47 protein-coding genes and 2 tRNA genes (2 of these 49 cut by a window edge) are annotated in these 57671 nt (G+C 58.9%); 35 read left to right on the top strand and 14 right to left on the bottom strand.

Annotation, left to right across the window (positions count from 1 at the left end; genetic code table 11):
- Together AC2FNZ_RS06930 and AC2FNZ_RS06925 are read left to right on the top strand one after the other, a co-directional pair.
- On the top strand, positions 1 to 272 hold the final stretch of the coding sequence (locus AC2FNZ_RS06930) for a TIGR03084 family metal-binding protein (RefSeq protein WP_496840013.1). The gene continues 520 nt to the left of window position 1, outside the view; 272 of the gene's 792 nt are visible here — the last part of the coding sequence; its start codon lies off the left edge, out of view; the stop codon is at positions 270 to 272.
- A 108-nt stretch (positions 273 to 380) separates the two neighbouring features.
- Positions 381 to 1538 (top strand): acyl-CoA dehydrogenase family protein, encoded by a 1158-nt coding sequence (locus tag AC2FNZ_RS06925; RefSeq protein WP_260063481.1) that lies wholly within the window; start codon positions 381 to 383, stop codon positions 1536 to 1538.
- A 101-nt stretch (positions 1539 to 1639) separates the two neighbouring features.
- Here AC2FNZ_RS06925 and AC2FNZ_RS06920 read toward each other — a convergent pair whose 3' ends face one another.
- On the bottom strand, positions 1640 to 2524 hold the full coding sequence (locus AC2FNZ_RS06920; RefSeq protein WP_496840012.1) for a LysR substrate-binding domain-containing protein: 885 nt from the start codon (positions 2522 to 2524) through the stop codon (positions 1640 to 1642).
- A gap of 98 nt (positions 2525 to 2622) precedes the next feature.
- On the opposite strand from AC2FNZ_RS06920, the gene AC2FNZ_RS06915 reads away from it, so the two are divergent.
- From AC2FNZ_RS06915 to AC2FNZ_RS06900, 4 genes are read left to right on the top strand one after another with little or no spacing between them, the layout of a single operon-like run.
- Positions 2623 to 3789, top strand: coding sequence for a pyridoxal phosphate-dependent aminotransferase (locus tag AC2FNZ_RS06915; protein ID WP_496840011.1), 1167 nt, complete (start codon positions 2623 to 2625; stop codon positions 3787 to 3789).
- A gap of 18 nt (positions 3790 to 3807) precedes the next feature.
- Complete coding sequence (locus AC2FNZ_RS06910) at positions 3808 to 5997, top strand: dehydrogenase E1 component subunit alpha/beta (RefSeq protein ID WP_496840010.1); 2190 nt, start codon at positions 3808 to 3810, stop codon at positions 5995 to 5997.
- The gene (locus AC2FNZ_RS06905) at positions 5994 to 7028 is read left to right on the top strand and encodes an ACP S-malonyltransferase (protein WP_496840009.1); all 1035 of its coding nucleotides are present in this window, start codon (positions 5994 to 5996) and stop codon (positions 7026 to 7028) included. Before AC2FNZ_RS06910 ends, AC2FNZ_RS06905 begins: the two co-directional genes overlap by 4 nt.
- Positions 7029 to 7070: 42 nt before the next feature.
- A complete protein-coding gene (locus AC2FNZ_RS06900; RefSeq protein WP_170337687.1) occupies positions 7071 to 8345 on the top strand; it encodes an NAD(P)/FAD-dependent oxidoreductase in 1275 nt (424 codons plus the stop codon).
- A gap of 4 nt (positions 8346 to 8349) precedes the next feature.
- On the opposite strand, the gene AC2FNZ_RS06895 is transcribed toward AC2FNZ_RS06900, so the two are convergent.
- The gene (locus AC2FNZ_RS06895) at positions 8350 to 9054 is read right to left on the bottom strand and encodes an SDR family oxidoreductase (RefSeq protein ID WP_093962871.1); all 705 of its coding nucleotides are present in this window, start codon (positions 9052 to 9054) and stop codon (positions 8350 to 8352) included.
- A gap of 106 nt (positions 9055 to 9160) precedes the next feature.
- Between AC2FNZ_RS06895 and AC2FNZ_RS06890 the strand changes: the two genes are divergently transcribed.
- Positions 9161 to 10012, top strand: coding sequence for a LysR substrate-binding domain-containing protein (locus tag AC2FNZ_RS06890; RefSeq protein WP_496840007.1), 852 nt, complete (start codon positions 9161 to 9163; stop codon positions 10010 to 10012).
- Here AC2FNZ_RS06890 and AC2FNZ_RS06885 read toward each other — a convergent pair.
- Positions 10003 to 10905 (bottom strand): LysR family transcriptional regulator, encoded by a 903-nt coding sequence (locus AC2FNZ_RS06885; RefSeq protein WP_496840006.1) that lies wholly within the window; start codon positions 10903 to 10905, stop codon positions 10003 to 10005. The genes AC2FNZ_RS06890 and AC2FNZ_RS06885 overlap by 10 nt on opposite strands.
- A gap of 75 nt (positions 10906 to 10980) precedes the next feature.
- Between AC2FNZ_RS06885 and AC2FNZ_RS06880 the strand changes: the two genes are divergently transcribed.
- The 5 genes from AC2FNZ_RS06880 to AC2FNZ_RS06860 all read left to right on the top strand — a co-directional run bounded on the left by AC2FNZ_RS06880 (position 10981) and on the right by AC2FNZ_RS06860 (position 18155).
- A complete protein-coding gene (locus tag AC2FNZ_RS06880) occupies positions 10981 to 14193 on the top strand; it encodes a reductive dehalogenase (RefSeq protein WP_496840005.1) in 3213 nt (1070 codons plus the stop codon).
- Positions 14194 to 14319: 126 nt separating this feature from the next.
- Positions 14320 to 15186, top strand: a complete 867-nt coding sequence (locus tag AC2FNZ_RS06875) for an FAD binding domain-containing protein (RefSeq protein WP_496840004.1) — start codon at positions 14320 to 14322, stop codon at positions 15184 to 15186.
- On the top strand, positions 15183 to 15662 hold the full coding sequence (locus AC2FNZ_RS06870; RefSeq protein WP_496840003.1) for a (2Fe-2S)-binding protein: 480 nt from the start codon (positions 15183 to 15185) through the stop codon (positions 15660 to 15662). The genes AC2FNZ_RS06875 and AC2FNZ_RS06870 overlap by 4 nt, the downstream gene beginning before the upstream one ends.
- Positions 15662 to 17917, top strand: a complete 2256-nt coding sequence (locus AC2FNZ_RS06865) for a xanthine dehydrogenase family protein molybdopterin-binding subunit (RefSeq protein WP_496840002.1) — start codon at positions 15662 to 15664, stop codon at positions 17915 to 17917. The genes AC2FNZ_RS06870 and AC2FNZ_RS06865 overlap by 1 nt, the downstream gene beginning before the upstream one ends.
- The gene (locus tag AC2FNZ_RS06860; RefSeq protein WP_496840001.1) at positions 17829 to 18155 is read left to right on the top strand and encodes a MoaD/ThiS family protein; all 327 of its coding nucleotides are present in this window, start codon (positions 17829 to 17831) and stop codon (positions 18153 to 18155) included. Before AC2FNZ_RS06865 ends, AC2FNZ_RS06860 begins: the two co-directional genes overlap by 89 nt.
- Positions 18156 to 18434: 279 nt before the next feature.
- On the opposite strand, the gene AC2FNZ_RS06855 is transcribed toward AC2FNZ_RS06860, so the two are convergent.
- Positions 18435 to 18509 (bottom strand) — tRNA-Thr (locus tag AC2FNZ_RS06855).
- A gap of 83 nt (positions 18510 to 18592) precedes the next feature.
- On the opposite strand from AC2FNZ_RS06855, the gene AC2FNZ_RS06850 reads away from it, so the two are divergent.
- The 10 genes from AC2FNZ_RS06850 (at position 18593) to AC2FNZ_RS06805 (ending at position 25311) form a co-directional block, all read left to right on the top strand.
- On the top strand, positions 18593 to 18748 hold the full coding sequence (locus AC2FNZ_RS06850) for a hypothetical protein (protein WP_170337448.1): 156 nt from the start codon (positions 18593 to 18595) through the stop codon (positions 18746 to 18748).
- A 6-nt stretch (positions 18749 to 18754) separates the two neighbouring features.
- Entirely contained in the window at positions 18755 to 20020 is a 1266-nt protein-coding gene (murA, locus tag AC2FNZ_RS06845; RefSeq protein ID WP_170370935.1) for a UDP-N-acetylglucosamine 1-carboxyvinyltransferase, read from the top strand.
- Complete coding sequence (locus AC2FNZ_RS06840) at positions 20020 to 20496, top strand: DUF2948 family protein (RefSeq protein WP_496840000.1); 477 nt, start codon at positions 20020 to 20022, stop codon at positions 20494 to 20496. The genes murA and AC2FNZ_RS06840 overlap by 1 nt, the downstream gene beginning before the upstream one ends.
- A gap of 1 nt (position 20497) precedes the next feature.
- Entirely contained in the window at positions 20498 to 21019 is a 522-nt protein-coding gene (locus tag AC2FNZ_RS06835) for a GNAT family N-acetyltransferase (RefSeq protein WP_496839999.1), read from the top strand.
- Between the two features lie 58 nt (positions 21020 to 21077).
- Entirely contained in the window at positions 21078 to 22379 is a 1302-nt protein-coding gene (gene hisD / locus AC2FNZ_RS06830) for a histidinol dehydrogenase (protein ID WP_496839998.1), read from the top strand.
- 128 nt (positions 22380 to 22507) lie between these two features.
- On the top strand, positions 22508 to 23305 hold the full coding sequence (locus AC2FNZ_RS06825) for a glycosyltransferase family 32 protein (RefSeq protein ID WP_496839996.1): 798 nt from the start codon (positions 22508 to 22510) through the stop codon (positions 23303 to 23305).
- A gap of 83 nt (positions 23306 to 23388) precedes the next feature.
- On the top strand, positions 23389 to 23868 hold the full coding sequence (locus tag AC2FNZ_RS06820; protein ID WP_170582823.1) for a UPF0262 family protein: 480 nt from the start codon (positions 23389 to 23391) through the stop codon (positions 23866 to 23868).
- Between the two features lie 3 nt (positions 23869 to 23871).
- Positions 23872 to 24330, top strand: coding sequence for an arsenate-mycothiol transferase ArsC (locus AC2FNZ_RS06815; RefSeq protein ID WP_093962858.1), 459 nt, complete (start codon positions 23872 to 23874; stop codon positions 24328 to 24330).
- Positions 24327 to 24725, top strand: coding sequence for a ketosteroid isomerase-related protein (locus AC2FNZ_RS06810; RefSeq protein WP_496839994.1), 399 nt, complete (start codon positions 24327 to 24329; stop codon positions 24723 to 24725). Before AC2FNZ_RS06815 ends, AC2FNZ_RS06810 begins: the two co-directional genes overlap by 4 nt.
- Positions 24718 to 25311, top strand: a complete 594-nt coding sequence (locus tag AC2FNZ_RS06805; protein WP_496839993.1) for a GNAT family N-acetyltransferase — start codon at positions 24718 to 24720, stop codon at positions 25309 to 25311. Before AC2FNZ_RS06810 ends, AC2FNZ_RS06805 begins: the two co-directional genes overlap by 8 nt.
- Before the next feature lie 55 nt (positions 25312 to 25366).
- Here the strand turns inward: AC2FNZ_RS06805 and AC2FNZ_RS06800 are convergent, their stop codons facing one another.
- Positions 25367 to 26386 (bottom strand): S41 family peptidase, encoded by a 1020-nt coding sequence (locus AC2FNZ_RS06800; RefSeq protein ID WP_496839992.1) that lies wholly within the window; start codon positions 26384 to 26386, stop codon positions 25367 to 25369.
- Positions 26387 to 26737: 351 nt separating this feature from the next.
- Here AC2FNZ_RS06800 and AC2FNZ_RS06795 point away from each other — a divergent pair, with 351 nt between their 5' ends.
- From AC2FNZ_RS06795 to AC2FNZ_RS06760, 8 genes are all read left to right on the top strand, one after another.
- Positions 26738 to 27613 (top strand): carbon-nitrogen hydrolase family protein, encoded by an 876-nt coding sequence (locus tag AC2FNZ_RS06795; RefSeq protein ID WP_496839991.1) that lies wholly within the window; start codon positions 26738 to 26740, stop codon positions 27611 to 27613.
- Positions 27614 to 27700: 87 nt separating this feature from the next.
- A complete protein-coding gene (infA, locus tag AC2FNZ_RS06790) occupies positions 27701 to 27919 on the top strand; it encodes a translation initiation factor IF-1 (protein ID WP_005978431.1) in 219 nt (72 codons plus the stop codon).
- 11 nt (positions 27920 to 27930) lie between these two features.
- Entirely contained in the window at positions 27931 to 28509 is a 579-nt protein-coding gene (locus AC2FNZ_RS06785) for a Maf family protein (RefSeq protein WP_170373404.1), read from the top strand.
- Complete coding sequence (locus AC2FNZ_RS06780) at positions 28506 to 29528, top strand: ribonuclease E/G (RefSeq protein WP_496839990.1); 1023 nt, start codon at positions 28506 to 28508, stop codon at positions 29526 to 29528. Before AC2FNZ_RS06785 ends, AC2FNZ_RS06780 begins: the two co-directional genes overlap by 4 nt.
- A complete protein-coding gene (locus AC2FNZ_RS06775; protein WP_170368878.1) occupies positions 29525 to 29707 on the top strand; it encodes a DNA gyrase inhibitor YacG in 183 nt (60 codons plus the stop codon). Before AC2FNZ_RS06780 ends, AC2FNZ_RS06775 begins: the two co-directional genes overlap by 4 nt.
- A 79-nt stretch (positions 29708 to 29786) precedes the next feature.
- A tRNA-Phe gene (locus AC2FNZ_RS06770) sits at positions 29787 to 29861 on the top strand.
- A gap of 941 nt (positions 29862 to 30802) precedes the next feature.
- Positions 30803 to 31054, top strand: coding sequence for a hypothetical protein (locus AC2FNZ_RS06765; protein ID WP_496839989.1), 252 nt, complete (start codon positions 30803 to 30805; stop codon positions 31052 to 31054).
- 103 nt (positions 31055 to 31157) lie between these two features.
- Complete coding sequence (locus tag AC2FNZ_RS06760) at positions 31158 to 31604, top strand: hypothetical protein (RefSeq protein WP_496839987.1); 447 nt, start codon at positions 31158 to 31160, stop codon at positions 31602 to 31604.
- Between the two features lie 288 nt (positions 31605 to 31892).
- On the opposite strand, the gene AC2FNZ_RS06755 is transcribed toward AC2FNZ_RS06760, so the two are convergent.
- From AC2FNZ_RS06755 to AC2FNZ_RS06735, 5 genes are all read right to left on the bottom strand, one after another.
- On the bottom strand, positions 31893 to 34079 hold the full coding sequence (locus AC2FNZ_RS06755) for a UvrD-helicase domain-containing protein (protein ID WP_496839985.1): 2187 nt from the start codon (positions 34077 to 34079) through the stop codon (positions 31893 to 31895).
- Entirely contained in the window at positions 34076 to 40462 is a 6387-nt protein-coding gene (locus AC2FNZ_RS06750; RefSeq protein ID WP_496839984.1) for a DEAD/DEAH box helicase, read from the bottom strand. The genes AC2FNZ_RS06755 and AC2FNZ_RS06750 overlap by 4 nt, the downstream gene beginning before the upstream one ends.
- Before the next feature lies 1 nt (position 40463).
- Positions 40464 to 45305, bottom strand: a complete 4842-nt coding sequence (locus AC2FNZ_RS06745) for an Eco57I restriction-modification methylase domain-containing protein (RefSeq protein WP_496839983.1) — start codon at positions 45303 to 45305, stop codon at positions 40464 to 40466.
- A gap of 4 nt (positions 45306 to 45309) precedes the next feature.
- A complete protein-coding gene (locus AC2FNZ_RS06740; RefSeq protein WP_496839982.1) occupies positions 45310 to 48255 on the bottom strand; it encodes a helicase-related protein in 2946 nt (981 codons plus the stop codon).
- 133 nt (positions 48256 to 48388) lie between these two features.
- Positions 48389 to 48607, bottom strand: a complete 219-nt coding sequence (locus AC2FNZ_RS06735; protein ID WP_496839981.1) for a hypothetical protein — start codon at positions 48605 to 48607, stop codon at positions 48389 to 48391.
- Here AC2FNZ_RS06735 and AC2FNZ_RS06730 point away from each other — a divergent pair.
- Positions 48595 to 50685, top strand: a complete 2091-nt coding sequence (locus AC2FNZ_RS06730) for an AAA family ATPase (RefSeq protein WP_496839980.1) — start codon at positions 48595 to 48597, stop codon at positions 50683 to 50685. The two genes, AC2FNZ_RS06735 and AC2FNZ_RS06730, sit on opposite strands and share 13 nt — an antisense overlap.
- Before the next feature lie 129 nt (positions 50686 to 50814).
- On the opposite strand, the gene AC2FNZ_RS06725 is transcribed toward AC2FNZ_RS06730, so the two are convergent.
- Together AC2FNZ_RS06725 and AC2FNZ_RS06720 are read right to left on the bottom strand one after the other, a co-directional pair.
- Positions 50815 to 51450: a hypothetical protein gene (locus AC2FNZ_RS06725; protein ID WP_496839979.1), complete on the bottom strand. Its 636-nt coding sequence runs from the start codon at positions 51448 to 51450 to the stop codon at positions 50815 to 50817.
- Entirely contained in the window at positions 51447 to 51857 is a 411-nt protein-coding gene (locus tag AC2FNZ_RS06720; RefSeq protein WP_496839978.1) for a hypothetical protein, read from the bottom strand. Before AC2FNZ_RS06720 ends, AC2FNZ_RS06725 begins: the two co-directional genes overlap by 4 nt.
- A gap of 393 nt (positions 51858 to 52250) precedes the next feature.
- Between AC2FNZ_RS06720 and AC2FNZ_RS06715 the strand changes: the two genes are divergently transcribed.
- Positions 52251 to 52610: an HNH endonuclease gene (locus tag AC2FNZ_RS06715; RefSeq protein WP_496839977.1), complete on the top strand. Its 360-nt coding sequence runs from the start codon at positions 52251 to 52253 to the stop codon at positions 52608 to 52610.
- Between the two features lie 59 nt (positions 52611 to 52669).
- Here the strand turns inward: AC2FNZ_RS06715 and AC2FNZ_RS06710 are convergent, their stop codons facing one another.
- Positions 52670 to 52984, bottom strand: coding sequence for a hypothetical protein (locus AC2FNZ_RS06710; protein WP_496840037.1), 315 nt, complete (start codon positions 52982 to 52984; stop codon positions 52670 to 52672).
- On the opposite strand from AC2FNZ_RS06710, the gene AC2FNZ_RS06705 reads away from it, so the two are divergent.
- Positions 52926 to 53606, top strand: coding sequence for a ParA family partition ATPase (locus tag AC2FNZ_RS06705; RefSeq protein WP_496839975.1), 681 nt, complete (start codon positions 52926 to 52928; stop codon positions 53604 to 53606). The genes AC2FNZ_RS06710 and AC2FNZ_RS06705 overlap by 59 nt on opposite strands.
- An 11-nt stretch (positions 53607 to 53617) precedes the next feature.
- A complete protein-coding gene (locus AC2FNZ_RS06700) occupies positions 53618 to 53917 on the top strand; it encodes a hypothetical protein (protein WP_496839974.1) in 300 nt (99 codons plus the stop codon).
- A 421-nt stretch (positions 53918 to 54338) separates the two neighbouring features.
- Here AC2FNZ_RS06700 and AC2FNZ_RS06695 read toward each other — a convergent pair whose 3' ends face one another.
- Positions 54339 to 54737 (bottom strand): hypothetical protein, encoded by a 399-nt coding sequence (locus AC2FNZ_RS06695; protein WP_496839972.1) that lies wholly within the window; start codon positions 54735 to 54737, stop codon positions 54339 to 54341.
- A 522-nt stretch (positions 54738 to 55259) separates the two neighbouring features.
- Here AC2FNZ_RS06695 and AC2FNZ_RS06690 point away from each other — a divergent pair.
- Positions 55260 to 57671, top strand: partial view of a hypothetical protein gene (locus AC2FNZ_RS06690; protein WP_496839971.1) — the 5' portion only. It continues 906 nt past the right edge of the window; the window shows 2412 of its 3318 coding nt (coding positions 1-2412); its start codon is at positions 55260 to 55262; the stop codon falls past the right edge of the window.

Genomic DNA, 57671 nt, shown 5'->3' with positions numbered 1-57671 from the left:
TACATGGCCGCCCGGTGCCACCGGTGGCACCTCATCTGCGCCTGACCGCGCCCTCGGGGGAGCTGTGGGAATTCGGCGCGCCCGGTGCCGACCTGATCGAAGGACTGGCCGTCGATTTCGCGCGCGTGGTGACCCAGACCCGAAACGTGGCGGACACCGGCCTGTCGGCGCAAGGGCCGGTCGCGCGGGAGTGGATGGCCATCGCCCAGTGTTTCGCAGGCGCCCTGGAAACGCCGCCGCCGCCCGGCGCCCGGCACCGCGTAGGGCATTGACGCCAAAGGACGTTGCGTAGCAGCGCAAACCGACGCGGCGTCACCCGGATTGGCGGAATCGGCGGCGAAAGCTACCTTTTTCGCCAACAGAATTCCGGAGAACCAATCATGTCGCTTTTTACCTCGACCGCTTCCTGGGTCACTGACGAACACCGCATGTTTGCCGAAATGGCCGGGCGGTTCATGGATGATGAACTTGTGCCCAACATCGAAGCCTGGGCCGAGCAGGGCGTCGTCGATCGCGACTTCTGGCGGAAGGCCGGGGAAACCGGGCTGATGGCCGGGGCCATCCCCGAGGAATTCGGCGGTGTCGGCGGCGGTATGGGTTTTGATGCGGTCACGATCTATGAGCAGACCTCGCGGGGGGATGCGGGCTGGGGCTATGGCATCCAGTCGATCGTAATCCATTACATCACCGCCTATGGCAGCGAGGACCAAAAGAAGAAATGGCTGCCCAAGCTGGCCTCGGGCGAGATGGTCGGCGCGCTGGCCATGACCGAACCGGGCACAGGCTCGGACGTTCAGGCGATCCGCACCACCGCCGAGAAGGATGGCAATTCGTACCGGATGAACGGGTCCAAGATCTTCATCACCAACGGCCAGACCGCCGACCTGATCATCGTGGCCGCCAAGACCGACAAGTCGCTGGGTTCCAAGGGCGTGTCGCTGATCGCGGTCGAGACCGAGGGGGCCGAGGGCTTCCGCCGGGGGCGCAACCTCAAGAAGTTGGGCATGAAGGCCAATGACACGGCCGAGCTGTTCTTCGAGGACGTCAAGGTGCCGATGACCAACCTGCTAGGCTCCGAGGAGGGGCAGGGCTTCTATCAGCTGATGAAGCAACTGCCGTGGGAACGTCTGACCATCGGCATCATGGCGCTGGGCGCGATCGACTTCGCCATCGCTGAAACGGTCAAATACACTCAAGAGCGCAAGGCGTTCGGCCAACGGGTGATGGACTTCCAGAACACCCGCTTCAAGCTGGCGGAATGCAAGACCAAGGCCGAAGTGCTGCGCAGCTTCGTCAATGACTGCATCGCCAAGCTGGAGGCCGGGCAGCTGGATGCGGCCACCGCCTCGATGGTGAAATACTGGGGCTCCGAGGTGCAGAACGAGATCATGCACGAATGCCTGCAGCTGTTCGGCGGCTATGGCTTCATGATGGAATACCCGATCGCGCGACTTTATGCGGATGCGCGGGTGCAGATGATCTATGGCGGCACCAACGAGGTAATGAAGGAACTCATCGCCCGCTCGATCGACGTCTGACCGGTCGCTCCCGCCCATCGTCAACGGCCCTTGCGGGCCGCCTCCTCCGGTTGGGCCCGGCCGCACCTGAGCTATGCTCGGACGCGGCGGTGCCGGATCAGCTAAGTCAGCTGCCTCTGCAGCCATGCGCGAAACGAGACAAGCGGAGCCGGTTCCGTGCGATTTTGCGGCCATACAAGATAGTAGTCGCCCAGACTGACCGGCGGAGCTGCGCAGGCCGGAACCAACCGGCCGGCCTCGAGCTCGGCTGAGATGAGATAGCTGGGCAGCAGTGCAACGCCCAGCCCATGGATCGTGGCCTGGATCATGGTCGAGAACTGGTCGAACAGCATGCCTCGGACGCCCTCGATTGGGGTGCCTTGCGCGGCGAACCAGCGTTCCCACGCATCAGGTCTGGTATCCAGATGCAGCAGTGGTGCGTCGACCAGCCATTCAACCTTCGGGGTTTTGGCTGGCAGCAGGGCTGGCGCGCAGACCGGCAGAACCTCTTCGCGCATGATCGGCAGATAGTTCACCCCGGTCCAGTCTCGCTGGCCGAAATGGATGGCTGCGTCGAAGGGTTCGGTGCCGAAGTCGAAAGGCTTGAGCCGTGTGCTCAGGTTCATCGTCACTTCGGGGTGGCGCTGCGCGAAATCCTGCAGGCGCGGCGCCAGCCAGTGCATGCCGAACGCGGGCAGGATCGACAGTTGCAAAGAACCGCCAGAGGGGTTGGCCTTCAGCTTCAGTGAGGCCTGCGCCAGTTGCTGCAGCGCTGTTCGGGCGGTTTCCACGTATTCCTTGCCAGCGGGTGTGAGTTGCAGGCGCATTTGGTCGCGCTGGATCAGCGCGACGCCCAGCTGTTCTTCGACGGCCTTCAACTGGCGACTGACCGCGCTTTGGGTCAGCGAGAGTTCATCGGCAGCTGCTGAAGCGCTGCCTAGGCGGTCGACGGCTTCGAGCGCCAACAGGGAAGAAATAGACGGCAGAAATCGACGCGGCGCCAGCATATGATTTTTCCTCATGGCTTGTGGAGGGAATATCACTGGTGGATCCTCCAATCCAATAGCAAAAAGGCGCAGCCGTAGAAAAGTGCAGCGGGGCGATTATGACCATTCAGAACAGTTTGAGCGGATTTCGGAGGGCGGGCCGTCTCGACGGGATCGAATTGTCCGAGATCGTCCAGATCTCGGAACGGGCCGCGCAGCTGCGGGCGCAGGGCGTGGACGTGATCGCGCTCAGCACCGGCGAGCCCGACTTTCCGACCCCGCCGAATGTGGTCGAGGCCGCGCACAGGGCGGCGCTGGACGGCCAGACCCGATACCCCGCCACCGCCGGAACCCCGGCCTTGCGTGCCGCCATCGCGGAACAGGCCGGGGTCGAGTCCGCGCAGGTCATCGTCTCGACCGGGGCTAAGCAGGTGCTGGCCGGCGCGTGCCTCGCGACGCTCGATTCGGGCGATGAGGTCATCACCACCGCGCCCTTCTGGACCAGCTATGCCGACATGGTGAAACTGGCGGGCGGCACTCCGGTGGTGCTGGACTGCCCGCGTGAACAGGGTTTCAAGCTGACCCCCGAACAGCTCGATGCCGCGATCAGCCCGCGCACCCGCTGGCTGCTGCTGAACACGCCCTCGAACCCGACCGGGGCGGTTTACACCGAAAGCGAATTGCGAGCGTTGGGCGACGTGCTGGAGCAGCACCCGCAGGTCTGGGTGATCTCGGACGAGATCTATCAGCACCTTGCCTATGTGCCTTTCACACCCTTCGTTCAGGCGGTTCCGGCGCTGGCAGACCGCACGCTGACGGTGAACGGCGTGTCCAAGGCCTATTCGATGACCGGCTGGCGCATCGGCTGGGGGATCGGCCCCGCGCCGCTGATCAAGGCGATGGTGGCGGTGCAGGGGCAGATCACCTCAGGCGCCTGCTCCATCGCGCAGGCGGCGGCGCTGGCCGCGCTGACCGGCCCGCAGGACCTGCTGACCGAACGCCGCGAGGCCATGCGCGCGCGCCGCGATCTGGTGGTGGCAAGCCTGAATGCCGCCGGATTGGACTGCGCGGTGCCCGACGGGGCCTTTTACGTCTTCCCGCGGACGCCTGCTGCGATGCCCTCGGACCCCGAGTTCTGCCGCCACCTGCTGGATCACGCGGGCGTCGCGGTGGTGCCGGGGCGGGCCTTTGGCATGCCGGGGCATTTTCGGCTTTCCTTTGCCTATGACACCGATAGCCTGACCCAAGGCCTGCGCCGGATTACCGACGCTACGGCCAAACTTTGACCTGACCGGGGAACCCAGATGGATCGCGCCCAGATCGTTCACGAAAACTTCCTGACCCGCGTCGCCAATCGCGACCTGCCCAAGGGCGCGCCGCCGCGCCCGGGCCTGACTGCGCCCGAGGCGGCGTCGCTGTTCCGCTCGCAGGTGCTCAGCCGCGCGCTGGATCGCACCAGCCGGGCGATGCAGAAGGCGGGGCAGGGGTTCTACACCATCGGATCCTCGGGGCACGAGGGGATGGCCGCCGTGGCCCATGCCCTGCGGCCGACCGACATCGCCTTTCTGCACTATCGCGACGCCGCCTTTCAGATCGCACGCGCCGAGCAGGTGCCCGGTCAGCAGATCGCCTGGGACATGCTGCTGAGTTTCGCGTGTTCCAAAGAGGACTCGACCTCGGGCGGGCGGCACAAGGTGCTGGGGTCCAAGGCGCTGATGATCCCGCCGCAGACCTCGACCATCGCCAGCCACCTGCCCAAGGCGGTGGGCGCGGCCTACAGCCTGGGCGCGGCGCGGCGGCATGACCCCGAACACCGGCAATTGCCCGAGGACGGCATCGCCATGTGTTCATTCGGGGATGCCTCGGCCAACCACTCTACCGCGCAGGGGGCGATCAACACCGCAGGCTGGACCAGCGTGCAGTCGATCCCGCTGCCGCTCTTGTTCGTGTGCGAGGACAACGGCATCGGCATCTCGGTCAAGACGCCCAAGGGCTGGATTCAGGCCTCGATGGAGCATCGACCGGGCATCAAGTATTTTCAGGCCAACGGGCTGGACATCTTCGAGACCTTCGCGGTGGCGCAGCAGGCGGCCGACTATGTCCGCACCCGGCGCAAACCGGCCTTCCTGCACCTGAAAACCGTGCGCCTGTATGGTCATGCCGGGGCGGATGTGCCGACCACCTATCTCAGCCGCGCCGAGGTCGAGGCCGACGAGGCCAATGATCCGCTGCTGCATTCGGTGCGCCTGCTGGATCAGGCCGGGGCGCTGTCGCCCGGTCAGGCGATGAAGATCTATGAACAGACCTGCGCCCGCACCGACCGCATCGCGGCGCAGGCCGCCACCCGTCCGCATCTGACCACCGCCGCCGAGGTCGCGGCCAGCCTGATCCCGCCCAAGCGCCCCTGCAAGCCCACCAACGGCCCCAGCGCCGAGGCCCGCGCCGCAGCTTTCGGCAGCGACCTGCGCGCGATGGACGACCCGCAGCCGATGGCCCGGCTGATCAACTGGGCCCTGACCGACCTGATGCTGGAACATGGCGAGATCGTCTGCATGGGCGAGGATGTGGGCCGCAAGGGTGGCGTCTATGGCGTGACCCAGAAGCTGCAACAGCGCTTCGGCCCCGACCGGGTGATCGACACGCTGCTTGACGAACAGTCCATTCTTGGGCTTGCCATCGGCATGGCCCACAACGGCTTCGTCCCGATCCCCGAGATCCAGTTCCTCGCCTATCTGCACAATGCCGAGGACCAGATCCGGGGCGAGGCCGCCACGCTTCCCTTCTTCTCGAACGGACAATTCACAAACCCGATGGTCGTGCGGATCGCCGGGCTGGGATACCAAAAGGGCTTTGGCGGGCATTTCCACAACGACAACTCGTTGGCCGTGCTGCGCGACATTCCGGGCGTCATCATCGCCTGCCCCTCGACCGGGGCGGATGCGGCGCGGATGCTACGCGAATGCGTGCGCCTTGCGCGCGAGGAGCAGCGGGTGGTGGTGTTCCTCGAACCCATCGCGCTCTATCCGATGCGCGACCTGCACGACGGGCAGGACGGCGCGTGGATGACCCGCTATCCCGCGCCCGGCGAACGCATCGCGCTGGGCGAGGTGGGCGTGCATGGAGACGGCACCGATCTGGCGATCGTGACCTACGGCAACGGGCACTACCTGTCGAAACAGGCCCTGCCCGAGCTGCAGGGTGCCGGGCTCAACACCCGCATCATTGACATGCGCTGGCTGGCGCCGCTGCCGGAACAGGCCCTGTTGGAGGCCACCAGGGGCTGCAAGCACGTCCTGATCGTCGATGAATGCCGCCGCACCGGCAGCCAGTCCGAGGCGCTGATGACGCTCTTTGCCGAGCAAACCGACCTGCCCACCGCCCGCGTGGTGGCCGAGGATTGCTTTATCGCCACCGGCCCCGCCTATGCCGCGCCGTTGCCCTCGCGCGAGGGGATCGTGACCGCCGCCCTTACCCTGACCGGAGCCAAGAAATGAGCCGCACCGCCGTCGTGATTTGCCCCGGCCGGGGCACCTACAACAAGTCCGAGTTGGGCTACCTGCACCGCCACCACGCGGGCCGTATGGAGCTGTTCCGCGAGTTCGACGCGATCCGCGCCGAAACGGACCAAGAGACGGTGACCGCGCTGGACGGCGCGTCGCGATTCTCGGTCAGCAAGTATTCCCGTGGCGACGTGGCCTCGCCCCTGATCTACGCCGCATCGCTGGCTGATGCGCAGGCGCTGGCCGAGGATATCGAGGTGGTGGCTGTCACCGGCAATTCGATGGGCTGGTATATCGCGCTGGCCGCCGCGGGGGCGCTGTCGCCCGAAAACGGGTTCCGGGTGGTAAACATCATGGGCACGCTGATGCAGACCCACCTGATCGGCGGGCAGCTGGTCTATCCCTTCACCGGCGACGACTGGCGCGACGACTCGGCCCGAAAGGCCGAGCTTTTGGCCGAGGTGGCGCGCATCAATGCCCTGCCGGAGCATGACCTCGCCCTGTCGATCGATCTGGGCGGGATGTTGGTGCTGGCGGGCAACGAGGCCGGGCTGAGGGCCTTCGAAGCCGCGCAGCCCGTGGTGCAAGAGCGGTTCCCGATGCGACTGGCCAATCATGCGGCCTTTCACACGCGCCTGCAGGCCCCCGTGGCGCAGGAGGGCCGCCGCCAACTGCCCGCCACGCTGTTCACCCAACCCGACCTGCCGATGATCGACGGGCGCGGCAAGATCTGGTGGCCGGGGGCAACCGACACGGGCGCGCTGTGGGATTACACGCTGGGCCATCAGGTGACCGAGCCCTACGATTTCACCCGCGCGGTGCAGACAGCGGCCCGCGAATTCGCACCCGACCTGTTCTTCGTCACCGGCCCCGGCGCGACGCTGGGCGGCGCGGTGGCGCAGTCGCTGGTGCTGGCCAACTGGCGCGGCATGTCCGACAAGGAGAGCTTTCAGGCCCTGCAAGCCCAGAACCCGTTCCTGATCGCGCTGGGGCGCGAGGATCAAAGACCTCTTGCCATCGGCTGAGCCCTCGGGAAATCTGCGCGCGCATTCAAGGACATCCCGCCCATGACCACCGACCCGGAAATCAGCCTGTGGACCAGAACCAGCCGCGAGCGGGTGGACGCCCCGCCCCTGACCGGGTCCGTCACGGTGGACCTTGCGGTGATCGGCGGCGGCTACACGGGTTGCTCGGCGGCACTGCACGCGGCGCAGGCGGGGGCCTCGGTCTGTCTGCTCGAGGCGCACCAGATCGGCCATGGCGGGTCGGGCCGCAATGTCGGGCTGGCCAATGCCGGGCTGTGGCTGCCCCCGGCCGAGATCCGCGCCCATCTGGGCCGCGAGGCGGGCGATCGGTTGATCGCCCTGCTGGCGCAGGCCCCGGCCGAGGTGTTCCGCCTGATCCGTGACCACGCCATCGACTGCGAGCCGGTGCAGGCCGGAACCCTGCACCTAGCCCATTCGCCAAAAGGTCTGCGCGACCTGCAGGCCCGCCACCAACAACTGTCATCCGACGGCGCGCCGGTCGAGCTGCTGTCCGCGCAGGAAGCCGCCCGCCGCACTGGCAGCGAGGCCTTTCACGGCGCTATTTTCGACCCGCGCGCCGGGACGATCCAGCCGCTGGCCTATGTGCAAGGCCTCGCCCGCGCAGCGCGGCAGGCCGGGGCGGCGATCCACGCCAACAGCCCGGTGCAGACCCTGCGCCACGATGGCGAGCTATGGCATCTGGAGACGCCGCAAGGCTTGGTGCGGGCCAAGGCACTGATCCAGGCCACCAACGCCTATCATGCAGGACTGCCCGACACCCGTCAGGATTATGTGCCGGTCTACTACTTCCAATACGCCACCGACCCACTGCCCGAGGACATCCGCGCCACCCTGCTGCCGGGGGGCGAGGGGTGCTGGGATACCGGGCTGATCATGACCTCGTTCCGCATGGATCAGGCCGGGCGGCTGGTGATCGGGGCGATGGGTGATCTGGGACACGTGGGCAGCTTTGCCCATCGCGGCTGGATCACGCGGAAACTGGCGCAGATCTTTCCCCCGCTGGCCGAACGGCCGCTGAAAGACGGCTGGCACGGGCGCATTGCCATGACCTCGGACCACATCCCGAAACTGGTTCAGATCGGGCCGAACGCCTTGTCGACGCATGGCTATTCCGGGCGCGGCATCGGGCCGGGCACTGTCTTCGGCCGCATGATGGCCGACAGCCTGCTGACGGGCGACCCCGCCCGCCTGCCATTGCAACCGGTGACCGCCCATCACGAAAGCTGGACAGGCTTGCGCCGCGCCTTCTTTGAAACCGGCGCGGCGCTGACGCATCTGGTCAAGGCAAGGGTCTGACCGGTCAGACCGAGCGGGTGATCCCGCCATCCACCCGGATGTTCTGCCCGGTGATGTAACCGCCGCCCTCGGAGGCCAGCAGCGATATGACTGAGGCGATCTCGTCATAGCTGCGCCCATAGCGGCCCATGGGGATCTTGGCCTTGAACTCTTCTTTCTCAGGCAGGCTGTCGATGAAGCCGGGCAGGACGTTGTTCATGCGGATATTCTCGGCGGCATATTTGTCGGCGAACAGCTTGGTGAACGCCGCCAGCCCGGCCCGGAACACGCCCGAGGTCGGAAATACCGGGTCCGGCTCAAACGCCGCGAAGGTCGAGATGTTGATGATCGCCCCGCCGCCCTGCGCCTGCATGATCGGCGTCACCAGCCTTGTGGGGCGCACCGCGTTCAGGAAATAGACGTCCATCCCCTGATGCCAGTCTTCGTCGGTCAGCTCCAGCACCGGCGCGCGCGGGCCATGCCCGGCCGAGTTCACCAGCACGTCGATCCGCCCCCAATGGGCCATCGCCGCATCCACCAGCCTCTGCAGGTCGTCAGTCGACTGGTTCGAGCCGGTCACGCCCACGCCGCCCAGCTCGGCTGCCAGCGCCTCGCCCTTGCCGGACGAGGACAGGATGCCCACCTTGAACCCGTCCGCCGCCAGCCGCCGCGCCGCATCCGCACCCATGCCGCTGCCGCCGGCGGTGATCAGAGCCACTTTTTCCGTCATCTTTTTGTTCTCCGTTTCAATCTGTCGCCAAGATGAAGTGTGGCAGGCCGTTTGACCAATCAGTTCTTCTGCCTTAAGAGTGTAGAAAATCTACTGTGTGGACTCTATGGCTGCCCTTCCCCCGCTGAACGCACTGCGCGCCTTCGAGGCGTCAGCCCGTCACCTGAACTTCAGGCTGGCGGCGCAGGAACTGGGTGTCACCCAAGGGGCGGTTGCCCAGCAGGTTCGGGGCCTCGAGGCGCGGCTGGGCACCCCGTTGTTCGACCGCCTGCCGCGCGGCCTGCGGCTGACCGAGGCCGGACGGCGATTCCACGCGCCCCTTCGCCGCGCTTTCCGACTGATCGAAGAGGCGGTCGAAGACCTGTCCGACCAGCGTCAGATCACCTTGTCGGTCACGCCCAGCTTTGCCTCGAAATGGCTGGTGCCGCGGCTGGGCGATTTCACCGCGCGCCACCCGGATGTCTCGGTGCAGGTCGATGCGCGCGAGCGGCTGGCTGATTTCCAAACGGACGGGGTGGATATCGCGGTGCGGCAGGGCCGCGCGCCGTTTGGCGACGGTCTGGTGGCCGAGCCGCTGTTCCCCACCGAATTCGTCGTGGTCGGCAGCCCCGACCTGGCCGCGCAGCTGACATCGGCGCAAGACCTGCTGGCGCATGTACTGCTCAGCGACTCACACGGCCTGTGGCCCCTGTTTCTGGAACGCGCCGGCGTTCAGGGGCGCCCGAGGATGATGAATTTCAGCCAGACCAGCCTGGCCATCGACGCCGCCGTAGCCGGGCAGGGCTTTGCGCTGGCCAATGCGCCACTGGTCGCGGCCGAGCTGACGGCGGGACGGTTGGTGCAACCGCTGGCGCAGGTGCTGCTGGACGATCTGGGGTTCCATATCGTCACCCCGCGCAAACCGCGGCAGCCGGATCTGGTGGTGCTGATGTGCGAGTGGCTGCGGGCTCAGTCCTGAAGCGTGGCGGCAATCGCCGCGATTTGGCCCCGCAGCCAGCGATGGGCGGGATCGTTGGCGAACCGCTGGTGCCAGACCATGTAGATCGACACCGGCTGACAGTCGAAGGGCAGGGGCGCGCAGTCCAGCGCCGCCAAAGGCCCTTGTTTCATCAGCGCCGTGTCGGTCGAGATCAGGTCGCTGCCCTTCACGAAGGCCGGGATCGCGTTGAAATGCGGCAGGGTCACGGTGGGCGGGCGGATCTGGCTTTGATCCACGCCGCGCATCACCGCCCGCGCGTTGCGCCCATCGGGAAACCGCACCTCGACATGGTCCGAGGCGCAATAGGCGGCCCAGTCGGCGGGCGGGTCGCGCCGTTCGGCGTCGTAGAACACCATCAGGGGGCTGCTCACCAGCAGCTTTTGAAAGATGTCGGGACCGTCCGGCGGCAGCGGGGTCAGCATCAGCTGGCACCGGTCGCTGCGCAGCAGTTCAGGGTCGGGCACACCCGAGGGCATGAACCCCAGCCGCAGCCGCACCCCATCGGCCCGTGCTGCGCGCAGCAACTGCGGAAAGATCAGCTCGCGCGGCATGTCGTTGGTGGCGATCTGGACGGTGATCTCTTCGGACAGCGGGTCAAAGGGCCGCTCGTCGGTCAGGGCGCGCATCCCGTCCAGCACCCTCTGAACCGGGTCTTTCAGCGCCAGCGCCCGCTCTGTTGCGCGCAGCCCCTGGCCGGACCGCACGAACAGCGGATCGCCCAGCACCTGCCGCAGCTTGGCCAACGTGTGGCTGATGGCCGATTGCGTGACACCCAGCCTGTCGGCGGCCTTGGACACCGAGTTTTCCTCGAGGATCGTCAGGAAGGTGCGCAGGACCTTGCCGTCCAGATCCGTGAAATCGATTTTCTTCATACCGTCTATGACCCGCCATGAATGGCATTGCTGTTCATGCCGCGCTAGGGGAAGCTTGGCAACAGGAGGCACGCAATGGGGATCCGCTTTTTCTCGGACAAGAACCGACCCGTTCACATGGGGCCTTGTCCGTTGGAACGGCTGCGGCGGCAGGATGTGCTGCCCGATCTGTCTGCGCTGGACACGATGCCGGTGCTGAGTTTCGACCGTCCCGAGCAGCCCCACAGCATCGTCAACGCGATGGGCGAGTTTCAGGCGATGCTGGATACCATCCGCGATGGCTTCGTCAATCCGGCCCGGGCCGAGATGCCCCGCGATCCGGTTGAGCGCGCCAATCACCTGAAGGCGTTCGGCTATTTCAACGATGCCTCGATGATGGGCTGCGGGCCTCTGCCGCCGCAGGCGCTGCTGGACCAGCCCCGGCGCAACCCCGATATCGACCGTCTGGCCCATGCGCTGCAGACCCGGCAGACGAAGACCCTGGCCTCGGGGATCGACGTGATCATGGCCGATCTGCGCGACAGCGTGGCAGCCCAACCGGGGCCGATCACCGCCCACCGCCATGCCATCGTGTTCCTGTACGAACATCACCGCGACCCCGATCCGTCCGAGCCGGGCGCTGAGTGGATCCTGGATGCGCAGGACCACCGCGCCTGTCTGCTGGCCACCGAAAACGCGGTGGTGATCGCCAACTACATCCGTCTTTTGGGGTATGACGCGCGGGCGCATTCGGTGATGTCCTCGGACGTGGACCTGCCGCGCCTTGCCGCCGCGGCCGGGTTGGTCTGGGCCGAGGATGGCACCGCCGTGGCCCCTTGGCTGGGGCGTCGGTTCGGCTTGGCCGCCGTGACCACCGAGATGGAAATCGCCCATGATCGCCCACTGGCCCCGCGCGACCGGCAGCCGTGGTTCCGAACCCAAGGCCCCGCGTGGTGGCTGGGCGCGGGCTTTGCCAAAAGCGCGCTGAACCGCGACCCTTTCGCCCGCCGCCGCTATGTCGATGGCGCGCACCCTTTCGAGACGCTCAAACGCGTGGACAGCCCGACCACCTATATCGACGAGACGAACGTGGCCCGCGTGCCCAAACGCGCCGACATGTTCGCGCGGGCGCAGTTCGGCGACATGGGCAAACCGCTGCAGGACGCGGCCAAGGGCGGGCACTACGTCCGAAAATCGGCGCCCAGCTTTGCGCAACGGCGCGCGCTGGGGGCGTTCGTCCTGCTGCAGGACGGCGACAGCGCCCATGGCCCCAAACCCAAGGACGCAGATCGCAACGCCGCCAACCTGAAGGCGGCCAGCTATTTCCTGGGCGTTGATGCCGTGGGCCTCAGCCGCTGCCCCGAATGGGCGTGGTATTCCCACGACGCCACCGGCGAGGAAATCGTGCCGCCCCACGATCAGGCGATCAGCATGATCATCGACCAAGGTTATGAAACGATGGAGGGCGCTTCCGGCGATGACTGGATCAGCGTCGCCCAGTCGATGCGCGCCTATCTGCGGTTCTCGCTGCTGGGCGGGGTGCTGGCCCGGCAGATCCGCAATCTGGGCTACAAGGCCAAGGCGCACACGGTGATGGATGGCGAGGTGCTGCAGCCGCCGCTTCTGCTCTTGTCGGGGCTGGGCGAGGTCAGCCGCATCGGCGAGGTCATTCTGAACCCGTTCCTCGGCCCGCGCCTGAAATCGGGCGTGGTGACCACCGACATGCCGATGGCGCATGACAAGCCCATCGACTTTGGCCTGCAGCGGTTCTGCGAGAGCTGCAACAAATGCGCCCGCGAATGCCCCTCGGGAGCGATCACCGCCGGGCCCAAGCTGATGTTCAACGGCTACGAGATCTGGAAATCCGACAGCCAGAAATGCGCCACCTACCGGATCACCACGCCCGGCGGCGCGATGTGCGGGCGCTGCATGAAGACCTGCCCGTGGAACCTCGAAGGCATCTTCGCCGAACGCCCCTTCCGCTGGGCCGCGATGACCATCCCCGCCGCTGCACCCGCGCTGGCACGGCTGGACGATGCGGTGGGCAATGGCGGGCTGAACGACACCAAGAAATGGTGGTGGGATCTGGAGCTGCAGCCCGACGGCGCCTATCGGCCGACCACGCACCCGCTGAACCGGCGCGGCCTGCAAAAGGATCTGGACTTGAAATACGAGGATCAGACGCTGGCCGTCTATCCGGCTCCACTGGCCCCGCACCCTTGGCCCTATCCCTTTGCAATGGACCGCGAGGCGGGGATCGCCGCCTACCAGGCGATGGTCACCGCCGACGAATACAAGGCCCGTCTGGCCGCGGGCGATGTGTCGGTCATCCACCGCTACACGATCTCGGGCGATGCGCCGGTGATGCAGCTGGTGCTGTCGAAGGTCGAGAAGATGACGGCGGATGTCACCAAGTACGAGTTTTCCACCCCGGACGGTGCACCGTTGCCGGATTGGACGGCGGGCGCGCATCTGGATGTGCTGGTGGCGCCGGAATTCCTGCGGCAATACTCGATGTCCGGTGACCCAGCCGAACGCATGACTTATCAGATCGGGGTACTGCGCGAGGATCAGGGCCGCGGCGGTTCGGCCCTGCTGCACCGGATCTTCACGCCGGGCCGCAAGGTGTTCGTGTCAAAGCCGATCAACCATTTCGAACTGGACGAGACCGCCACCCGCACCCTGCTGATGGGCGGTGGTATTGGCATCACCCCGATGATCGCCTTCGCCCATCGCCTGCACGCGCTGGGGCGCGATTTCGACCTGCATTATTCCGTCCCCTCACGGGAAAAGGCCGGGTATCTGGCCGATCTGGCCGCCGCGCCCTGGGCGGACCGCGTGCATCTGCATGTCTCGGACGAGGGCACCCGCGCCGATCTGGACACAATCCTGGCGGGTTATAGCGACGGCTGGCATGTCTATACTTGCGGCCCGGACCGATACATGGAGGCGGTGATGCAGGCCGCCGAACGTCAGGGTTGGCCAGAGGAGGCCCGGCATCTGGAGTATTTCTCGGTACCCGAGCAGCCCGACTATGAAAACCACCCGTTCACCCTGCGGCTGGCGCGCTCGGGGCGTGACCTTGAGGTGCCCGCCGACAAGGACGCGGCGCAGGTGCTGAACGAGGGCGGCATCCATGTCGACGTGAAATGCGCCGACGGCATCTGCGGCGTGTGCAAATGCGGGCTGATCGCGGGCGAGGTCGAGCATCGCGATTTCGTCCTGTCGCGCAAGCAGCGGGAATCGGCGCTGATTCTTTGCCAGAGCCGTGCGGCCGAGCCGGGCGGGGTGGTCGAGATCGACCTCTGACCTCGGTTGGAAAGCGACATTTTCAGGTGAAAAAATAGGTCGCGCGGGCCATGGACGCCGCCGCGAGGCTGCTCTAACGTCGCCCCAAACCCAGTGAACCCTGACCAACAGGCGCGAGGTACAATCATGCAATATCACCGCCCCGCCAGCTTTGCCGAAGCTTCGGATCTGGCTGCCCATGCAACGGGCATCACGCGGTTTCTGGCCGGCGGCACCGACGTTCTGGTGCAGCTGCGGTCCGAGATCGTGACCCCCGACACCCTGATCGACATCAAGGCGATCGATGGGGTGCGCGACATCACCCGCCACGCCGACGGCAGCTGGACGCTGGGCGTGGCCGTCACCGGCGCCGAGATGAGCGAACACCCCGATCTGGGCCGCGAGTGGCCCGGTGTGGTCGAGGCTATGGACCTGATCGGCTCGACTCAGGTTCAGGGCCGTGCCACGCTGACGGGCAACTTGTGCAACGGCTCGCCCGCAGCCGACTCGGTTCCGGCCATGGTGGCCGCAGGGGTTACGGCGACGGTGACCGGCCCGAACGGTGATCGGGTCGTGGCGGTCGAGGACATCCCGACCGGCCCCGGCAAGACCTCTCTGGCACAGGGCGAGCTGATCTCGGCTCTGCACATCCCGGCGCGGGGCGCGAATGGCGGCGACGCGTATCTGCGCTTCATTCCGCGCACCGAGATGGACATCGCCGTGGTCGGCGTGGGCGTAAACCTGCGCGTCGATGGTGACACGATCACCGAGGCCCGCGTTGCGCTGGGGGCCGTGGCGCCCACCGTCCTGCTGGTCGAAGACTGCGCCCGGGCGCTGATCGGCACCACGCTGGACGATGCCGCGTTGGCGGCACTGGTCGCCGCCGCCTCGGCCGCCTGCAAACCCATCGACGACAAACGCGGCACGATCGAATTCCGCACCGAAGTGGCCGGCGTTCTGGCAAAACGCGCCGCGAAAATCGCCTATGCCCGCGCCAAGGGAGAGACCGCATGACCAAGCATCACGTCACCACCACCGTCAACGGCGACACGGTCGAATACCTGTGCGACGCGCGCGAAACCCTACTGGACTGTCTGCGCGACAAGTTGAACCTGACCGGCGCCAAGGAGGGCTGCGGCACCGGCGATTGCGGGGCCTGCTCGGTCACGCTGGACGGGCGGTTGGTCTGTTCCTGCCTGGTGCTGGGGGTCGAGGCCGAGGGCAAGCACATCGAAACCATCGAAGGCATGGCCCAAGGCGAAACCCTGCACCCGCTGCAGCGCAAGTTCATCGAACATGCCGCGCTGCAATGCGGGGTCTGCACTCCGGGCGTTCTGGTCGCCGCCAAGGCGCTGCTGGAAAAGAACCCCGACCCGACTGAGGAAGAGGCCCGCTATTGGCTGGCCGGCAACCTGTGCCGCTGCACAGGCTATGACAAGATCATCCGCGCCGTTCTGGAGACGGCCGCCGAGCTGCGGGAGGCTTCGTAATGGCACTCGACGATCGCAAGTCGCATTTCACCTTCGTGGGTACCCGCCCGAATCGTCCCGACGGTTTGGACAAAGTCACCGGCCGCGCCCGGTTCGGAGCCGACGTGACCGCGCCGGGCATGCTGTTCGGCGCCATCCTGCGCTCGCCCCACGCCCATGCGCGGATCGTCCGGATCGACACCTCGAAGGCCGAGGCGCATCGGGACGTGAAAGCCGTGGTCACCCGCGCCGATTTCGCCGATGTCCCGTTCAAGCCGGGGCTCGAGGGCGAGTTCTGGAACGTTCTGGAAAACGTCATGGCCGGGGAAAAGGCGCTCTATGACGGGCATGCGGTGGCGGCGGTTGCGGCCAGTTCGGCGCTGGCGGCGCGGGATGCGCTCAAGCTGATCGAGGTCGAATACGAGGTGCTGCCCCATGTCACCGACGTGGACAAGGCGATGGCGCCCGACGCACCGGTGATCCGCGAGGGCGCGGCCGATTATTCGGTGCCCGAGGGCATGCACCCCAACGTGGTGCGCTATCACGAAAGCGGCCACGGCGATGTCGAGGCGGGCTTTGCCGAGGCCGATCTGGTGATCGAGGATCACTTCGTCACCGAGGCCACGCACCAAGGCTATATCGAACCGCACGCCTGCCTTGCCTCGCTGGGCGCTGACGGCAAGGGCGAGCTGTGGTGCTGCACCCAGGGCCACTGGATCGTGCAGAAGACCTGCGCCGCGCTGCTGGGGATCGAAACCGCGCAGCTGCGCGTGACCGCATCGGAAATCGGCGGCGGGTTCGGCGGCAAGACCACCGTGTTCATCGAACCAGTGGCGCTGGCGCTGTCGCGCAAGGCCAACCGTCCGGTCAAGATCGTGATGTCCCGGTCCGAGGTTCTGCGGGCTACGGGGCCGACGGCCTCGGCCTCGATGGACGTCAAGATCGGCATGAAGAAAGACGGCACCATCACCGCCGCCCAAGGCGTCTTCCGCTTGCAAGGCGGTGCCTTTCCGGGTGCGCCGGGCGACATGACCGCGATGTGCGCCTTTGCGCCCTACAACCTGACCAATGTGCGGCAGGTGGGCTATGACGTCATGTCCAACCGCCCGAAACAGGCCGCCTATCGCGCGCCCGGCGCTCCGATGGGGGCGTTTGCGGTGGAGTCCGTCATCGACGAGCTGTGCAAGAAACTGGGCCTCGACCCGGTCGATGTGCGCCTGAAGAACGCCGCGCACGAGGGCACCAAGGCCAGCTATGGCCCCACCTATGACCGGATCGGCCTGGTCGAGACGCTCGAAGCCGCCAAAGCCCACCCGCATTATTCCGCGCCGCTGAAGCAGGGGCAGGGACGGGGCATCGCCTGCGGGTTCTGGTTCAACCACGGGGGCGAGACGTCGGTGTCGCTGGCCCTGTCCGAGGACGGCTCGGCGCAGCTGATGGTCGGCACGCCCGATATCGGCGGCTCACGCGCGTCGATGGCGCTGATGGCGGCCGAGGTGCTAGGCATTCCGTACGAGAACATCCGCGTGACCATCGCCGACACCGCCACGCTGGGTTACAACGACGTCAGCCACGGCTCGCGCGTGACCTATGCCAGCGGTCTGGCCACGATCAAGGCGGCGCAGCACGCGGTCGAGAAACTGTGCGAACGCGCGGCGGCCAAATGGGGCATCCCGGTGGACGCGGTGAAATGGGAAAACGGCTGCGCGGTGCCATCCGGCCCCAACGCAGGCGATTTCGACCCGCTGCCGCTGGCCGAGATCACCGCCGACATGGGGCGCACCGGCGGCCCGATCTCAGGCCATTTCGAGGCGACCCCCGAAGGCGCAGGCGTGTCCTTCGGCACCCATATCGTCGATGCCGAGGTCGATCCCGAAACCGGCAAGACCTCGATCACCCGCTACACGGTCATCCAGGACGCGGGCAAGGCGATCCACCCCGCCTATGTCGAGGGCCAGTTCCAGGGCGGCGCGGCGCAGGGCATCGGCTGGGCGCTGAACGAGGAGTACATCTATGGCGAGAATGGCCGGCTGCAGAATCCGGTGTTCCTCGACTACCGTATTCCGGTGGCCAGCGACCTGCCGATGATCGACACGGTGATCGTCGAAGTGCCCAATCCGGGCCATCCGTTCGGCGTGCGTGGCGTGGGTGAAACCGGCATCGTGCCACCGCTGGCGGCCATCGCGAATGCGGTTTCGAACGCGGCGGGCGTGCGGATGCGGCAACTGCCGATGTCGCCGCCGCGCATTCTGGCCGCGCTCAAGGGCAATGGTTGAGGTCCATCTCTGGTCTGGCCTCCGGTCTCTGACTGGGGGGCGGGAAGTGGTCGAGGTTCAGGCCGAGACAACCGGCGAGCTGCTGCGCGAACTGGTGCGCCTTCATCCGCAATTGCAGGCGCCGATCGACGCGGGCGTGTCCATTGCCGTCAATGGCCGTATCATTGCAGCGGGTCTGTCCGAACCTATTCCCGACGGTGCCGAAGTCTATCTGATGCAGAGGTTGCGGGGCGGGTAGCCTCGTGAAATCGGCGGGGGAGGACCGGAAGCCCCGGTCTTGAATTCAGCGCTTCGGCCTCACCCCTGATCCTACCGAAGTACCCCCTCGTTAAAAAAACACCATCAAACGGATCGGCAGGATTGATCCGCTATGTATTGCAATATTGGCATTAGTATTGCGGGAAGGTGGCAGATGTGTGTGATTTCCGGCCAAGTCTGGTTGACGTTGGGTAAGTCGTTGCTGCCAAGATCAAGATAGTGGGGCGTCGTGCAACGGAATCCGGAAATAATTGGAAGATGGTGCTGCTGGAGAGAATTGAACTCTCGACCTCTCCCTTACCAAGGGAGTGCTCTACCTCTGAGCTACAGCAGCGCTGTGGGCGGGTGATTAGACTCAAACGAAACGGGGCGCAAGGGTCTCTGGACGGTTTTTTTCGCCTCCTGTAGAGAAAGATCATGGCAGAGAAAAAATCACCCAAAAAACACGGACAATCCGGATCCGCGCGCGAAGATCGGCTCAAGGCTGCCCTCAAGGCAAACCTGGCGCGGCGCAAGGCGCAGGCCAAGGCGCGCAGCGCACAGGATGACCGGCCGGGACAACACAAGGACTAAGAGCAGATGGATTCGATTCTGGTAACGGGCAATGGGCCGCTTCACGGCCAAATTCCGATCGCGGGGGCCAAAAATGCCTGTCTGACGCTGATGCCGGCCACGTTGCTCAGCGAAGATCCGCTGACGCTGACCAACGCGCCGCGTCTGAGCGACATAAAGACCATGACCGCGCTGCTGCAGTCGCTGGGGGCCGAGGTGTCGGCCCTGCAGGACGGCCAGGTTCTGGCGATGTCCAGCCATGACCTGACCAGCCACACCGCCGATTACGAGATCGTGCGCAAGATGCGTGCCTCGAACCTCGTTCTGGGGCCGCTCTTGGCGCGTTTCGGGCAGGCCGTGGTGTCGCTGCCGGGCGGCTGTGCGATCGGGGCGCGGCCGATGGACCTGCATGTCGAGGGGCTGGAAGCACTGGGTGCCGAAATCGAGTTGAAGGACGGCTACCTGCACGCCAAGGCGCCAGGTGGATTGAAGGGGGCGGTGCATGAAATGCGCTTTGCCTCGGTGGGTGCCACCGAGAACATCGTCATGGCCGCGACTCTGGCCAAGGGCACCACGGTTCTGAAAAACGCCGCACGCGAGCCCGAGATCGTGGACCTGGTTCAATGCCTGCGCAGCATGGGCGCGCAGATTGAGGGCGAGGGCACCTCGACGATCGAGATCCAGGGTGTCGACCGCCTGCACGGGGCTACGCACCAGGTGGTCACCGACCGGATCGAACTGGGCACCTACATGCTGGCCCCCGCCATATGCGGCGGTGAGGTCGAACTGCTGGGCGGCCGCTTGTCACTGGTCGAATCCTTCGTCGAGAAGCTGACGGCCGCCGGGGTGGACGTCGCCGAGACGAAACAGGGCCTGAAAGTCTCTCGCAAGAATGGCCGGGTGCGCGCCGTGGACGTGGTGACCGAGCCATTCCCCGGCTTTCCCACTGACCTGCAGGCGCAGATGATGGCGCTGATGTGCACGGCCGAGGGAACCTCGGTGTTGGAGGAGCGGATTTTCGAGAACCGCTTCATGCACGCCCCCGAACTGGTGCGCATGGGCGCGCAGATCGAGGTGCATGGCGGCACCGCGACGGTGACCGGGGTCGAGCGCCTGAAAGGCGCGCCGGTGATGGCCACCGATCTGCGGGCCTCGGTCTCGCTGATCCTGGCCGGGTTGGCGGCCGAGGGCGAAACAACCGTCAGCCGGGTCTATCATCTGGACCGCGGATATGAGCATGTGGTCCGCAAGCTGGAAGGCGTGGGCGCGAAAATCGAACGGATCAAGGGCTGATGGCAGACGCAACATTCGAAGATGGGCGCGAGGCGCCGCTGAACCTTGGCGCATTGGATGTCGAGGACCTCAAGGTGATCGCAACGCTGACGCAGGATGCGGTTTTTCCGGTCAGCGAAATGACCTGGCAACCAGCCCGCCGCCGCTTTGCCTTGCTGCTCAACCGGTTCCGGTGGGAGGACAAGGAGGCGGCCGAGCGCCGTGGTCGGGAATTCGAGCGGGTGCAGTCGCTGCTGGTATTCGACTCGGTCCTGTCGGTGTCCAGCCAAGGGGTTGATCGATCCGACAAGGACCTGATCCTGTCGGTTCTTGATATCGAGTTCCAACCTTCGGATGACGGCACGGGCGAGGTGCTGCTTGTTCTGGCCGGGGATGGCGCGATCCGACTGACGGTGGAAGCGGTTGAGGCAACGCTCAAAGATGTGACCCGCCCCTACCGTGCGCCTTCGGGCAAGGCCCCTCGACACCCGGACTGATATGCAGAACAAGCGTGGTATTTCGCAGGCGCTGTCTCCGGGGCAGGCCGGCGTGTCGCTGCGCCGGGCCACCGTGTTCGACGTGTTCGGGTTGAGCCGGGTTCTGGTCCGCTCCATCACCCGGCTGTGTGAAGCTGACCACGGAAATCAACCAGACAAGATCGCAGCGTGGACTGCCAACAAGGACCCGCAGTCCGTTCGCAACTGGATCGCGTCGGGCGCTCAGATCTGGCTGGCCGAGCGGAGCGGGCATGTGGTCGCCGTCGGCGGGCTGCGCGCACCGGCCGAGATTTCGCTGCTTTATGTCGATCCGGGCCACGCGGGGCAGCGGGTCGGTGCGGCGTTGCTGTCCCGGCTCGAGGCCGAACTGGCCCTGTCCGGGGCCACGACTGTTCATTTGATGTCAACCAAGACCGCGCTGGGCTTCTATCGCCGGAACGGTTGGGTCACGGCGGGGCAGCCCGCGGAGTGGAACGGCATTCCCCAATTCCCCCTGCGCAAATCGTTGCACCCCTCGGGCTGAGGGTTGAGGCCCGCCCCGGCGGGCGATAAGACCCGTTCAAACGCCCCGGAGTACGCAAATGCCCGTTTTCCTCGACACGACATCCGCCGATTTCGAAACCGGTTTCCAAGCTCTTCTGTCCGCCAAACGCGAAGACAGCCCCGATGTCGACGCCGTCGTGGCGCAGATCATCGCCGATGTGCGGTCGCGTGGCGATGCCGCGGTGATCGAGCTTACGGCGAAATTCGACCGGTTGCAGCTGACGCCGGACACGCTGGCCTTTAGCGCCGACGAGGTGACGCAGGCCATCGCAACCGTCAGCGACGATGACCGGACGGCGTTGGAACTGGCCGCCGCGCGCATCCGCGCCTATCACGAACGGCAGATGCCGCAGGATCAGGAATGGACCGACGAGTCGGGCGCCACGCTGGGCTGGCGCTGGTCGGCGGTTTCTGCCGCGGGGCTTTACGTTCCCGGCGGGCTGGCCTCCTACCCGTCCTCGGTGTTGATGAATGCCATTCCGGCCAAGGTGGCCGGGGTCGAACGGCTGGCCATCGTGGTGCCCACACCCCACGGACAGGTCAACCCGCTGGTCCTGCTAGCCGCGCGTCTGTCGGGGGTCGACGAAATCTATCGCATTGGCGGCGCGCAGGCGATTGCCGCTCTGGCCTATGGCACCGACACGATCGCGCCGGTGGACAAGATCACCGGACCGGGCAACGCCTTTGTCGCGGCGGCCAAACGGCGGGTGTTCGGCAAGGTGGGCATCGACATGATCGCCGGCCCCTCCGAAATTCTGGTGATCGCGGACAAGGACAACGACCCCGACTGGATCGCGCTGGATCTGCTCAGCCAAGCCGAGCACGACGAAAGCGCCCAGTCGATCCTGATCACCGACGACGCCGGTTTCGGCCGCGCGGTGGCCGAGGCGGTGGAAAAACGGCTGGAGACGCTCGAACGACGCGCGATCGCCGGGGCGAGCTGGCGCGACTATGGTGCGGTTATAACCGTGCGCGACCTGGACGAAGCCGCCGCGCTGTCGAACCGCATCGCACCCGAACACCTTGAACTGTGCGTGGCCGATCCGGTGGCGCTCAGCCAAAAGACGATCCATGCCGGCGCCATTTTCCTGGGCCAGTACACGCCCGAGGCCATCGGCGACTATGTCGGTGGCCCGAACCACGTGCTGCCCACCGCACGCTCGGCCCGGTTTTCGTCGGGGCTCAGCGTGATGGATTTCCTCAAACGCACCACGCTCAGCCACATGACGCCCGAGGCCCTGCGCGCCATCGGCCCGGCGGCCGAGCAATTGGCCCGGTCGGAAAGCCTGGAGGCGCACGGGCTATCCGTGGGCGCGCGGCTCAAGCGGCTGAACGGTTGACCTTGGCATCATGGCGGCGGGGTCACATCCGGCTTGCGACTGCCGCGGCGCGTGCAAAACCACTTGCGGTGGTCGTCTGACCCGTGCGTTTTAACCGGTGACGTCTTAGGACAAACCCGGAGCCGAATTTGGAACGTGTCGCAACCCTCTGGATCGGAGAGCGCTTCAGCTTTCTGGAGCATCTGTGCCTGAAATCCTTTGCGGACTTGGACCAAAAGCCGATCGTCTACCACTATGGCGATCTGCAGGACATTCCGGGCTATGTTGAGGCCCGCGATGCGCGAGAGGTATTCGACGCGTCCGAAATCTATCGCGATCCGATCACGCGGTCGGTCGCAGTACATGCGGACCTGTTCCGCTTGAAACTGCTGCAGCAGACCGATCAGATATGGGTGGATGCGGATGCCTATGCCCTGCGGCCGTTTCAAACTGAACAAGGGTACCTGTTTCCGCTCGGAAACCGGAAGACCCGGCGCATGATGAATGGAGTGCTGGCCTTTCCCAGCGACAGCCCCGCCTTGGCCGAAATGTGCGACTTTGCATTTAACAGTGATCTGGTTCCACCCTGGTGGCCCGAAGAGCAGCAGCGCGCCTATCTTAAAATCTACGGCAGATCGACCTATTGGAGCCTGCCACTGTTCAGTCTGGGCCCGCCGATGTTGTATCATTTCGTCTACAAAGGGACGGAACGGCAAATGGCCGTCGAGCGCACCGAAGTCTACGCCATACCGCCGCGACATCGTGCGCTTTGGAACGACCCTGACCTTTCAAAGCTGGATTTCTTGAACTGGCGTGACAAAACCTCGATCCATTTCTACGGCTCGTGGTTTCGCAGGATCTTCAAAGATCGCGATATCAATCCCGGTTCGCTTGTTGACACCTTGCTGCGAAAGCACGGGATCGACCCCAACGAGCACCCCATCTGACCTTGCGTCCAGCCCGTTTCCCGCGTTGTCCCGCGGGCATAGGTGCGCTAGGTCTGGCCTGACCTGAACGGAAGTCGATGACAATGACCCGCATTTCGCATATCGAACTGGACGATCGAAACCTGCCGCCGCCCACGCCCGAGATCGAGCAGGAGCGCAAGGTTGCGATCTATGACCTGCTCGAGGAAAACTCGTTTGCCCTGCCCAACCGCGACGACCGGCTGGTGCCCGACGGCCCCTATCACGTGCAGCTGTCGATCCGCGACAAGCGGCTGGTGTTCGACGTCACCACCGAAGACAGCCAGAAAGCGGCCGAGTTCCACCTGTCGCTGGGTCCGTTCCGGCAGGTGGTCAAGGACTACTTCCAGATCTGCGAAAGCTATTTCGATGCGGTCAAGACCCTGCCGCCCAGCCAGATCGAAACCATCGATATGGCCCGGCGCGGCATCCACAATGAAGGCAGCCGAGTCCTGCAGGAACGGTTGGAGGGCAAGGCCGAGATCGACACCGATACCGCCCGCCGCCTGTTCACGCTGATCTGCGTGCTGCATTTCGGAGGCTGACGGGTGAAGCCTCTGCCGCATTCGGTCCTGTTCTGCTGCGACCACAACGCGGTGCGCTCGCCCATGGCCGAAGGCATCATGAAGAAATTCTACGGCACGGGCACATATGTGCAGTCGGCCGGGGTGCACAACGACCTGGAAATCGACGGGTTCAGCATCGCCGTCTGCCAGGAGATCGACGTGGAGCTGTCGCGCCACCGGTCGCGGTCGTTCGACGAGATGCAGGAATGGGGAGATGACCTGGGGTCATTCGACCTGATTGTGGCCCTGTCGCCTGCCAGCCAGCGCAAGGCGCTGGAGCTGACGCGGGTTTTTCACCTCGATGTCGATTATTGGCCAATAATGGACCCTACCGGGCTGGGCGAGACGCGCGAGGAAAAGCTACACCACTACCGTCAGACCCGCGATCAGATCATCAAACACCTGAAGGATCGCTGGGGGAAACCTACGGAGATCGCATGACCAAGACCGTCCAAGCCTATTTCGATGCCTTCAACGCCGGGGATGTGGCCGGCATGCTGGCCTGCCTGTCCGACGACGTGGCCCATCACGTGAACGAAGGCCAGATCCGCGTCGGCAAAGAGAAATTCGCCGAATTCTGCGCGCATATGAACTGCTGCTATCGCGAGACCTTGACCGACATGGTGATCTTCGAGGCCGAGGGCGGCACCCGCGCCGCCGCCGAATACATAGTCAACGGCACCTATTTGGAAACCGATGCCGGCCTGCCTGCGGCCTCGGGTCAGACCTACCGTTTGCCGGCCGGGTCGTTCTTTGACCTCAAGGACGGCAAGATCACCCGCGTGACCACCTATTACAACCTGGCCGACTGGGTGAAACAGGTGTCGGGTGGCTGAGGTCACCGCCGTCCGCGCCCTGACCGGTGCTGCCCTGGTCGCCGCACTGGACGACGTGGCGCGCCTGCGCATCGCGGTGTTCCGTGACTGGCCCTATCTCTATGACGGCGATCTGGATTACGAGCGCGGATACCTGCAATCCTATCGCGACAGCGACCGGGCGATCGTGGTCGGCGCCTTTGACGGAGAGCGGCTGGTAGGGGCCGCGACCGGCGCGCCGCTGGCCGACCATGCCGAGGATTTCGCAGCCGCTTTCGACGGCACCCAGCTGGAGTTGTCGCAGATCTTCTACTGTGCCGAATCCGTGCTGCTGCCCGACTATCGGGGGCAGGGCGTTGGACATGCGTTCTTTGACCTGCGCGAAGACCATGCACGTGCCTTGGGCTTTGCCAAATGCGCCTTCTGCGGGGTGCAGCGTCCGGCGGACCACCCGATGCGGCCAGCCGGCTACCGGCCGCTCGACCCCTTCTGGCGCGCGCGGGGCTATGCGCCCTTGCCCGGCGTAATCGCCCAGTTCTCGTGGAAGGATCTGGGTGAGGACTCGGAAACCCTCAAACCGTTGCAGTTCTGGATCAGGGATTTGTGAACCCGCCCTATCGCGTTGTTTGTGCCCGCGGGCGCGCGAACCGATAGCCGTTCGTCTAGCCGCGAAAATCTTCGAGGATCCGTCGATAGAACGCTCCTCGTGCTCCAGCGCCCACGGGTCCTGCGACACATTCCCGATCCAGGTTCAATTCTCCCACGGGCACGATTTGCCGCGCGATTTCGGGCGGTGTCGTTTCATCAGACGTTCCCATCTTCCAATCGTGAAATGCGGAGGAGTATCGAACGACCGCGCCGCTCGCCGGCAAGTCAAGCAACCCACCCTCGGCAAAGAACGTCAATCCGTCTCCCATTTCTTCGCCGATGAGTTTGAGCCTGTCACCCAAGCGATGCTTGAGGATGGCGACAAACACGATCGCGGCGGAAAACGTGAATTTATCGACAAGCACGACGGCCCGCTGACTTGCGCTTTGCGCGATTGCGTCGATCAAAGGCATCGTCAGAAGAAAATCACCGCCGGTGTTTCCGCGAACGTCAATCAAAAGCGTTTTGTCAGAGCAAGTGCGCACGCGATCCGCTGCCTCGGATATGGCTTTGCGCAGCGCATCTTTGCCCGGGTCAAAGAAGCTCAGCAGTTGTATTGAAAGTCCATATGCCTGCCAATCCTCAATCTCCACAAGGCTCTCGGGCTCCCATGCTGGATCGGCTTTGCCGTGCTCGTTTCTCGGGTAGAGCATCGACGCAGGAACGGTGTTTCCATTTGCTACTTTCAGGTTGGTTGTCTGCCCGTTCTCGTCCTGTACATGATACTCGGTCATACCGTCGTTGGACGAAAATCCCAGCCGTTCCAACGCCTGCGGCCAAGCCAGAATAATCGGACCGATGACCCGCTTCCTTTGGCGCGTTCCCGCCAGAAATTTGTCCGCCGCGGCCTCGATTTCGCCTACAGCAGCGCCATTGACTGCCAGCAGCGCGCCTTGTGGAGCGATCACCCCCGATGCCGACCCAAGGACTTGGACGGAACGCCCCACGCTCACGAACCGCAGAGGCAACACCGAGATTGCATCATTCGGGATCAGCCTTGTGTGCCCGTTGCTGGGAAGTGCCAGAAGGCGCATCGCGGACAGCAGAAATGCCTCGACCGAGCTCTCAAGTGCGTATCGCCGAATGTCACTGACACAGCTGTCTATCGCCGCCCTTTCGATCCGCTGAAAGCTGGGATCGTTTGGCAGGACAGTCTCCAGAATGAGCTCCAGGTCATCGATCAACGACATGGGTCACACTGCGCATGGCCGATCGGCAATGTCCAGATTGGGTGTGGGCCCGGCGCTTTACCGGCCCGGACCCTTGCTTTGAAAGGCTAAGCATCGAACCAAAATTTTCTGTTGCAGCGCACAGCCCGATTGGCCTGTACACCGGGCAACAACGGCTATTTACTTCTTCGCAAGATCAGCATTGGAACCCGCACCATGAAAATCGCCACCGCCGCCTACAATCTCGACTGGCTCGACAGCTGGGCGCAGTACGAAGACAAGCTGGACGCTTGGGTTTCGCAGGCCGCGGGGCAGGGGGCTGAACTGTTGGTGTTTCCCGAGTACGGCGCGATGGAGCTTTCGACGTTGGCCGGGGCCGAGGTCGCGGAGGATCTAGAGAATTCCATTCGGGCGGTGTCCGAACGGATGGATCAGGCGCGGGCCGTGCACCGCCGACTGGCCAGCGAATACAACGTCTATATTCTGGGCGCATCCGCCCCGGTTCAGGCCGGCTCAGGCCGCCCGGTGAACCGGGCCGAATTCTACGTCCCTTCGGGCGCGCAGGATCATCAGGATAAGCAGATCATGACCCGGTTCGAGCGCGAAGACTGGGACATCGCGCCGGGCGGCCCGTTGAAGATCTTCGAGACGGCGCTGGGCCGGATCGGCGTTCTGATCTGCTATGACAGCGAGTTTCCCCTGCTGGGCCGCGCCCTGTCAGAGGCCGACGTGATCCTTGTGCCTTCGTGCACCGAGGCCCTGTCGGGCTATTGGCGGGTGCGCATCGGAGCGATGGCGCGTGCGTTGGAGAATCAATGCGTTGCGGTCATGGCGTCGCTGGTGGGCAACAACGATTGGTCTCAGTCCGTAGACACCAACACTGGGACCGGAGGCGTTTTCGGCCCGCCGGACAAGGGCTTTCCACAAACCGGCGTGTTGGCAGAAGGCGTGCTCAACCAGCCAGGCTGGACCTACGCAGACGTCGATCCGTCGGTGATCGCCGAGGTTCGGGCGGATGGCCATGTCCTGAACCGATCCCACTGGACCGAGCAGACGCCCCGAGTCGAATCGGTCACAATGTCGCGCCTTTAAGTGATTCCACCCTTGAAATAAGGCCGAAATAGGCTCATTTAAGCGCCACCTGCGGATTCTGCAGGGCAACGCAAAGATGGAGACAACATGGCCAAGGAAGATACGCTCGAATTTCCCGGTGTCGTGAAGGAACTCCTGCCTAATGCGACGTTTCGGGTCGAGCTGGAAAACGGCCATGAGATCATCGCACATACGGCAGGCAAGATGCGCAAAAACCGCATCCGTGTTCTGGCCGGCGACAAGGTTCAGGTCGAGATGACCCCCTATGATCTGACCAAGGGTCGGATCAACTACCGCTTCAAGTAACGCCTGCCGCAATGGCGTTCATTCTAGGATCGGGCAGCCCCAGGCGGCTGGACCTGCTGGCTCAGCTTGGCGTGCAGCCCGACGCCATTTCAGCCCCCGACATCGACGAAGACCCCCAAATGGGCGAGCTTCCGCTGCCGTATTGCGCGCGCATTGCCCGTGAAAAGGTGCATGCCGTGACTGCGGCGCCCGATGATATCGTCCTGTGCGCCGACACGACGGTTGCGCTGGGTCGACGCATATTGGGCAAGCCCGAGGATGCGGGACAGGCAGCCGAATTTCTGCACGCCCTGTCGGGCCGTCGCCACCGTGTGATCACCTCGGTCGCGGTGCGTCGCGGCGATCGGGTGTTGCAGCGTGACGTCGTTAGCCAGGTCAAGGTCAAGCGTCTTTCGGACGTGGAAATCAACGCCTATCTCGCCACCGGCGATTGGCAGGGCAAAGCCGGTGCCTATGCCATCCAAGGGCCCGCGGGCGCCTTCATTCCGTGGATCTCGGGCTCGTTCACCGGTATCGTCGGGCTGCCTTTGTCCGAAACCGCAGGACTGTTGCAAGGCATCGGTTACCCCCTGTATCGCGAGGCACTATGAAAGGTCGAACGATCATTCTGGATCACATTCAAGGCCGCGAAGCCGCAGCCCTGATGGTGGATGGCAAACTGGATGATTTCCTGATCGCCGCCGATGCGCCTGCCCCTGGTACGATCTACCGTGCCCGGGCCGAGCGGGCGATCAAAGGGCAGGGCGGGATGTTCCTGACAACGCCGGATGGTCCGGCTTTCCTTCGGCAGGTCAAGGGACTGGCGCCGGGTGAGATGCTGTTGGTGCAGGTCACGGGCTATGCCGAACCGGGCAAAGCCCTGCCGGTGACGAACCGCATCCTGTTCAAAAGCCGCTATGCCATCGTCACGCCGGACGCGCCCGGGCTGAACATCTCCCGCTCGATCCGCGATGATGAGGAGCGCGACCGGCTGCTGGTGATCGCGCATGAGCAGATGGACGGCAGCCCCTTCGGTCTGATCCTGCGCTCCGGTTGCCAGGGCGCGGATGCCGATGAGATCGCCGAAGACATCGCCGCCATGCGAGCGCTGGCCGAGCAGGTCGTGAACGACACCGGAAACGCGCTGGAAACGCTGTCCGAGGGCGACGGACCGCATGTCCTCGCCTGGCGCGAATGGGTGGAGCCGGCCGAGGTCTCGACCCAGGCGGGCGGTTTCGCGGACCATGGCGTGCTCGAGGCGCTGGACGCCGCAAGTGGCGCATCCCATCCTTTGGCGGGTGGGGCGCATATGTATGTCGAACTAACCCGGGCTTTGGTGGCCGTGGATGTGAATACCGGTTCGGATGGCTCGCTGGCTGCGGGGACAAAGGCCAATTTCGCCTGCGCCAAGGAACTGCCGCGCGCCCTGCGCGTGCGCGGGCTGGGCGGGCAGATCACGCTGGACCTTGCGCCAATGCCCAAAAAGGACCGGCGCGGGTTCGAATCCGCACTCCGCGCTGCCTTCAGGGCTGACAGCGAAGAAACGATCCTTGCCGGCTGGACGCCGCTGGGGCATTTCGAATTGCAGCGAAAACGCGGCCGCATCCCTTTGTCGGAGGTCCTGAAATGAGCTGTCCGATCTGCGGAGAAGATACGGTCAAACAGTTTCGTCCGTTTTGCTCGAAACGCTGCGCCGATATCGATCTGGCCAAGTGGCTGAACGGCTCCTATTCGGTTCCGTCGCAGCGCGAGGATGACCTGGACGATGAGATTCAGGATGCTGTCGAAATCAAGGATCGCCCGCACTGAAAAAATCTGAAAAAGCCTCTGGACACCACGTTTGGCAAGTCATAGAAGGCCTGCACCCAACGGCAAACGCCGTTCCCGTGCCCGGGTAGCTCAGGGGTAGAGCAGTGGATTGAAAATCCTCGTGTCGGTGGTTCGATTCCGCCCCCGGGCACCACTTAACAAGTTGAAAACAAAATGTTTTTAGGTGCCTTGGTGGTTGCCACACCCCTCGAATTCTTCGCTCGTACCATTCCAGTACCATTTATGATCAGATTCAGAAGAGTTTCGCGCCGGTTAAAGTGGATATGGTATTTTCTGAGCGGAGCCAGATTTTTCCAGACTTAGGAGAACTGCTCTATCGCAGCGACTTTGACTGTTTGTGCAATTCACAAGCGTAAGGCTCTTTGATGTGCTTCCCACCGCGACGGTAGGGTCGTTTCAGGCGGGCAACTTCCGTAAACTTACACCGTGACTTTGATCTACCCGTGTTCTGTCACCGGACTTGTGGATAAACGGAACCGAAAGAGCCAACAACTATGACCACTATCGGATCTTAAGTACGGCTCAAAGAGATGTGACCCACTCCTCGATCCGGGCGAGTTTCATTTGTGCGATTGTCCGTCGTTTCCAGGTCAATGAACGACAGGTGCGCGTTTGGCTCAGGGAGCCAACAACAACCATGTGAATTGAGGCTTAGATTTGAGTTCAGGGGGTGCCACTCAAGTGTGTTTCTCCAACTGTCGAGAACCAGAACTCGATTGTGTTGCGAAAGTGCAACATTGCCGGTGGCGGGTCTCTTTTTGATCCAAAGAACCATTTTCTAAGTCGGGTATCATCAACTGAGAAAAGTGATGCCTGAGGCATCACCTCGTAGCCCCGATGGGCGAGAATTGGGAAAATATTCTATATTTTTCCTGTGTATTCCATAAGGAATACAATTATTTCCAATTTGGTGGGAAAATATTCTGATTTTCTTTAGGCCTTCATGAGTTTGGCTTTGCGCCAGATGTCGCTAACTAGGTATGGTTATTTCGAGCCAACTAAAACGAGAATGCGACGGCTGCCTTTGAAACAGAAATGGGTTTAGTCGTAAGGAGGAATACGAATGGAGGCTAGATGGTAGAACTATCAGGCAATACTCCCGAACAACTCAGGAGAGATGACAGCGTTCCAGCTAACAGCTTCGACTGTTTAAAGTCATTAGGTTCAGGCACTTTTGGGTCTGGAAAGACAGCCTGGCTTGAGCGATTGTCCTTGAACGAAGTGGCTAACCTCACCCGTAGTGGCGCCAAATTCCAAGCTACCATACAGAACGTTGCGATTGCTTTCGACCTTCCCAAGAGCCTTGTGGCAATTGAAGTAGAATAAACGTGGGCAAACACGACTGCACTGCTTTGAGAAGCGTCAAGTTCATAGCGAAATCCGGCGCGTCTAACCGAAGTAAGTATCTGTAAATAAACCGCAACCCAACGTGATCAAACAAGAATGCGCGACGAACTTCTGTTTATCGCACGGCCCCGCTCTGTCTTCAAAGCTGGGTGGGCAAGAAGAAACAGGCATCGAAACAGAAAGGAATAGTATGCCCTACTTACCATATGACATGTGTAAAATCATCGACGGAAAGCGTTATGATACTGAAAAAGCTGATCAAATAGGCTATCACAGTGAGGGGTACGACGGTGATTTTCACTCCTATGAGGAAGCTCTTTTTCGGACGCCGAGATCCAAACGGTTTTTTGTCGCGGGTCGGGGCGGGCCTTCCAGCAAATACGCAGAGTCTTTGGGGCGGGGACAGGGGTATTGCGGGGGAAGTGGCATTAATCCTTTGACTGATGACGAGGCGTTTGAATGGGCTCAGAGATATCTCGAAACCTACGAGATCGAAGAGCACTTTGGCGATCAGATCGAAGACGCATAGGTTGAAAACCATGCGACTTGATCAGATACTTCCGCTCTTTTGGAGCGCAAGTAAGGAGTGCGGATCAATGATGTTGCCTTGTTGCGTCTGGTGCGGGGTGGGAAGACCACCCCGCACCAACTCTGCTCAGGCGCCGCAACGAAGTGCTGTCCTTGGATTTCATTATCGATGAACGAAATGTGTTCATCGTAGAATTCCATTCCACAGATCTGTAGCTGCTAAATTGTCCCTTGGTTAAGGCAATGACTTCTTACATTCTGTTTAGAACGGAAAGGAAATACTCCAGTGTCATTCACCAAGAGGCAACACAGGAGCCACTAGGCTTGAAGGTTGACCAGACCAGGAAACCGTTAACTCCCGCTTGGCTCGCGTCGCGGCCACGTGCAGCAGTGAACGATACTGATCAAGGATGTCACTACGGTCAGCGTCATCCACAGCTGTCTCTAAAGCCGCTCGAGGCGGGAAAGCTGTCTCTGACAGGAATGGAATTGCGACAGCAAAGTACTCAAGGCCTTTTGCTCGATGCATTGTTGCGATGCGTATCCCTTTTTTTTCGCGATTGTCTGCCCCACCGGATTTTAGTTCTACTGCGCAAAACCCCACTGTTCTCAGGGCGTCTTCGACTCGAGCTATATCTTTTCTGCGACAACACAGTATCCCAATTTCTTCAGGAGCAGTTCCACTGGCGATCTGTTTTTCGACCCATTGCGCCAAACCTTGGAGTTCTTCTATTTCAGACGCATAGGAAGCTAAGTGCGGATCAGGACCTTTCAGGAGGCTCACATATCCTTGCAACGTATCCATACCATCATCCAGGTCGTCGACATTGATCCCTTCAAGAACCGATACAGCCCACGCTCGGATCTCGTGGGTTGTACGGTAGTTGAGCCGCAGTCTTCTAGAGCGCCCACGCACATTGATACCGCAAGAAGCCATACTTGCTCGGCGCGCATAAATTCTTTGATGAGCATCCCCGACTATGAAGAGAGAATTTTTGTCACCATCTGGTTTCTCCGGAACAATTGCCCGGATCAACTTAAACGCTTGCTCCCCCATATCCTGCGCCTCGTCCACAACGACAGCCGCGTAAGGTAAGTTGGGCGCTTCTGAAATAAGCAATTCGGTGGCTTCGCGATACGCGTCGTCAGGCTCTGCCAGCCCGGCACTGATCATGCGCGCCCGATAATCGGAAAACACACCCCATAGCGCGGTTCGCTTTCGGCGGTCCAATGGAGTACCTCGGCCCGCTCTCGAAACTTTCAGATAGCTTCGTTTATCGACTAGCCCTTTAGCCTGAATGATCTGAGCCCATTCAGCTTTGATGAACTCCTCTGAAAGACCTTCAGGCAGCTCATGATCATCAAATACCTCGCTCCAGATTTCGTCGAGTTGATCTCGTGCTTCTCCAAAATAAGCAACCTGGCGACCGAAATCTTTCCGCCGCAAGAATTGGGACACCCATCGGTCCAAGTTGACAACTTCGATTCTGGCTGGATTTGCATCAAGATGCTCGGGGCAGAGAGTTCGCAAGTTGGAGATTATGTCTTGCACCAAGCTGGTAGTAAATGTCGTGAATAAAACCTTTTGACCCGCACGGTTTGGATCGTCCTTAATTTGATCTGCGATGTGTTTCGCCCGGTGCATTGCGACAACTGTTTTACCTGTACCTGCGCCGCCGCGGACCATGGCGGGCCCATTGTAGTCGCGATATGCCCATTTGCGTTGCTCAGGATGAAGAAAGACGCGCCATCCTTCGAGGCCTTCTTCAAAAACGCGACGAAGTTCGGCCTCGTCCTCTGGGATGAAGATAGTTTGTCGGCTTTCGTTCGTCTCAATGAGGTCTTCAAATGAAGGTTCGATATCACTCGTTGCTTCAGCATTTGTGGAGCCAGTAGAAACCCCGGTCATGGCGTAGACTTCTTCTTCAGAATACCCGGCTGCAAGCGCGTAAAGCACCTGATAGCTCAAAACATCAAAATGCTCTTCATTGTCTTCGAGCTGGTCGAGTGTGCCTATCTTCCGAATAGCTGGCATCTCTTCGTCCGAGACTCCAAGCGCCTTCAATTTTTTGTCGGCATAACTGTCGAACAAACCCGAGTGTATCGTAGGTTTCTTAGTGGAAACTTCGGCGTCAATCTCTTGAATGATCCGTACACGATTAGTGCCGGGATCGAGTACCACGCGGCGCCCGGAAGCCCACCGGTAGGCTTTGTCATGCTCGTTGACATGTACAAACATGATGTCTCGACCCAACTCGAATGCTATTGCCCGATACCCTTGATCCACCCGCAATGACTTAATGGAGTTGTCCTTTGACCCTTCGACTGTTTCGAGGTTCAGCCCATTGCTATCGGGCGCTGACATGTATCGCGTCATCATGTCCATAAAGCGCAACGAGACTTTGTCAGGTAGCCTACGGAGGCTCTTCATGCAGCCAATGTCGTAGGAAACCCGTTTTGCAATTGCCTGGTTCATTTACCTGCTTCCTCCAATTTTCTTATAATGTTGGTTATTGCTGATCCTATGTTTCCACCCTCAGGGTCAAAAACCAAAAGGTCCCAGCCAGTGCCCTCATGCGCTTCTTCAGTGACCGCAAACAATTTGCTGGACCAACCGATTTCCAAAGCGCCAACAACACGACCTGAAACCATCAGATCGTCACCAATTGCATCAGGGGGACGAACGCCCGCCGCGACAAGAGCATCAATCAAAGGATGGAAGACTTCGTCGCACAGCGTACGCGCTTCCAGCCACGCCTCATCCGCAGCCCCTGTCAATTCCGTACCGTCTGTCAGACTTGGCGGTAGAAGCGTATCGAGGCCTGCAACGTCGATGTGCAAACCTGGCACGGACTGTAAGAAATTCATTGCTCGCCACAGACCTCTCCACACGTTTTCCAGGGTTTGCTTAGAGGTGGTCGAGCTGGGTTTTTCAGGAAGGTCGGCTTTCAACACACAGCGCAGATCGCCAAACTCGACACCCCATTCTGGAGGCTGTCGGTCATCGCAGGACACGAATAGCTCAAGTTGCCGATGGCCGAAGTGTGAAGCAGCACTCACATCTTGTAGGAACACCCTGCTCTCATCGCTAAGGTTGGCGATATTTGGAAGATCGCTGAGTATTCGGTTTTCGGATCTCACGAAGCAGCGCAGCAGAACTGAAAAGGCACTCGGATCCGGTTCTACTTGACAGTTCAAGAAGCTGACGAGTCCCTCCAAGCTGGAATGGGACTGAAGTTTTTTGATGGGGTCTGCGTACCGATCAAAACCTGGAACTGCGAAAACCCTGCCCAGCGTCCCTACCTGGCGCGCCGAATACGTGCTTTCAGCGAAAGGGTTTACCGGCAACTCCACGGTTTCGTCGAGATCTTTCCAGCCAAGCGTCCAGACCCTAACTTCACCAGAGCGAACCATGTCAATGCGATCCAAAAGATCCTGATGAACGGTATCGGCGTGATACTCGTAGCCGTCCATTTCAATGACAACGGGTAAACGGGCGGCATCTGTCACTGATGTCATCAGGAAGTCGACGCGCTTTTTAGGAACCCCCTTAAAACGGGTCTCCAATTGAACCTGAGGCTCAATTGTCCAAAGTTTGGACTGGCCCGCAGTGCCTGCTCGCAGAATGTATCCGCGACGTCCCCCGTCCAAAACTTGAGGTTTCAGAGCGGCGTCGCCGTAGATCCTTATAAGAGCATTGAGGAAGCGAGCCTCCAACTTGCTATCCACCAATGCCCCCATGATGGATTCGTCAATGTTTCGTGCTGTTTGGGTCAGGCTATCCCATTTTCTAAGAGTAGCCTCCATCATTGCACGGGCACGGTCCCTGCTTGGCTCCCCCGGCCCAAATTGACTGCGATAGGGTTTCACACAGCGGAAACATCCATCTTTTTCCGGCACAGCATGATTACAGTCGCAGTCTCTCAAAGCCTCGATTGCGTTTGATACAATCGACTTCATCGTATCAGGGTGCTCAGCTATTTGACGAAGATAACCTGAACCACCGGGCACCGCGTCATAAAGATACAAGCTGCGAACGGAAACCTGGCTATCAAGCCGCGCTTCATAGACAGTCGACCGGATGTGATCCACCTTGCCCGCAAAATGGCGTCGCATGCCGAGATTAATGGCTGCAACAAAGCTCTTTAGATCGTTGTGATCGGCATCCCCAGCCACCGGAATGATGATCCGCATCGCTTCGGTTTCGAAGCTTCTCATCAAGAAAACTTCGGTTTCCCAATCTGAGCGCCCTATGCCGTCTCGCAATGCCTGGCAGCTGGGAGGATGCACACCTTGGTCATCGTCATCGCGAGGTGGTTTTTGTATCGTCCCGCAGTGCTTGCAAATCCGAAACGGAAGGGATTCACGCTTTGATCCGGCAATAGTTGGGCCGACTGGCGCAGAAGATTTCGATCCATAATTGAAATCTCTGAATGTGCAATCCGGTATGAATTCGAACCCAAATGGCGCTCCTGCATCCTTGTCCGTGAACCAGGAGGATAAAATATCCGCCTCGGCATGGAAGGGTGTCAGTTCTCGGTCAAAAAGTTGTTGATCTCGCTGGTCCCCGTCTCGGATAGCGGCTTTTTCCTCACTGCTCGCGGCGATAACGGATTTCAATTTTACGACATTGTGGTCAGACCCACTGTCAATCCACATATTGTCCCCGCATTTGGGGCAGTTTCCGGAAGTGCTTCCGGCCTCCAGGCGCGGCGCAACATATGAACAGGATTGGCAGAACGTCCAAACTGACAGATCCTCCGTGCCGATCTCGATACGCTCAATTTGGACTTGTCGGCCGTTGGCGTAAAAATACTGACCGGGCGCGAACTCAGACAGAGCCGAACTTGCTGGCCGTGAGTATTCGAATTGATGGGGTTCATCGGGTCGTCCAGACTTCTTGTCCTGGCGAAACAATATCGAGGTGAGCTTCACACCCTCTTCAGGGAAGGCGTAGTTCGGTAAAACACCTTTGTCTGTGAGGTATTTGATCACCTGAACATCATCGATACCTTGGCGGATCATTGCGTTGATTTCTTTTCGATCCCGCTCAATATCGCTTTTGCGCTGCTCAAACTCCTCCCTGGTGAGCTCCGCTTCACGCTTCTTCAGGCTTGCAAGTTCTTTGGTTGCCTCTTCTCGTTTTTCAACCAAGCGGGCGCGGTCCTCTTCTGCACCATCAAAAACAGACATGATACGCCACGGGAGAGATCGGTCATCTGTTTCTGTCAGGAACTGCTTTATCCGGTCGCACAAATCAGCCCTCGATTGCACGTCTTCCGGCAGCCGCGCGATAAACTGCTCGGCAAGATCTCCGCCACTGGATTTGACCGTTTCGAGCCAATCAATAGGAAACCCAGTTGTCGCCCCGCTTTTGCGGGCTTTGAGGACGTCTCGCACTTTGCCATAATCGTTACTGACACCGACTGTTAGGACATAGGCGTCAAGCGTGAAGGCGGTCACCTGCCTGAGAAGAACCTCTTCGGCCGCAAGAAATACACCTGGTGGACTAACCTGACCGGCCAGCATGGGCGAAGGGTCTTCCCAAAACTGAATGTCATGCGGCCTTGCATTTGCGAGAACAAGGTTTAGGGCGTTGCCGTCCCGTCGCCCACTGCGCCCCATGCGTTGCACATAGTTGGCTTCCTCGGGCGGCACGGAGCCAAGCAGCAAAGTGGAGAGATCGCCAATATCGATCCCCATTTCGAGGGTCGGCGTCGCGGAAATCAGATTTGGCGCCCAAGCGGTTTCTTCATTAATGTAGCCGGTCTCGACCAAGTGCCTCTGGTCTGCATCCAGGAGGCCAGTATGTTCGCGGGCAACAACACGGTGATTTCGTTCGGAATGCAACGAGCGCTTCAATGCGGGGCGGTCTGCTAGTTCTGCCTCATAGAGGTGCCCCTTGCAGCCAATTTTGGGGCAGTTTGAACCGACGAGAAGTTCCTGATTTTCCACCAGACTCAATTCCCGGCGACCGCAAGTATCACAGCTCAGAGATGTCCCCTTGAGAGAAACTATGATTTTCTTGGGGTCGATAAGCCAAACATGTCTGGAGCCGTCTGCCCCGTCGATCTTCTTGACAAGACCATCTGAGCGCAGTCGTTCAAAAGCCAGCTTGTAGACTTCTTCGGGATCTGTGCCAATGCGGAGATCTGCCTCCGACAAGCAGCGAAACAGCCAATCCCGATACCAATTCGTGATGTGTTTGCGGGTGACTTTTTCGACACCACTTAGCGATCTGCTCAGCGTAACAGGGATAGGTGCCGCGCCTCGAGCGGCATTTGGTCTAGGAAGAGTGCCTGTACGCCCGAGGCCAAGTTTGCTGCTTGCCCCAAACCAGTTCATCCCAAAGGAACCGCTAGACGCTTCAGCTGCGAGTTCCACATACGGGTGGGCAACAGATCCCTGGCGGCGCATACGCTGCAAGAGGCCCATCAGAAAACGCATTACATCTTCTGACGGGACATCCGGGGCGCCGCTAAACGCATTTTTCAGCTGCTGCGCGAGCTTATCGGCACTGTCTCGAAGATGTTCTGCCGGCACATCCGCTGCTGCTGCGCCGTTGAGTTCAAGTGTGTGATTGAAGTGGGACCTGTAACTCAGATCAACAAAATACTCCCACCCCAATCGCATAGCCATATGATCCAGAAACACAGGATCAGTGATGGATACACCGTGTTCCGAGAGATCAATATACGGGTGGCGCCAGGTCTGTTCCTTAGGAATGAACATGGCCGTGAACTTGTCGCCGCCGAGATCTGCCAAATGCTCCTGCGGAACTGTCTGGATCACGTCTTCCAGGGACCGTTTGCCGTCAGTTGTTTTGGACAAAGCCTCAAACAAGGATTTTTGGCAGACAGAAAGCGTATTTCGGGTTTCTGCAACTGACGCGCGATGGGCCGCATCCTGGACAGAGTCCGAGAACACCAAGAAGCGCGGTTTGGCCTCTGCGTCCTCTTCATTCTGTTCAGAGGAGTACATGGTTCCTGTAATGCCGGTCGTGAGCCGCGCTGCCCGCATGCCAAACAGGAGCAAGCCACGAGATTGGCCACAGGCAGGACATGTCGCATCAATTCGCCCGCTGTCATCTGATGGATCATACATCCATACAGGCGAGGCTGGCCCAACCTCCAGATCATCATGGTTTGAGGGGCTGAACTCCGTACTTTCAGAATCCAGCAGTCCCGGCACAATCCGGTTGCCACTTGATGTCGCAGGAAGATTGCGGTCCAGGTCCTCATGATAAAAGAGCCGCAATCGGCCACCATCATTATAAGAAAAGAACTCTTCATAGAGTTGCTCAAGAGGCGCCCAACACGACGTGGAGTTTGCATTTTGACGCCCCAGATGCGCGCTCGTTCCACACCTGTTGCAATTCACCAGGGGCAGCGTCCCGCGCAAAGCTTGCGTATCAAGGTCAATGGCATGGATCAGGTCAATTGGAGATTTCTTCAACCCTACTTGCAACCTCGGCAGGGACGCGACCATCCGCGCCATTTCACGAATCCAGACTTGGAGACGAACATTGAATAGGGGTCGCCCGCCTTCAGATCTTGCCCATGCCACCAAGGCAACAATCATCTCTGCCAAAGCATGGTGATCGTCTTCGGACCAGCCTCTCAGAGCTTTGACTGATGACAACCCCTTGGCCACATCTTCCAGCAATGCAGGCCCCGTGTGCTCGGCAATGATCATCAACGTACGTTGTGCGAGCTGTTGCTCCTTCAGCAGATTGCCCAGTAGTATGCGCCATTCAGGCGATGACGGGTCTCCTGCATAAAGCGTCTCCAAGTCAGGGTCGGAAGCATCTGGAAACAGGCATAGGGCCAGATGTTTCGCCGCATCCGCCTGGCTCATGTCTTCAGCAGCACCCAGAGCCGCCCGAATGTCATCCGGTTCAGGGCGATCTGTGTATTCAGGGTGATCAAAAACATCCGACGAGGACTGACGTGTTTCTGTCACGACGGCAGCGTCGTCAAACGTCTCCCCAAAAATCGTTTGGGCGTACTCGCGCAGCTCTTTTTTGGCCCCATCGCCCGAGCCCAATGTGGCGGATGAGCCAACGCAGGTCAGATGCCCGTCTGAAGTATTCAGGCGGTGTTTCAGGCGACGGATCAACAGCGCTAAGTCAGCCCCTTGCGCGCCATCGAAAGTGTGCATCTCGTCTACGACCAGAAACTTTAAAGTTTCTGGCGCGTTTTGATCCCACAGCGGTTTATCCCGCCCACGCAGCAGCAAGTAGTCCAACATTTTGTAGTTGGTCAGTAGGATATCTGGCGGGTTCTTCCGCATGGTATCGCGATGGGTGATTACACTGTCCGGCGTCACATCCATCGTAGGGTTTTTAGGTTCGGCATCGGCGTAGATGCCTGCTCTAACGCCATTCAATCCCGGTAAATCGTTGATCGCCGCCGCGATCCGCCGCGCCTGGTCACTTGCCAAAGCATTCATCGGGTAGATCAGGATAGCCTTGATCCCAGGCTCGTCCTTGTTCTGCCGGCAATGCTCCAAAATCGGCCAGAGGTAGCTTTCCGTCTTACCAGACCCAGTGCCTGTCGCCACAAGCGTCGAGCGCATCCTGTCGCCGCTCAGTCGCGCAAAGGCGTCCATCTGGTGCTGATAGGGCGGGAACCTCAGGGGCACCTCGGGAAACGGCTGATCCCACTTCCCATCCGCGGCTCCGTCAATTTGGCGGAAGGGCATGTCGACCGAAATCCACGGGCCCTTGATGAAATTACCGGGCGTCTCAAGAAAGCGATCCACGATCCCCTCAAACGACTTGCTTGAGGTGTTGAGCGTTGAATGCACCAGCTCGCGCAGGCTTTGTTGCACATGGCGGTTGAGCAGGATTGGGTTCATATCAGCTGCCCCCTTGCGCCTTCAGCGCCTCGAAATGTGCCCAGGCGCGTTTGTAGTCTTCGATGCGGTCGCATTGGGTAAAGGGGCCGACAAAGCGGCGAGTGATTTCGCGGGGGCCGCCAGGTTGGGTGTCATCAATCGCTTGGCTGACCAACTCATCGGGCTCGGAGGCCAAGATTGCCTCCCACGCATTGCGGCCGGGGCTATTCCAGTTACCGCGATTGTCTTCCACCAGATGACCGACACCGGGCAGACCTTTGGAACAAGTCCAGACAATCCGTCCCTGTTGATCGTACCAAGTGCCTGCTTCGTTTTCTTGGAGAACGGGAAAGTAGATACGGTAGATTTCGATCAACTGGTCCAACGTCAAACCAAGCGCCTGCGCCACCAGCACGTCAATCTCGATCAGGGCCAAACGGCGAGCGAATTCGGTACGCAGGCCTGCGTTTCGGTCCCAAAATGCGGGACCTTCATCGGAGCTTTCCAGCGCGAGGCGTGGGTCATCGGATGACCAAGGCATCGGAGACATTTCAGGCGCGTTGTTGTTCCAGAGGTCGGTATAAGCGGATGTTAAACAATTCAGACGGAGGGCGCGATGACGCGCTGTTGGGCCTGCATCCACCCATCCCATTCCTCTGACGTCATGGTCATGGAGGTTCGTTTTGCCGGAGGCTTTTATTCCAAAATCGTAGGGCAGCGAGACGAACATGCATGTTGCGGCCAACAATTCCTTCTCAGAAATGAAGGCGATGCTGTCGACACTGTTAACATGAGCCATTCCTGGCGAGACGATGGCTCCGATCAAACTTCTTTCACTGTTCAAGTTGATCATCTTGCGTACAGCAAAACGATAAAAACTTGCGTGGCTCTTTGTCGGGTCCCAACGGCAACGGGTCATGCGGCGGCGGTATTCAGGCAGCTCGACCCCTGGCCCATAATTCGTGCGCGGAAGATAGTCATCCGGTGCCGAGATAAGATCGATCACATCGTAATCGGCATTGGTCCTGCTGACAGAGCGCGGAGTTTTGTAAAGCGGATTTCCGACATGAAACAGCGGTCCTTGCAGCACCATTTCTTCGGCATCGCGGAAGGTCGTAGCGCGTTTGATGGAACCGACTTTTTGGCTGGTAGTTTCGTTCCAATCATGGCCCATCTGCCAAAGCGAAACTTCTTCGCCGCCTGGCATTCGCTTTTTCGGAATGGCCGCGTCCAGTTTCGGAAACTGTGCCATCTGCTTGAATACATCCAGCGTGCGGGCTGAAAACGGCTGGATGAACCGCGCTTGTTCAATTGGCACGTCAGCTTCTTCCGACAGCGCATGAATGACTGATAGCGCATCGCGGTCAATCCGCATAATCCGATCACGGTGACCGCGCGTATCCCAGTTTCCCTCCGCGTTCTTGATGCCGGGGAGATCACCCATACCATCTTGGTCCGCATAAGAGTCTTCTACTTGAGAAGCTGCAAACGCGTATGTGAACTTATCAAAGCCTTCGAATGTCGGTTCGCCGCGATAAATGTTCAAGCTGAAACGGACGTTGTGGTCAACCTCTGCAAAATTTCGGGATTTCATGCGGTTGATGAACTCGAAATGACTTGCCGTTCTTGCATACCAATGCGACCTGAACTCTCCAGAATGCGGATCTCCCAAGTGCCCATCTTGGTGAATAAGGGCGGCGTATCCTTCTGGCGCGGTCAGGCGAAACGAGAGATCAATAAAGCACCGATAGAGGTTGTTAGCCCCCCCACCCGCGAAAGGCTGCATAACCTCAGAGGCAGTGATCGCCATTGCGCCCTTGGTCGCGACATACTCCTGCGAGAACCGCGCTTCGCCGCCTGATTTATCCAAGGCTTCTGCTAGCACATCACGCGCTTGGGTTGCCGACAATCCACGGTGGTAGGGATCGATATCCGCTAGCACCAACCCTTCATTCCAAGTTGGTCGCGCCCACGGCGGGTTCCCTACAATCATATCAAACCCACCACGGGCGCGCATCACGTCGGCGAAGATCAGATCAAAATGCACAAAGCGTTCTCGCTCCGCCACTTGGGTTGCCACACCAAGCCAGTCGAAGGTCTCGATCAGTGCCTCGACATTGGTTTCGCGGAACAGCAAGTCCTGTGTCTTGTCGGCCGCTTTGAACAGGTCACGCGCGGGGGCATCCGGTTCAAGTTGCTCAAAGAAATCCAGTTCCGGGTCCGAGAACTCTGACATACTTGGTGCTTCAAGCGATCCGTCAGCAGAAAACCCGCCCTCAAGGATCATGGCCATGCCGTTAAGGAACTCGAGCCGCGATGGCAGTTTGTCCGCCTGATCTAACGGCCAAAGCCACAGAGCGCACCACGCGTCCATCGCCGTTTTGAGCCGCTTGTAAGGTAGGGTATTAGTGGCGTGATCATCACCAACCAAATGCGCGGTCAGCTTTGCCTTGGCATGGAAATCCATCCGCTTGTTGCCAGCCATTTCATGATCGGGCCAAATGGTAATCTCGTCGTTGGAAGAAATACGGGTCTTCTCCAGATCATCGGCGACTTGTTCGAATAACGCTTCAGCCACTTTGCTGAGTTTCTGGACCAATTGGACTTCGTGCTTTTCAAGTTTTTTGAAGAACCCGCCTTGGCGCCAATCTTTGATCCGCTTTTGCTCATCTTCGGCAAAAGGTTTGATAGTGTTGTCGCCATCAAATTTGGCCATATCTTTGGCTGGGAGTAGCCACTGCCAGATCTGGCCTTCTGGCAACTTGTTGCGCCAGCCTATCTCCTGCGGTTTGGCATTGAGCCATAGATCTACCGCTCTAGATGCTGTCGTGAGCTTCGGATCATAGGACGCCCTTCGTGCGCCCAGCAACGAGTTCCCGGCATGCAACTGGTCTCCGAACCACGGCGAAAACGTACTGTTGTGCAGGCCATTGAGCCAAAGCGAGATCGCGCCGAGTTCAACCGCGATAGGGTTCAAGTCGACACCGAAGCAATTTCGGTCGGCGATGAAACTGCGGACCTTTTGCTTCTCGACGACGATTTGGTCTTGCGGAATGGTCTTGCCCAACTCCTGTTGTTTGCGGTCCAGATAGAGGTCCGCCAGCTGGTTTGTGGTCTCGACCAGGAAGGCCGCCGATCCCATCGCGGGCTCGAGGATCTTCAGCTCCAGCAATTCATCGGCGCTGAGGTCTTTGCAGCGCTCCATGAGGGCGTGTTTGACCAGCAATCGGGCCAGCGGTTCAGGGGTGTAGAAGGACGCCGACTTTTCTCGATCCCGACCCGCGAGGCGGTAGATGAACGTGCCCTTTGGATAAACGAGCGCTTCGCTGCTTTTGAAGACGACTTCGTCGGAGGTAAATTCGCCGTTCAAAAGGCGGCGTCGCTCTACAAACCAACTGGGTTCTAGAGGATCGACATCGTCCTCGCGGTTTACTGGAGCGTCTGAACCCGTATCTGCCTTTTTGCCTTTGCTGGGAAGAAGCTCAATTAGATCATTCTTGGCAACAACGCCAGTGAAGGAAATCAGGGTTTCATAGACGGCGCCCAATTGCCCAATGCCGAGCTTGGCATAGGAAATGCGCCCCGTACTTTTGTTGGTGGAGCGCAGTGACAGAAGCCGAATGACCTTCTGAATAGCCTCATTGCGCAGATTGAGGCTGTTCAGGAGCGGAGTGCTCTGCGGATCAAGCAGGGATACTTTCACAGCCGGCAACTGGAGCCCCGTACCTTTGTCGGCATCTTCCAGATCAAGTCCCGTGTAGAGCAAATCCAAAGTCGTTTGCAGGCTCTCCCACAGGAAGGTGCCCGTACGATCCGCGGTGGTTCTGAGCGGAACGGATTCCAGATCGCGCAGGCCTTCCAGAGAGTATCCCGAGCTGTAGATTGGATTTTTCAAATCAAGCAGGCTGAGCCGCGGATTGGCTTCGGCATAGAACATGAACAGCAGGCGATACATATATCGCAAACATTCACGAGACAGGTCTGGGCCTTCGATCCAGACACCGCGTTTGGACTTGATAGGATAATTGGACGGAAACTTGCCTTCGGTGACTTCGAGAACTTCTTGCCCCAGCAGCTCGATGGCGTCTCGCACTGTTTTCTTGAGCGATGATGTCACCGCATTGGCGTTTCGCTGAGCCTCTTCTTCAAGTCTGTCGGAAATAGGCACCCCTTGCTCAGGCACCCGAGCCTCTCTTGCAATCAGGCAGGCCGTCAAAACCAGAGTGTCACGTTCCGAGCGCGCAAAAATCTCTTGCAGATTGAAGCGAAGTACTGACCGCGCAGGCCATTTACGACTATCGACAAGAACAAGCTGAGAGAGGCCGACGATCAATACGTTTCGAGGCGCATCTGGCAACTCGAACACACCTTTGGCCAAACACTCGCCAATTGTCTGGTCCAGCAGAGCCGCGTCTCGGTCTTCTTTTGCAAACTGGTCTTTGGCAAATTTCGCATCCAGCGGATCGGACGCCTCATCCTCATTGCTTGGGACCGGGGCTTCAATAATCCAAAGCGCATCTTTTCCATCTGGACTCGAAACTCTGCCGAGAAGCGGTATCAGTGGGTGCCCATCCAAACCTGTGGGCACGGACTCCCGTTTCCACTCATAGCCCAGTGCTTCCAGAACCTTGAAGCGGGCATCATTTGTGAGCGAATACCTTCTGGATCCTTCACTGGATGCACGAATTTGTCGGTAAGCATCCAAAGTCGCGCCGGAGACACCCTGTAAACGGTCAATGGGATGCTGTTTCTTCTCCAATCCAGACCAACGGGCAGTGATGTCGGCCAATTCGTCTTTCAAAACATCTGACAACGTTCCGGACGGGAAAAACTCTGCTTCATTTTCAATTCCAATGAGTTCCATGAGCTTACCCTACGAACACTGCTTTTACGTCAACGTGCGGATTGGGGTCATCAATGACCTTCCGTGTTCTTTCAAACCACTCGGTCCAATCCTGAAACAGGCGATCTATTCTTGTCTCTTTAGCCTGCCGGCGGGTCATTGAGCGCTTTTGAGCCGTGGTCAAAGCGCCTCCTGTCACCGTGAGGTCGCCGAAATCAAAGTCCAATTGGGCTTTGTGGCGAAGTTCCAGTTCTGAGAGGCGTGCAAGAACCGCGTTCATTTCCGTCTCAATCTCTGCGGCTCTTTGGTTCCGGAGTTGACGTAAATGGGTTTGGAAAAAGTCTACAGCCGAACGCAGGGTGTTTTGAGCTTCCTCTTGGTCGCTAATTGGCTGACTCGGCGTATTTCGCTTGAGTTGGGTACGTGTGAGAAATTCTTCGATTTCTTCAACTTGCAATTCGCCGGAGGGGGTCCGAACGACCACAGCCCACCGGTCAACCACGGGCGCACCCAGTGAATTGGGGACGGCCCCATGCATGACGAAAGCCATTTCACCATCAGCAAGTCGGCCCTTTAGCGACGCAATCGGCGCAGAGTGTTGAGGAAAGAACGTATTTGAGCGGTCGGCAAACCATTCCAGAATTGGATGCCCATCCCAGAGGTACTGAACGTCTGGCCAAGACCGCTCTCTCATTTTCGCTTCATCAATGGCCCTGGTAATTGTGTCCGCCTGATCTGTCAGTTCGACCTTGCCAGAGCGATCCACTGCCTCTTCAGGCATATAACGCCCATCAACCGCCCCGGCTCTTGCATAACCAAAGCCATCACGCGCCTTCATATCGTCCGGTATCTGGAACTTTATTATGCGTTGAGCCTCGTCGACGCTTGGAGGAGCATCAAACACCTGCTCTTCAGGCCGGCCGAGCCGTTCCAACATGCTGCCCGTATAGGAGAACGTATCTTCATACAGCCTCGGAGGTTTTGCCACTTTGGTTGAACCGGAACTCGCTGGCTCATCCACTTCGTTGGCATAGTCGCCAAAGATCGCATCAAAAGCATCATCAAGAGCCTTTGCTTGAGAAGCCCGCTCATCCATATCTCGTGCAAAGGCGTCTTCACCGACGCCTGACGCGACAGCGTCTGCGACTACGACCTCCTCTCCTTCGGCATCCCCTTGACCAAGGAAAACAGCAGGATCCCCGACGCCATCCTGAGCTTTCTCATCTCTCTCAACGAGCTTGTCCAAAACCCACATCTGGCGAACTTTTGGATGTGTACTTTCGCCGACAAAATACGTGATCTGCGGAGCGCGATCCTGCCCGTAACGGTCGATCCGCCCGTTCCGTTGCTGAAACCGCAGGAGAGACCAGGGCAGATCAAAGTGGATCAGTCGGTGACATTGGAAGTGCAGGTTCAGCCCTTCGGATGCCATATCAGAAGCAATCAAAACCCGAATTGATGAATTCTCTTGTCCGAAATCCTCGATGACCTTCTGGGTTTTGGTGTCGGCTTCAACGCTACCGCCGTCTACTCGAGCAATCTGGTCTTCTCTCAGGCCCAGATCTTCTCGCATCCGTTCGGCGAGCCAGGAAACTGTAGCGATGCGCTCAGAGAAAATAACCAGACGGTCACGTTTCTTGCCTCCGGTCCACTTTGCCTCTTTCAAGGCCTTCAGCAAGTCTTGGTACTTACTGAATTCGTCGACACCAATTCGTCCGACCTGATCAGCGAGCGCTTGCAGCCGCTTTCGATCTTCTTCCGTACCGCGGGCCGTCCCGCGATCAATACCATGTATGCGATTGTTCAGCGTCTCCAGGCAAGCGACCGGGCTTGAGAAAATCGCCTTTGCCAGGGTTGTGCGAAAGAGATCAATCGCTCGACCACGTTTGTTGTCTTCGTCAAGGTCCAGATTCAAATCCGCAATCGATTGATATGCTGCCTCTTCTGCGGGGCTGAGAGGGAAATCTCTTCTAATCAGTTTTCTCGGAGGCACAATCTCTCCTAGGTCTTCAATGACCTCGGGAGATGACCGAAAACGTCTGACAACCAGATCTTCAATATCTTCGCGTTTGAGCTTGGAAGGATCAGGTACGCGAGTTGGATCAAGCATTTCGATCAAGCTTGCAAAGCTTTCATGCGACCCATCATGCGGCGTTGCTGTCAGCAGCAGCAGCGAGTCTGTTCGTCGAGAAAGCAGTTTCGCAAGCTCAGCCCGTTGAGAGTTGGTTCCCGCAGTATTTTTGCGACGCGCCGCATTGTGAGCCTCATCGATGATGATCAGGTCCCAGTAGGATGCATCGATTGCGGCCCGAATTTGTGCGTCTCGTTTGAGTGTGTCGATGGACACAATGGAGCGATCCAACTGGTCAAAAACATTGTAGTGAGCCGGGATTTTGTTCCGCATCCGCCGAATGGCTGCGCTGTCCAGTCGCGACAGCGGGATCGAAAACCGGGTCCAGAACTCTTTTTGGAACTGTGTGAGCATCGCACGTGTCGTCACAACCAGTATGCGGTCAGCACGTCCCCGCAACGCCAGTTCAGAGGTAATCATTCCAGCTTCAAGTGTTTTGCCGAGCCCTACGTCATCGGCGATCAACAGGCGCACCCGATCTTGCGAAAGTGCGCGCTCTACAGGCAAATGTTGAAACTTCAAGTCATCAATGGCCGCCTGGCCAAATGTCAATGGTTGGCGTGTTGTAGTTGCGGTGTGGCGAAACGCAGCCTCAAGATAGAGTTTCGTGTCCGCTAGGCCCGGGGAAGTGTCAGGCTCAAGGTTTATGGCAGCCGGATCCAGGACACGAGCATTCTTTTCCAGACGCCAAACAAAGCGCGCTTCTTTTTCCCGCACAAGGCCAGCCACCCCCCGACAATGCACTTCACTGTCGCCGCCCTTGAGCTTGGTCAGCCCAAGAACTTTCCAAACTGCTGAGCGCACTTCGACAACAGATCCGGGTTGGGGGGACGCGCTCATTTTAGCCTCCGATATTCCGCCTGATATCGCGATTGAACTCGCGAATTGTTTGAAATTTAGACCTCTAGGTTACTGACAAAAATTTCGGATGGAAATGCTTCGCCTTCAGTTTACGGTTGAATTTTCTAAGGATTTAGTCATCCCCAACCTTGACGAGTGATGGGCAATAAATTAGCTTCAGAAGCCCGAAAGGAATTCCTCCTATGCATTCTTTCACATCGAGAACAGAGAGCGCGAAGGCGACATCAGATCGCTTGATATCGCACAGCTGATGTTTGGCGCCTGCCAAGGCGCTCGCACGTTTGTTTTTCTCTAAGTCGATGTTGAAAAGGATGCAGAATGCCTGCTGCACAACCGAATTCCGTTTTTTCTTCCGAAATCTACCAAAACGCTCTGGCAAAACTGGCTAAGAAATCTCCTTGGTCTGAGCTGGACGATGAGGATGTCCAAACAGAGGGGCCTCTTCAAATCTGGCGACAACAAGCCGATTTCGGAGACACAGACGCAGTGATTGGCCTGGCAAGGCTGGAAGCAACATTGCCAATGGGCGAAACTGAACTGGCCGAGCTGTTCTTTCAACCTTTCGCATTTACGGTAGTTGAAGCTCGCGAGTCATCCTGGGTCGGCCCCATTGTCGAAGCATTGGAAGACGGGCTTGTTCCGGCGGTTCGTAGCGCATTTGATTACCTGCCCAAACTTGAGATCCTCTCGACTGAAACCAAATCCACAAGGCGAGGGTTCTCTCGTCGCGACAGTGATCTTCAGGACCGGTTCGAGACCTGCATGAAACGCCGTCGTCCCTGTGTAGCGGTCGTTGAACAACGAAATGCGCTTCCTGAAGGCGCTGCGGAAGACGTGACCAACTGGGTGCGGATCTCCGATTTGACCTGGCCTTTGGTCTTAGGCGTGCATCAAAAAATTCACGGTTGTTCGGAGCAACCCAGCGCCAAATACACGCCACCGGCCATTCGCGAGGAAGCGTTGGACCTGAATCACTTAAGTTCTATTCAACTCATTCAAGCAGTTCGAAATCCAGATCTTAGCCACGCGGTCGAAAAAATCTGGGGGAAATGGTCCCTTCGGCAATCGGTCGCCGATCCCGATGCCCTTAAGAAGGTGAAGGGGTTGGGAGCCTCTCGCGAACTCCTTGAGCAGGTCTCGGAGGACGTCCAAGCATGGAGTTCTGGCCAACTAAACTGGTCAGATATCCCTAACGGAATTCTGATGTACGGGCCTCCCGGCACCGGCAAGACATTCACAGCTTCGAAACTTGCTGAGCAGGTTGGAGGGCACTTCATTTCCACCAGCTACGCTGATTGGCAAAAGAACGGCCATTTGGGCGATTTCATGAAGGCAATGAACAGCTCATTTGAAGAAGCTCGAGCGAATGCACCTTCGGTACTGTTCATCGATGAAATCGACAGTTTTGGTGACCGTGAAACGGCTACTGGCGAAAATTCCAATTACACCCAAGCTGCCGTCAACGCGTTGCTCGAGCAACTGGATGGCACTCGGAAGTCAGAAGGTGTTTTGGTGGTCGCTGCATGCAACAGCTTTGACAAACTGGACAACGCCCTGATCCGTTCGGGAAGGTTCGACACCAAGATCGAACTGCGTTTGCCCAACAAAGCTGATTTCGTCGAAATCCTCCGCGACCATCTCGGGCAGGAGGTCTCTGATGCCGCCCTTGAACGCACCGCGGCGCAGTTGTTGGGCTCTTCAGGAGCGGACGCCGCCGCAGTTGCGCGGCAAGCAAAGAGTTTGGCGCGGAGAAAGCCCAAGGCAGTTGGTGATATTGACCTGCTTCGAGCTGCTAGTTTTTTCGTCCCGCCAATGTCTGAGACAGACCTCAAGCGAGCGGCGATCCATGAGGCAGGCCATGCGGTAGTTGGCCACGTACTGGGGCGCGGCGTTCCCATCCTTGCCAATATCTCCGCGGATGGCGGCTACGTTGAATTCCCCCCGTCAAGCCCATTTCCAACTGCCGAGGACCTGCAAACCGTGGTTGCAACCTGCCTGGGCGGACGGGTGGCTGAAGAACTTTTCTTACAGTCGGTATCAGCCGGGGCGGGCGGAAGTTCTGAAAGCGATTTGGCGAAGGCAACGCTGCTGTCGGCCAAAATGGAAACACAATATGGTTTCGGTGGGAGCGGGCTCGTCTGGCGAACTATTGACAAGGAGCGGTTTGACACTGTTCTCGAGGACACATCCGCGCTGAAGAATGTTCAGCATCGCCTCCAGAAAGCAGAGGGAACGGCCAGGTCAGTTTTGACAAAACAGCGGGCGCTTGTATTGCGGCTTGCTGCTGGACTGATGGAGCATAGGCAACTTGGTAAAACGGAGTTGGCTGCTCTGCTATCAGAGCATAACGAGTCCGCCGAAACAGAGCTTCCCGGTTCCGCCGCGCCGCCAGGATTCTGCACGGGGTAAACTGAGGCTCTTATCGTCAATTTTGCCATTTAGATAAATCTATATGGCGTTTTTGACATTAAGTTTCGCGGTTTTTGTTGCAGTGCAGCAAAATCGGAAGCATCGGCGCAAGGTATCTTTTCCACGCGTCTACTGCGCCAGTATGGGCTGGCGCTGGCTTGGCTTTTTCTTAGCTTTAAAGTCGAGCCATTCGCCTTCTTTCCGCCCCGACTCAACAGCCGCGGTCCGTAAAGATGCCTCGAAGGGCTCCAAGTCCAGCCGCGGCCTTTCCCTTTGAAGAGCTCGGTAGGTTTGCATGTTGAACCGTCCCGGCACCACAGGGTGCTTCAATATCAGTTCACAAAGGCGGGCGACCTTTTCGTTTCTGAGTTTGTAGAAGCGACTGCTCATCGTACGGCCCGTCTCCACATCGAATTCGGGAAATGCAAGATGCCAATGTGTTTCGTTTCCAATGCCCGACGCTCGTTGTTTCACATGCTCGACAATGGAAACTCGATTTCCCGACGTGTTCGATATCCCATATTCTTTGCAGATTTCCGCAAAAACCCATATGAAATCCTGCCGACTCATAGCTTCATTCGGCGAAATCACAAAATGCCGTACCGCGTACTGTTTGCCGGCAACTTTGGAAATTTCTCCCATAAAGAGAAGATCTTCTGGGCAACCTCGGATCCATGTCGCAGTTTCGTTTTCCGCCGACTCTGCGAGGTAAGCAGCAATCTTCCCAGAGTGAGAAGCAGGGATGCGCGTCGATTTGATAATCATGAGCGCTTCCCCAGAAGGTGGTCTCGGATGGCATCCATGTCTCTTTGGATGGATTCGATACGTTTGCCTAGATCAAGAACCTGCTCAGCCCTGAGTGGGTTTACGACATTTGCCTCTGCCATTTTTCGCGACAGAAACGACAGGTTCATCCTGACATCAATCAACAATCCGAGGACCTCTATGGCTGCCTTGATGTTGTTGTTGATTGGCTTTGGTTTGGGAACCCGACGAGGTTTGGTTTCGGGAACTGTCTCTTCGTAGTTTAGCGCCCTGGCTAGGGTTAGTCGGGCATACGCAGTTGGTGAGAGGTCTGCGCTTCCTGCTCCGCATTTGAGCAGCTCATACAGGTTTTCAGACACCCGTAAACCAATCATTTTTGTTTGCGTGTCGGCATTAACCTTCCCCATTTTGTTCCTCCAGTTTGCTTGCAGCACGACTTGCTATGGCGCGCTCACAATGGAGGTGAACAGAGGTTCGCATAGAACAAGGACGTTTTGGAACTAGGCGCATTCGTACTGGGTGCATGTGCTGATTTGCTTGGATACTTCAGAGAAAAATCTCGAATTGAAAGCTGCGCCTTCGCAGCCCAAGTCGCGAGCACAGGTAGGTTTGGTCGGCAATTGACAGAAACCGCGACAGTGATAGGTATGGCCACGTGGAACTTCATTCAGTCGAATGATGTGCTCTCTTAGCGATGTCCATGGGGAAGAACTAAGGCGCTGATCGATAAAGGCTGCGCCTGTGAAGAGTAGAACACCTTCGCGCCCAGTTCTCGACTTTGTCGGAACTAGAGGCACGAAATGTCGAAGAAGCTACAAAAACTCAGAAATCAGAAATACGCTGAACAGGGCTACCGCTGCTTCTACTGTAGCCAGCCGATGTGGGTGGGATCGTCGAAGAAGCTCCAAATCGCCCATTCAATCTCCAAACGTCAGGCAAGTTGGTTTCAATGCACTGCGGAGCATCTACTGGCATCAGCTGAAGGTGGGGCAGAGTCGCCAATGAACATCGTTGCCGCATGCAAATTCTGTAATACCACGCGCCACCGAGCCAAGCGGCCACTTTCCCCCGAAGCCTATAGGGAAATGGTGCGGCGACGATTGGGGCTGGGGCGCTGGTTGCGCTTGCGCCTACCTAAGAACACGTCAAAAGGGAGCTGAAAACTGCCTTTGCTAAAATGCAGCCTGAAGTCGATAACTCGATGGGAAACGGCTAACCACTACTCAGCCTGTACTGCCGACTTTGTCGGCCCAGTCGGCAACAAAAGGATAACGGTCGAAGGATCGTGTTGAACTGTAATTGGTCCGCACCTCAATCCGTCCTTTAGGACTTTTGGCTGTTTATCAAAACAAGGGTTGGCTTCTTTTCGCTTCTGATCCCTTCCGTTCTCAAACCTTCCAAATCCATTTTCTTTAAATCTTTCCGAAACCTTGCTTTGGTAACCTATTTGCAGCAATTTCATAAGGAGAATAGGATTGCCAACCCTTTCATTTTGTTCGCCAAAAGGCGGATGCGGGAAATCTACAAGTTGCATTTTGACGGGCCTAGAAACATCCAGGTCTGGGATGTCCGTCGGCATTTTGGACACTGACCCCAAACGCTGGTTGTCCAAGTGGGCGGCTTCGAAGCCATTGCCCGAAAACCTCGCAGTACACCAAGTGGAACAGCGAACCCTTACTGAGGCGGCCATCGCAGCCGCCGAACAGTACGATTACGTGTTGATCGATGTTGAGGGCTCTGACGACGCCTCGCTGATCGACGCAGTCTTGGTGAGCGATCTTGTCATCGTGCCAACTCAAGCATCCCGCTTGGATGCACTGGCTGCGGTTCAAGTGCTTAAACAGGTTCGCCAGAAAAGCCTGGTTCTGAAGCGCGACATCGCAGCGCGTGTGTTGCTGACAAAAACGGAGGCAGGCGCAGTCGAGCACCGCATCACCGGAGAGATCAAGACGATCTTGCGGCAAGCAAACGCGCCTGTTTTTGCAACCTGCTTAGCAAACCGACCAATTTTTAAAGCCATGGTGAGTTTTGGCGGCGACTACCTCGAACTGCCAAAAGAGTTCCAGGGATCCTCGCCGAAATCAGCATACGCAAATGTTGCCGCGCTGGCGCACGAAGTTTCGACCACCCTATCTGAAATTCTTAAAGCAGCATAAGGAAAACACCAATGGACAACATCAAACAAAATCAAATGCCCAGTCTCGGCGACGTCGACAAAGTTGAGCAATCCGACATGAGCTTTCCACGCGGCTCAACTCAAAAGACCGGCCTGCCGCTCCAGCCTGAATTGAGCCCAAGCAAGCGCCGAGCGGCAGCTCGGACTCAAAAGCTCTCCGTGAGCGTGAACCCCGAACTCTATGCTGCCTGGAATGCAATTCGTGAAGACCAGGAACAGGCGGTCGTTCGCGCCATCGAGCTTTCGCTGATCGCCTACCTGGAAAAGAATGGGCGGTCCTTCAATCTGTAAGCGCAAATAATCAGGGCTTCCCGGGCTAGTCTTCGGAGGCCCTGAGGCGCCGCCACCTCTTATTTTTAGGAACGGCTATTTCATATTTTTTGTGGGCGCGCTTGCGAGTTCAAAATACACAAAAACTGGCTGTGTGAAAATAATACTTAATTAAAACAATGAGTTAGATGTTTAATTCGCTCCACCGCTCTGGTACAAGATCTCCACCAGCAAGGGAGGGAACGAGATGTTCCATTTCATCAAAGTAGCATATCATCAGCTGCACATTGCAGCCGTCATCATCCACGTTTCGCTGGTCATCGGCGAAGTGTATCACCTGGTTCCGCATGCGTAAGGGGAAGTTATCCATGCAGTTCTTGTTGTTCCAGATAACCGAAAGGGCCTTGTTCTGAGCGCCGGCATTTTGAGCCAGCGTTGCGGCTCACGTAGAATATCGTGAAAGCGTCGCCTCCTGAACAGGCGGCTTTTTTGTTTCTAGAAGCGTCAGATGCACATATTTTGCGTCTTCATCATCACGACACATCCACGCCGCCGCTGCGTAAGTCTTATCCCAGATCTTCAGGAAACCGAAAATATGAGGGCCAATGTCCTTCTTTCTGCGTTTGAGCAGATCGAGTTTCCCGCGATTGCTTTTACCGATCTGCTTGCCCATCCGGCTGATTTCTAAGTACATCGCGCCATCAGTCTCTGAGTAAACCTCCAGCTGTCCAAGAACCAGGAACCGATGATCGTCGATTTTGCCGATTGCGCTCCAAATCGGTCGATTGGGTTCGCTGAGGACAATGTCTCTGTATAGTCTGAAGCTGCGCTTGGTGCTCATTTTGGGCTCCCCTAAACCGCCAAATGGGCAAACAGATGCAAGGGGCAAGCTCTGGCGAAAAAACTTTTTGAGCCATGCGCGAATTGTGAAGGCGCGACTTGTGGGACGAGTTGACGAAACATGCCGGCCATTTGCTCCGTGGAATGGGCATTCCAAACTGTTTTGGAAACCAACGGTCCATCAAAGGGACATACCCCCCTCCGTTCGCAATCTCCTTACGGAGGGGGGCATGTACCCCTATAGATCAGCAAAAGGATCGGGTATTGATCATTTAAAATTCAGGAACAGCATGAAAACAGGTTTTCCGCTCGAAGTATGAAGGCACTTCGGCGAAAACCGGCAGACCTCACCCACGTTAATCCCAGAAAAATCGAGCTCCCTTACCCTGTCCTCGCTGGCAATTCCGTCAGCCAACAGCAAGAGCCCTTAGAGCCGGATCGAGTGCAGTGACGTTAGAAAGCTATTTTTCAGTACATCTTCATTTTGACTGCTTCCCGCCTTTCGGGTCGGTGAGCGCGAAAAGTGAGAAAAGACATAAATTCCCAAGAAAACTGGGCCGCCAAGTTTACAGTTTTGGAAGCGGGCCCCGGTCGGATCCAAACAAAGAGATTTCACAAAAATGGTGTGGACAATTCGAGCCACGCAAAAAGCTTCACCCATGAAGAGCGCATGGTTGTCAGATTTGAAGACTTGCGTGACCTGATTGCCGAACTTTCAAAATCTGTCCGAAAAGTCGTGGTGGCCGGGACAATAAAAGAGGAGTTTCGGCTCAGGAAAAAGATCGGCCGACGTTCCAACTCAAACTCAAAAGATCCGGCAACGCTTGAAGATAATGGATGCGCCTGGCTGAACTTCGATGCCGACGACATAGAGCGGCCGGATCACTTAAGCTGGCGGGACCCGCAGGCCCTGGCGGAATGGACGTGGCAAAGACTCTGTTGGAAGTTACCTGCATTGAAGGACGTTTCCGTCATCTGGCAGGCCTCATCGAGTGCCGCGGTGGCCGGCAAAGAACATCTGGCAAAATTTCACTTTTATTGCCTCACGGATCGACCTCTCCTCGCACATGAGCGAAAGTATCTCTTTGAAGTCGCCGGCAGCGACCCGAGCCTTGCCCGGATTGCGCAACCCAATTATATCGCCGCCCCAGTTTTTGATGGGGTTCCCGATCCTTTGGGAGGCTTGCCAAGAATTGGGATCATCAGGAAAGAGCAGGAACGGCTGGATACGGCTTCTATTCCCTTCCCTGAAATACCCAATAAAGGCAAAGGGAAGGCTAAGAAAGGGAAACCTTCTAAACCCTTGGCTTTGGAAGCCAAGCCTTCCTTTCCGAAGGTCATCACTTCGAAGGAAGGAGAAGCCCAACTTTCCAAGTCATGCGCAAAACTTGCGAATGGAAGGCACGGGAACGCTTCAATTTACAATGAAGCGCTTCTCATAGGAGGGTTTGTCAGTTCCGGCGAAATCAATGAATGGGAAGCAACCGAAAGGCTTCTGAAGGCTGCAAGCAAGTCTGGCCACGACCGGTATGAAGAGGCGGTTCGTAATGGCCTCAGAGATGGGCTCGCACGACCTATCGCTGTAGCTTCACGACCGGTTGCGACAGCTCCCTTTTACCCCAGATGTTCGATGCCACGCGAGCAAGCTATCGCAATGCATGCCAAGACTATTGAAACATGGGGAAGCAAAGCTTTGGCCTTCCTTTCCAAGAATAAGCAAGGGAAGACTTCCAAAGGAAACGAGAGCCCTCCCAGGTTCTCTCTTTCCGGGGCACAGGGGGTTGGAAAAACGGCGGCCATCGTTGGTCGCGAGGGTCTCTCGGGCTTTCTGCATGGCACTGAAGGTCTTGTGTCTGTGATGCTCCTGCCTGATCACGAGAAGGTCGAAGAAGCCTTCATCGACTATCAGAACAATGCCTCTACGACATCGTCCCCTGCCATTGCGATCAAAGGCAGAAATCAGCCGGACCCGCAGGCTGGCGAAGGCGGCTCCAAAATGTGCCGAGCCTATACGACGGCAAGAAAGTTGTCTGAACTTGGCATCTCTATTCGCTCGACACTCTGCAAAAAGTGCCCCTTTCGAATGGACTGCGGCTACCTGCGCCAAGAAGCTGAGATCAAAGCCCACCTGAAGACCAAAACTGGCCTCGTGATCTTTGCGCCGCACGAATATGCCCACCTGCCGCTGCCGGCCGAGGCTGAACCGGATTTGACCATCTTTGACGAAAGGCCTCGCGATTTTGGGGTGGAAGCAGTTCATGTCTCGTTGATTGAGCTGATTGAATTTCTGTTGCCTCCCAGAAAACGCCTGCAATCCAGGGACGTCGAGATCGGGGATGCCCTCGTTTTACAGGATCAAACCATTTCGCCAGTCAAGTCGGCATTGCTGGCAATCGCGGGAGACGGCCGTGGGATTTACTCAAAGCGTCTGAAAGACTTGGGAGTAACCCCCGAGCATTTGAGCGCCGCTATCAAAGACTTGGACGATCTCAAAGCGGGCAACACAAATCGAGCATTGAAGCCATTATTCACGTGTAGGGAGGTCGCCATCAGCGAATCCCAACTCAAGACTATTGGGAAAAAGCTCTCGGGTAACGAGGTCAGTCATGCCAAGCGCCTTCAAGTACTCTGTGAGTGTTTGTTGACCGACATGGAAAATGAACTGGCGGTCTCAAGCGCTGTATTTCCACATCTCGACAGTACGCGACCGGCTCAGCACCAAGCGGGCTTTACCGCCGTCCGTTTGCGCGACCTGAAGAATGTCATTGGCCGCCCATTTCTCTACCTGGATGGCACCGCCGATGCTGAGCTTTCACGCCAGCTATTTGGTGTTGATCTCGAACCCCATCATTTCCCTCTTGAGAGGAATGCACTGGCTACTCAAGTTGTCGGATGCAACTTTGCCAAGCGCCGGCTGTGTCTCAAGACGCAGGAA

It is taken from the genome of Ruegeria sp. SAZA006 (assembly GCF_059613465.1).
This window is presented reverse-complemented; position numbering and strand designations above follow the sequence as displayed.

Bases quoted from the DNA above. Each gene is read 5' to 3' on its own strand.
- AC2FNZ_RS06885 (WP_496840006.1), bottom strand. From the start codon at position 10,905: ATGAAGAAAATCGATTTCACGGATCTGGACGGCAAGGTCCTGCGCACC.
- AC2FNZ_RS06820 (WP_170582823.1), top strand. From the start codon at position 23,389: ATGACCCGCATTTCGCATATCGAACTGGACGATCGAAACCTGCCGCCG.
- AC2FNZ_RS06755 (WP_496839985.1), bottom strand. From the start codon at position 34,079: ATGAACCAGGCAATTGCAAAACGGGTTTCCTACGACATTGGCTGCATG.
- AC2FNZ_RS06745 (WP_496839983.1), bottom strand. From the start codon at position 45,305: ATGGAACTCATTGGAATTGAAAATGAAGCAGAGTTTTTCCCGTCCGGA.
- AC2FNZ_RS06910 (WP_496840010.1), top strand. From the start codon at position 3,808: ATGGATCGCGCCCAGATCGTTCACGAAAACTTCCTGACCCGCGTCGCC.
- AC2FNZ_RS06850 (WP_170337448.1), top strand. From the start codon at position 18,593: ATGGCAGAGAAAAAATCACCCAAAAAACACGGACAATCCGGATCCGCG.
- AC2FNZ_RS06840 (WP_496840000.1), top strand. From the start codon at position 20,020: ATGGCAGACGCAACATTCGAAGATGGGCGCGAGGCGCCGCTGAACCTT.
- infA (WP_005978431.1), top strand. From the start codon at position 27,701: ATGGCCAAGGAAGATACGCTCGAATTTCCCGGTGTCGTGAAGGAACTC.
- AC2FNZ_RS06810 (WP_496839994.1), top strand. From the start codon at position 24,327: ATGACCAAGACCGTCCAAGCCTATTTCGATGCCTTCAACGCCGGGGAT.
- AC2FNZ_RS06695 (WP_496839972.1), bottom strand. From the start codon at position 54,737: ATGAGCACCAAGCGCAGCTTCAGACTATACAGAGACATTGTCCTCAGC.
- AC2FNZ_RS06905 (WP_496840009.1), top strand. From the start codon at position 5,994: ATGAGCCGCACCGCCGTCGTGATTTGCCCCGGCCGGGGCACCTACAAC.
- AC2FNZ_RS06915 (WP_496840011.1), top strand. From the start codon at position 2,623: ATGACCATTCAGAACAGTTTGAGCGGATTTCGGAGGGCGGGCCGTCTC.
- AC2FNZ_RS06765 (WP_496839989.1), top strand. From the start codon at position 30,803: ATGGTAGAACTATCAGGCAATACTCCCGAACAACTCAGGAGAGATGAC.
- murA (WP_170370935.1), top strand. From the start codon at position 18,755: ATGGATTCGATTCTGGTAACGGGCAATGGGCCGCTTCACGGCCAAATT.
- AC2FNZ_RS06880 (WP_496840005.1), top strand. From the start codon at position 10,981: ATGGGGATCCGCTTTTTCTCGGACAAGAACCGACCCGTTCACATGGGG.
- AC2FNZ_RS06795 (WP_496839991.1), top strand. From the start codon at position 26,738: ATGAAAATCGCCACCGCCGCCTACAATCTCGACTGGCTCGACAGCTGG.
- AC2FNZ_RS06860 (WP_496840001.1), top strand. From the start codon at position 17,829: ATGCGGTTTCGAACGCGGCGGGCGTGCGGATGCGGCAACTGCCGATGT.
- AC2FNZ_RS06730 (WP_496839980.1), top strand. From the start codon at position 48,595: ATGCCTGCTGCACAACCGAATTCCGTTTTTTCTTCCGAAATCTACCAA.
- AC2FNZ_RS06870 (WP_496840003.1), top strand. From the start codon at position 15,183: ATGACCAAGCATCACGTCACCACCACCGTCAACGGCGACACGGTCGAA.
- AC2FNZ_RS06895 (WP_093962871.1), bottom strand. From the start codon at position 9,054: ATGACGGAAAAAGTGGCTCTGATCACCGCCGGCGGCAGCGGCATGGGT.
- AC2FNZ_RS06715 (WP_496839977.1), top strand. From the start codon at position 52,251: ATGTCGAAGAAGCTACAAAAACTCAGAAATCAGAAATACGCTGAACAG.
- AC2FNZ_RS06925 (WP_260063481.1), top strand. From the start codon at position 381: ATGTCGCTTTTTACCTCGACCGCTTCCTGGGTCACTGACGAACACCGC.
- AC2FNZ_RS06920 (WP_496840012.1), bottom strand. From the start codon at position 2,524: ATGCTGGCGCCGCGTCGATTTCTGCCGTCTATTTCTTCCCTGTTGGCG.
- AC2FNZ_RS06865 (WP_496840002.1), top strand. From the start codon at position 15,662: ATGGCACTCGACGATCGCAAGTCGCATTTCACCTTCGTGGGTACCCGC.
- AC2FNZ_RS06835 (WP_496839999.1), top strand. From the start codon at position 20,498: ATGCAGAACAAGCGTGGTATTTCGCAGGCGCTGTCTCCGGGGCAGGCC.
- AC2FNZ_RS06785 (WP_170373404.1), top strand. From the start codon at position 27,931: ATGGCGTTCATTCTAGGATCGGGCAGCCCCAGGCGGCTGGACCTGCTG.
- AC2FNZ_RS06890 (WP_496840007.1), top strand. From the start codon at position 9,161: ATGGCTGCCCTTCCCCCGCTGAACGCACTGCGCGCCTTCGAGGCGTCA.
- AC2FNZ_RS06710 (WP_496840037.1), bottom strand. From the start codon at position 52,984: ATGCAACTTGTAGATTTCCCGCATCCGCCTTTTGGCGAACAAAATGAA.
- AC2FNZ_RS06725 (WP_496839979.1), bottom strand. From the start codon at position 51,450: ATGATTATCAAATCGACGCGCATCCCTGCTTCTCACTCTGGGAAGATT.
- AC2FNZ_RS06720 (WP_496839978.1), bottom strand. From the start codon at position 51,857: ATGGGGAAGGTTAATGCCGACACGCAAACAAAAATGATTGGTTTACGG.
- AC2FNZ_RS06740 (WP_496839982.1), bottom strand. From the start codon at position 48,255: ATGAGCGCGTCCCCCCAACCCGGATCTGTTGTCGAAGTGCGCTCAGCA.
- AC2FNZ_RS06700 (WP_496839974.1), top strand. From the start codon at position 53,618: ATGGACAACATCAAACAAAATCAAATGCCCAGTCTCGGCGACGTCGAC.
- AC2FNZ_RS06800 (WP_496839992.1), bottom strand. From the start codon at position 26,386: ATGCGCCTTCTGGCACTTCCCAGCAACGGGCACACAAGGCTGATCCCG.
- AC2FNZ_RS06750 (WP_496839984.1), bottom strand. From the start codon at position 40,462: ATGAACCCAATCCTGCTCAACCGCCATGTGCAACAAAGCCTGCGCGAG.
- AC2FNZ_RS06875 (WP_496840004.1), top strand. From the start codon at position 14,320: ATGCAATATCACCGCCCCGCCAGCTTTGCCGAAGCTTCGGATCTGGCT.
- AC2FNZ_RS06780 (WP_496839990.1), top strand. From the start codon at position 28,506: ATGAAAGGTCGAACGATCATTCTGGATCACATTCAAGGCCGCGAAGCC.
- AC2FNZ_RS06900 (WP_170337687.1), top strand. From the start codon at position 7,071: ATGACCACCGACCCGGAAATCAGCCTGTGGACCAGAACCAGCCGCGAG.
- hisD (WP_496839998.1), top strand. From the start codon at position 21,078: ATGCCCGTTTTCCTCGACACGACATCCGCCGATTTCGAAACCGGTTTC.
- AC2FNZ_RS06775 (WP_170368878.1), top strand. From the start codon at position 29,525: ATGAGCTGTCCGATCTGCGGAGAAGATACGGTCAAACAGTTTCGTCCG.